We start from the raw sequence: 48,362 nt of genomic DNA, 5'->3' as shown, positions 1-48,362 counted from the left end.
GCCGCCCTCGACGCGACCACCGCCGCCGCTCGCCGCACCCGCCGCGCCGGTGGCGCCGACAGTCCGGGCGGCCCCCGCAACCGCCTGGTGCTGGCCGTGAAGGCCGGCGCGTCTCATGAGCTGCTGCACAAGCTCCTCGACGCCCACGCGGCCGAACCCGACGCCGCCGAGATCGAGGTGCTACCGAGCGGCACGTGCGAGCAGGAAGAGATGCTGCGCGACGGCCGCGCCGATGTGGCGCTCATGCACGCGCCGTTCAACTCCCTCGCCGGGTTCGACAGCGAGGAGCTGATGACCGAGGGGCAGATCGCCGTCCTGCCCGCCTCGCACCCTCTCGCCGCGCGCAGGACTCTGTCCCTGGCCGACGTCGGCGACATCCCCGGCCTTCCGCTCGCCCGCTGGTCCCGCCACGGCACGTACCCGCCCGGGCCGGGCCCCGAGATCCACGACCAGACACAGCTGGCCCAGCTGATCGCCCTCGGACGCACCCTGGCCGTCTTCCCCGACTCGGCCCGCGCCTGGCTATGGGCGGAGCACGCCGCCATCCCCCTGACCGATGCACCCCCCGTCGTCACCCACATCGCCTGGCCCGCGCACAGCCGCTCCCTCGCCCTCGCCGGGCTGGTCCGCACGGCCACACGGCTATGACCCGCCCTCGCCTTCCTTCACCGCGGGCACCACACCGCGGCACACCGCCTGGCCTGAACGAGCCTGTCCCGGAAGCCGCCAGGTCAACGCCCCAAGCGCCTCGGTGCCTCGGTGCCTCGGTCGGTGCCTCCGTGCCTCCGCGCCTCCGTGCCTCCGTGCCTCCGCGCCTCCGCGCCTCCGTGCCTCCGCGCCTCCGCGCCTCCGCGCCTCCGTGCCTTAAGCTGAAGACCAGTGTTTTCGCAGGTCAAGTACCGTTCCCTTGCCTTGCGACTAGTCCCGTGCCCGGTCCGATCCCGCTGGGATTTCGAGGACTGGGGCGCGCCGCACGGGGCGCTCCCCGACACTGAGTACCCATACCAGAACATCTGATGTCTGATCTTGGGTAGGCTCGTTCCAGGACCGTGAACCGAAGGGGTCAAAAATGGCCGCAGCACAGCGGAGCTTCAGGACACTCGCGCCCGAGGTGTCGCGCGGGGCAGGCACCTCGCGGCGGGCAACCACCACCGGCCAGATCAAGGAGTTCATCCTGGTCGAGGGCCTGTGCCCCGGGGACCCGCTGCCCACGGAGGCCGAGCTGTGCGAGCGTCTCGGTGTCTCCCGCTCCAGCGTGCGGGAAGCCGTTCGCACCCTGTCGACGCTCGGCATCGTCGATGTCCGCCACGGCCACGGCACCTATGTGGGCGCCATGTCGCTCGACGCTCTCGTCGAGATGCTCGTCTTCCGCGGGGTTCTGAGTGCGGGCGACGACCTGCGTGCGCTGCGCGACGTGGTCGAGATCCGCCAGGTACTCGACCACGGTATGGCCATCCGCATCGTGGCGAGCCTGACCGGCACCTTCAACCCCGATCTGCACGCGCTGGTGGACGAGATGGTCGCCGTGGCCGCGGAAGGGCGCACCTTCCCGGAGCAGGACCGCGCGTTCCACACCGGGCTGTTGGCACGGCTGGACAACGCGCTGGTCGGACAGCTCGTCAGCGCGTTCTGGGAAGTGCACACGGTGGTGGTGCCCACCCTGGGGCTCTCCGTCGCGGCTGACATGGATCAGACGGCGCGAGCGCACGGCCTCATGCTCGACGCGGCCGAGGCAGGCGACGTCCGCGCCTTCCACGCGGCGGTCACGGCTCACTACGACCCCCTCGACAGGGCACTCGGCGCGACCCGGTCATGACCGGCGAGCCTCACCGTGCCGGCGTCGGCGGTCGGGAAGCACACGCACCGGCACCCGCACCGCACCGCCCGCGCCCCTCAGCTCTGGAGACCCCACACCATGAACACAGCACGGCCCGCCGCTCTGGTCGGCGCGTACGCGGCGCTGCCCTCCCTCCGCGCCGACCAGGAACGCTTCTACGAAGGGCTCGCCGGCCGGAGGATCGCTGACGGGCTGGAGATCCCGTTCCGCGACGACGGCATCGGTGAGGACATTCGCTGGCTGGCCGCTCAGCTGCACGGCTGTTTCACCCGCTCGGTGATCACCCTGATTCCCGGCACGATGGTGCGTGTGGGGGCCTCCGGCACCTTCGGGCTCGCCTCCGGGGACCAGGACGGCCGCCGGGCGGCGGTGGCATTCCTCCACGAGGCCCGTACAGCCGCCGAGGAGTTGAACCAGCTCACCGGCGAGCAGTCGGTCTCTGCCCTCCACATCCACACTGCGCCATCGGTGACGGCGGTCGGCGAGATGTTCGCCCGTTCTCTCGACGAGATCGCGGCGGCCGTACCCGCCTCGGGCGCCTGGTCCACCCGGCTCGTCCTGGAGCACTGCGACGCGTACGCGCCTGCCGTGCCCGGCGAGAAGCGGTTCCTGCCGCTGGAGGACGAGATCCCCCTCGCACGCGAAGGGGGGATCGGCATCACCATCAACTGGGGCCGTTCGGCGGTCGAGGCGCAGGCCCCGGGCCGGCCGCTCGCGCAGATTGCACAGCTCGCCTCCGACGGCCTGTTGGAGGGCGTCATGTTCTCCGGCGCAGGCCCGGCCGCGAACGAGTTCGGGGGGCCGTGGGCGGACGCGCACCTGCCCCTCACCGAGGACGAGCCCACGTCCCTCATGGACGCCGGCGAGGTACGCCGTTGTCTCCGCGCCGCCGAAGGCGCGTTCTCCTACGCGGGGGCGAAAATCCAGGTTCCCGGCGATGCCACGGTCGACGAGAGGCTCGCGGCGGTGGGTCGCGTCATGCGGCTCCTGCCCGGGCCTGTGTCCGCCCCGGTGGCCCCGCCCGCCGGGGCTGCCGTGCGACCCTGACCACGCGGCCTCAGCTGTCGGGGCCGGCCCCGGACGCGGGCCGGCCCTGTTCGGGCGGTGGGGACGCGTCTCTGTCCATGTCTGCGAGGGGAGCCGTTCATGACCACGGCAAAAGACCTGTTCATCATCGCCATGGACCCGGAGCGTTCGGTGGGACAGGGTGACCTGTCGCTCGCGCTCGCGGGAGCCGAGCTGATCGATCTCATCGCCGCGGGAGCGGTTGCCGTGGACGGCGACCGCATCGTGCCGGGCGCCCCGCCGGCGCTGGACGACCCGCTCATGAGCGAGGCCGCGGCGGGGCTCACGCGGCAGCCGCCCCACGAGCGGATCGAGGACTGGCTCTGGCACCGGGGCCGAGACCTCTCGGCCGCGTACCAGGCCGCCCTCGAGGAGGACGGCGAGCTGACGCGGAGGCGGAGCGGCCGGCTGCCCTTCGGCCCGGAACGTGTGGAACCTGTCGATACTCCCGCGCACCGCCGGTCGGCCGAGCGCTGGAGGGCGGAGGAGCCCGTCCTGGCCGCCCTCGCCTCGGCGGTGGGCATCGACGGCGAGCAGTCGGGCGACGAGCCCGGCTTCGACGACGAGGCGGTGACGACCGTGGTGGCCGTGGTCCACGACGCGCTGATGGAGCTGGAGGCCGTACGGCAGCGGCGGTCCATCGAGAAGGCGGCCTTCGCCAATGTCTGGCGCGGACTGTGAGGCGCGATCCGCGCGGCGCCCACCACGACCGCCCCGGGGTGCTGACGGCGCCGTCCTGTGCGACACCGCAGAAGCACTCCTGGACACCTGGGCAATCGGGTCTCGGGCGAAGCGGGTGACCGGGGTGGGCAGCGGACTTGACGGCGACTCCTTGCTGCGGAAGGTGCGGCTGATCCTGGGCGCCTTCGGCACCGGGGCGCCCGTGCTCGGTCTGTCGGAGCTGGCGCGGCGGACCGGGCTCGCGAAGACCACGGTGCACCGGGTGGCCACCGAGATGGTCGGTGTCGGCCTGCTGAACCGGCACGGCCGTCGCTACGAACTGGGCTCGCTGCTCTTCGAGCTGGGCCAGCGCGTCCCCCGGACCAGGGACCTTCGGCTGATCGCGGCCCGGTACCTGGAGGACCTGGCGCTCACCACCCGGGAAACCGTGGTGCTCTCCTTCCCCGGTGACCAGGACGTCCTCTTCGTCGAGAAGTACTTCAGCCAGCGAGGCGGCGGCGTCGCCGTGACCCAGGTGGAAGGCCGGGTGCCGTTCCACTGCGGCGCGTCGGGCAAGACCCTGCTGGCCTTCGGCGATCCCGCGATACGCGAGCGCGTCATGGCATCACCGCTGCGTCGCCGTACTCCGTGGACCATCACGGAGCCCGCGCGGCTGGAGGCCGAGCTGGACCGGACACGTCGGCAGGGCTACGCCATCGACCGTCAGGAGCTCGTCGTCGGGTACGGGGCGGTCGCCGCGCCGGTCTTCGCCAGGGGTGTCGCCGTGGCGACGTTCACCGTGACCGGGCCGATCGACCGGCTGGACGTGCCACGGCTCGCCCCCGTGGTCACAGCGGCCGGCCGCGCGGTGACAAGGGATTTCGAGTCCGTGAACGACTGACCACTGAACACCGCCGACAACATCGCCGACCTTTCGGTCCGTTGACCGGACCAATGCCATTTCCCCCGCCGGGGTCGTCGCGAACAATCCATGAGCAGCCGGGCCGCAGTTGATGACCTGTTCCGGAGCTGCGGTTGGAGGGTGAGCATGGCGGATTCGAATGGTGTGCCGCGTGAGGTGCGCAGGGCGGTGATGGCGAGCCTGGTCGGCAGCACGCTGGAGTGGTACGACTTCTTTCTCTACGGCACCGCTGCCGCCCTCGTGTTCAACACCCTTTTCTTCCCCACCTTCGATCCGCTGGTGGGCACCATCGCCGCCTTCGGCACCAACGCGGCGGGGTTCCTCGCCAGGCCGCTGGGCGGAATCGTGTTCGGGCACTTCGGCGACCGGATCGGCCGCAAGTCGGTGCTGGCCGTCACTCTCGGCATCATGGGCGTCGCGACCTTCCTGATCGGCGTACTGCCGAGTTACGCCACCATCGGGGTGTGGGCCCCGGTGCTGCTGGTCGCGCTGCGGATCGTGCAGGGCATCGCCGCCGGCGGCGAGTGGGGCGGGGGCGTGCTGATCGTCAGCGAGCACGCACCTGACCACCGCCGCGGCTTCTACTCGGCCTGGAGCCAGACCGGGGTCGGGCTCGGGTTCGTGCTCTCCGCGTCGGCCTACTCGCTGGTCCACGCCGTGGCAGGCACGGAGTCCTTCCTCGCGTGGGGCTGGCGGATCCTGTTCATGTCCGGCATCCTGCTCACCGCCGTGGGGCTGCTGATCCGGCTCCGGGTCATGGAGACACCGGCGTTCCAGCAGAGGACTCCGGAACCCGAGAGGACCAGGGCCCCGATCCTCGACGTCGTCCGCAGCCACCCCAAGTCCGTACTGATCACCTTCGGCGCGCGCATCGCCGAGAACGGCGCGATCTACGTCTTCCTCACCTTCTGCCTCACGTACGCGACCAAGATCGGGCTGAACGGCGGTCTCGTGCTCGCCGCGGTCGTGGTGGGCATGCTGTTCGAGTCGTTCGCGATGCCGGTGTGGGGGGCGCTCTCCGACCGCGTCGGACGCCGTCCGGTCTATATGGGTGGTGCGATCGCGATGATCGTGTGGGCCTACCCCTTCTTCGCGATGTTCGACTCACGCAATCCCGTCCTGGTGTTCGTGGCCGTGTTCGTGGCGGCCGTGGTCTGCCACGGTGCGATGATCGGCACCCAGCCGGCGCTCTTCACCGAGCTGTTCGACAGCCGGGTGCGCTACAGCGGGGTCGCCTTCGGGCATGAGCTCGCCTCGATGGTCGCCGGTGGCTTCTCCCCCATCATCGCCACCGCGCTGCTCGCCTGGGCGGGCGCGTCCTGGCCGATCTCCCTGTTCCTGATCGGTATGGGCGTGGTCACCATCATCGCCCTCGCGGCCGCTCCCGAGACCCGCGCGCAGGCCCTCGACGAGGGCGGGACGCCGCAGGAATCCGCAGCGGCGGCCGCGGCCCGAACGGCCTGACCGGCCCCCGCACGGCCGGCCCGCACGGCTCCGGCGCCCCAGCCCGCCACCACCAGTTCCCCCATCACAGAAAGGAGGCTGTTCACCCATGCCCTCGAACAGTGCCGTTCCACGGTCACCCGAATCCTTGGCGCACGAGGTGCTGACCCGCTACCTGGAGCTCTGTGACGTCCCCCGGCCGCCGGACACGACAGGCCGCCTGGAGGATCTGTTCACGCCGGATGCCGTGTGGGAGGGCGTCGGGCCGCTCTACGCCGCGAAGTTCGGCCGGACGACCGGGGCCGGGGCCATCGCCGCGATGCTCTCGGCCCATCTGCCCCCGAACGGCCGATTCCAGGCGAACGTCCACCTGCTCCAGCACGGCACGACGCACGCCGCGTACAACGAGGTCCGGGGGAAGTGGCTGATGCAGCAGTTGTCCCGGTACGAGTCCGGTGCGGCCGAACTCGTCGTGGCCCGGCTGGAGCTGGACTTCCGGATCGAAGAGCACAGCGAAGGGGACAGCGCACGGGATACCGAAGGGGCCAGGGCTCTGATCTCCCGCTTCCGCACCCGGCGGGTCTTCGACGCGGAGCTGGGACCGGCCCTGGTGACCGGCCTCCAGGAGGTGACGACGCGATGACGGCGCAGGACGGCCGGGCGATGCTCCTCACCTGCTACCGGGACGTCCGTGACTACGGCTGGCATCACGTGGATCTGTTCCTGCACGACCGCGACGGCAGAGAACTGAACTGGGTCCATTGGCAGACAGCGGAGGAAGGCCCCGCCGGAGCGGACGCCGCCTGCGCCGCCGTCGAGCCCACCCTGCGCAGAACCACCGAGTGGCAGCACGGGATCCGGGCCGACGGAAGCGACTACTGGACGGCCGTCGCCGTATGGGACGACCGGGCCGAACCCACGAACTCAAGGGGAATGACGCAATGAACACACCAGCTGCAACCGGTCACACCGGCGGCGACACAGCCGGCCTGGTCGGGCACGACCGGGTGGATGTCTCCCTCTACACGGATCCGGGGGTGTTCGAGGCAGAGATGGACCGTGTGTTCCACCGCACCTGGGTGTGGGTGGCGCACGAGAGTGAGATTCCGCGGGCCGGGGATTTCAAGAGGGCGGTGGTGGGCCGTCAGCCGGTCATCGTGACGCGGGACCGGCGTGGGGGGATCAATGTTCTGCTGAACCGGTGCCGTCACCGTGGGGCGAGCCTGTGCGAGACGCCCAAGGGCAACGGGAACGGTTTCACCTGTCCGTATCACGCGTGGTCGTATGCGCTGGACGGGAAGCTGCGGGGCATCCCGTACCCGGACGGCTACGAGGACGTGCTGGAGAAGAAGGACCTGGGGCTGCACCGGCTGAAGGTGGACAGCTACGCGGGGATGGTCTTCGCCAGTCTCGATCCCGGCGTCGAACCACTGGCGGACTTCCTGGGACCTGCCAGGCACTGGATGGACCTGTTCATGAAGCAGGGGGCCGGATACCCGGTCAAGGTGCAGGGCGAGCACACGTTCCGTTTCCGGGGCAACTGGAAGATCCAGCTGGAGAACACCACCGACGGATACCACTTCCCGATCGTGCACCGGTCCTGGATGTCGTCGGTCGACGCCGAGACGGCGGACATGCTGTCGTTCATGACCGACGAGAAGGCGGTCACGCACTCCCTCGGCAACGGACACAGCGTGATGATCATGGTGCCCGAACACGTCGACCTCGATGACGACGACGGCACCGAGCCCCTGCAGGAGCGCTTCGCCCACATCGTCGACGACCTCTCACGCGACTTCGAACCGGCGAAGGTACGCCGCATCGTGCGCTCGATGCACGGCGCGGGATTCAACCTCAACCTGTTCCCCAACGTCGCGATGTCGATGTCGTTCCTGCGGGTACTGCGCCCGCTCTCCGTGACCGAGACGGAGATCCGGCACCTGGCCCTGGGCCTCGACGGCGGACCCGAGATCGTCAACCGCGAACGCCTGCGGATCCACGAGCACTTCCAGGGGCCCTTCGGATTCGGCACATCCGACGACTCCGAAGCCTGGGACCGGGTCCAGCGCGGCGCGGCGGCCGGACCCGGCCTCCCGATCCTCGTCAACCGCGGGCTCTCGCGCGAGACGGAAGACCAGAACGGCGACCGCACCGCCCACTCGACCGACGAGACAGGCATGCGCGAGGCATACGCGATGTGGAAGAGGATGATGACCGATGACCAGTGAACACACCCTTGCGCGACCGGTGTGGGGGCTCACCGACCCCCGGGCCACCGCGGCCGTCGAGCTGATCTGGCGCGAGGCCCGGCTCCTGGACGACAAGAAGTACCAGGAGTGGGACCGGCTGTGGGCCCCGGGCGGCACCTACGTCATCCCCATCGACCCCGACACCGATGACTTCGCAGCCACCCTGAACATGGTCTACGACGACGACCGTATGCGCCGCATGCGCATCGAACGCCTCACCACCGGCTACTCCATCTCCGCGGTGGCCGCCGCGCGCACGGTACGGACCGTGTCCCGCTTCGTCGTCACAGCCGCCGACGACCACACCGTCGAGCTCAGCTCCGCACAAGTACTCGTCGGCCACAAGCACGACACGACCCAGGTACTCGGCGCGGACCTCACCCACCGCATCCGCATCGACGGACCCGAGCCACTGATCCAGACGAAGATCATCCGGCTCATCAACTCCGAGAACGCCGTCAACGCGTCCGGCTTCCTGCTGTAGATGAGGCGAGGATGATCAGAGTCACGGTCAGCGAGACCACGGCCGAAACCAGCAAGGTGAAGTGCTTCCGGCTGCGGCGCAGCGACGGCCGCCCGTTCGCGCCGTACGAGGCGGGGGCGCATGTGGACGTCCTGGGCCCCGGTGGGACCACCAGGCAGTACTCACTGTGCGGCCCGCCCGACGAGGTCGGCTCCTACCTGATCGCGGTCAAGCGGGAGGAGTGCTCCCGAGGCGGCTCCGCAGCGCTGCACGACCAGATCGAGGCAGGTGACGAACTCACCATCAGCGAGCCACGGAACCTCTTCGGCATCGAGCCGACAGCCCGTCGGCACGTGCTGCTCGCGGCCGGCATCGGCATCACGCCGCTGCTCAGCATGGCGCACCGACTACGCCGTACGGGAAGCCCGTTCAGGTTGCACTACTTCGCCACCAGCCGGGAGAGCGCGGCGTTCGTGCCGCTGCTGGAGAGCCCGGCGTTCAGCGCCGACGCCGAGTTCCACTTCGGGGTCGAGCGCAGCGAACAGCCCCGGGTACTGGCCGAGGTGCTGTCGGACGTGGACTGCGGTACGCACATCTACACCTGCGGTCCCAAGGAGTTCATGCGACGTGTCGCCGATGCCGCGACCGGGTCACCGGCGGCGGACCACGTCCACTGCGAGCACTTCCAGGCCCAGGAGCCGACGGCCGATGCGGGTGGCGAGTTCGAGGTGGAGCTGGACACCGGTGAGGTGTTCCGCGTCCCGCCAGGACGCAGCATCGTCGAGGTCCTGGAGGACGGCGGCATCATGGTGGACACGTCCTGCCGCGAGGGCATCTGCGGCACCTGTGTGCTCACGGTCCTCGACGGGGTACCGGAACACCGCGACAACTGTCTGACCCGCAAGGAGAAAGAGGCGGGCGAGCAGATCGCCGCGTGCGTGTCACGGGCCAGGACGGGCCGCCTCGTGCTGGAACTCTAGCCCGCCTCATTGACCGACCCTGTGACAGGGGACGCCTCGGGATGAACACCCCCGGGGCGTCCCCGGAAGGAGAGACACCCGATGCGGGCAGTACCGCAGGAGAGGACCCTGTCCGCCCTGGCGGAGCGGGTTGCCACGGGCGAGCTGAGCCCCAGCGAGGTGATCGGCGGCGCACTGGAGCACCTCGACCGTACGGAGCCCGAAGTGCGGGCATGGGTACGGGTCGACCGCACCGGGGCTCTGTCCGCCGCCCGGCAGCTCGATGGCGCGCCGGCGGGCGGCCCCCTGCACGGCATTCCGTTCGGGGTCAAGGACATCATCGACGTCCGTGCCCTGCCCACCGAGTGCGGATCCCCGCTACGGCGCGGCCGGGTGGCCGGGGCCGACGCTCCGCTGGTCGAGGCGCTCAGGAAACTCGGTGCCGTGCCCTTGGGCAAGACGGTCACCACCGAGTTCGCCTACTTCTCCCCCGGCCCGACCAGGAATCCGCACAACCCGGCACACACACCCGGCGGTTCGTCCAGCGGTTCAGCGGCCGCGGTCGCGGCGGGTGTGGTTCCCCTGGCTCTCGGCAGCCAGACCGCCGGCTCGCTGATCCGGCCGGCCGCGTACTGCGGGGTCGCCGGGTTCGTGGCTCCGGTCGGGGGCCCGCTCGACACCACCGGGTTCGTGGGCCTGTCCCACAGCCTCGACGCGGCCGGGCTGCTCACCGCCACCGTCGCCGATCTCCGGTACGCCTACGCGGCCCTGACCGGCGCCGGTCCGCTCGGCGGCACTTTTGAACCACCCGCGCACCCCAGGTTGGCGGTGTGGCCGGGCACCGAACTGGCCGAGATCGCAGCTGACATGCGGGCCGCTCTGGCGCTGGCCGCCGGGGATGCCGTGGCGAGCGGTGCGGTGCTGGTTGAGGTGGACTGGCCCGCACGGACTCCCCGGCTGGTCGAGGCCCACACCACCGTCATGGCGTACGAGGCCGCTCGTACGCTGGCACCGGAAGGCGCCCGCCCTGATTTGTTGAGCCCACCGCTCAACGAGCTTCTGGCGCACGGCCGCAGCATCACGACCGGGGACTACCACCGCGCGCTGTCCGTCGCCGAGGAGGGACGCGCCGGGATGCTGTCGCTGCTCACCGACGTCGACGCCGTTCTCGGCCCGGCCGCCCCGAGTCCCGCGCCGAAGGGGCTGGCAGCCACCGGGTCCCCCGTACTGAGCCGGCCGTGGCAGCTCCTTGGCCTGCCCGCCCTGTCCGTACCGGGTCACCAGGACCGCCGTGGCATGCCGCTGGGGCTACAGCTCATCGGGCATCCGGACCGCCCGGAACAGCTCTTCGCCCTCGGTCATGCCGTCGAACAGGCCGCCCGCGCACGGCAGTAGCCGAAACGCGGGCGGCCGCCGAGGGAACGGGCGGTTCAGCCGGGTACGGAACGCGGTCCGCCGGTGCCGGGGCCGGCCGGGGAGCGCATGGCCCGGTCCGGCCGGAGGAGCGTGTCCAGGGCGAGCGCCACCGCCCCGGGCTGTTCCATCGCGAGGTGTCCGCAGTCGACCGTCCTCAGAGTGGCGTGCGGGATACCGGCCGCGAGCTCCTCGGCGTGGTGCAGCGGGGTGGCTGTGTCCTGGGAGCCGCCGATGACCAGGGTCGGCGCCGTGATGTGTGTCAGCTCGGCCCGCAGGTCATAGGTGGCGAGGGCGTCGCAGCAGGCCGCGTAACCCCTGGGGTCGGCGTCGGCGAGGTTCTTCAGCAGAGCCCGCCCGAGAGGTGTGCCGGCCTGGTGCGGATCGGCGAACCACCGGCCGGGACTGGTGGCGAGCAGGGGCGCCGTGCCCTTCAGCCGCACCAGTTCGGCACGCTCCCGCCAGGGGCCGGGCTCTCCGAAGTGGGCGGACGTGCAGACCAGGGCCAGTGAGGCGACTCGCCCGGGACAGCGGGCCGCGATCCGCGCGCCGATGGCACCGCCCAGGGAGATGCCCGCGTAGTGGAACTCGTCGTAGGCCAGTTCATCGGCCAGGGCCAGGACCAGTTGCGCGAGTTCCTCCACTGTCGTACGGCCGGGCCCGGTGTCCCGCAGCAGGGTGGCCGGGGAGCCGCCATGGCCGGGAAGGTCGAAGCGCAGCACGCGGAAGGCTGTGGCCAGCGCGGTCAGGTGCGGCTCCCAGACCGTCATCGAGGTGCCCAGGGAGGGGCCGAGTACGAGCAGGGGTGCGTCCGCGGGCCCGGAGATCTCGTGGTGCAGCAGACGGCCGGGGGTCACTGAGCACCGGCTGCCAGATCGGACGGATGCTGAGTCAGTGGGGTGATGTCGATCGTCATGAACGGGAAGAGCGGCAGGTTCCACAGGATGCGATGCAGTTCCTCGTTGTCGGCCACATCGAAGATGCTCAGGTTGGCGTACTGTCCGGCGCACCGCCAGATATGGCGCCAGGTGCCCGCCTTCTGCAATTCCTGGCAGTACGTCTTCTCCCGGTCCACCAGGTCCGCACGGACCTGTTCGTCGAGGTCCCGGGGTATCCCGACGTCCATCTTCACTGCGAAGAGCATGCCTGTGTCCTCTGCCGTCGCCGATCGGTTCGCTTGCTGTGTCACGCCTTGTCGAGCACGAAGTCGTAGGTGACGTCGCGGCCGTTGCCGTCCGCCGCGGGTGCGGGGTCGAGGATCAGCTCGGGCTTCACCGCGGAGGCGATGTCGTCCTGGACGTGGCTGCCGCCCTTGAAGTACAGCTGGGTGGTGACGCGCTGGTGCCCGGGGGCCGACACCTTCAGGTGGAGGTGCGCGGGGCGCCAGGCGTGCCAGCCCGCGGCGGCGATGAGCCGGCCGCAGGAACCGTCGGTGGGAATCCGGTAGGGCGCGGGCTCGATGGTGTGGATCCTGAAGTTGCCCTGGTCGTCGGCTATGACCGTGCCTCGCAGGTTCCACTCGGGCAGGCCGGGGGCGAACTGCGCGTAGTAGCCGTCGTTGTCGGCGTGCCACATCTCGACCGTGGCGCCCGCCAGCGCGGTTCCGTCCACGGATGTGACCTGCCCCTGGAAGAGGAGCGGGGTGCCTTCCTCGTCGTCGCGCATGGGGAGGGTCGCGTCGGCGGGCAGGCGCGGGGCGTCCGGGACGTAGTACGGGCCTTCGATGGTGCCCTTGCTGCCCTCCCGGCTCTCGCCTGCGACCTCCTCGACCACGTGCTCGATCCATACGTCGAGGAAGAGCGGCCACTCACCGTCCTGGCCGACCTGGATCAGCCACGCCTTGAGCGCGTCGTACTCGGCGTAGGTGACCTGGTGGCGCCGGATGACGGCGTGGGTGGCGGCGAGGAGTTCGGAGACCAGGGTGTCCACGCGGCGGGTGTCGGTGTCGGTGGTGCCGGAGTTCTGCTTCGCATGTGTACGGAACCGCTCGGTGGCGGCGGCGCCGGAGGCGGCCGCGGTGGCCTGCTCGGCGGGCTGGTCGGCGGGCTGCTCGGCGGGCTGGTCCGTGCTGATGTCGGTCACTGTGCCGTTCCTTGTCTGTCGGTTGTCCTGCGGCGGATGCGCCGGTCAGCGGTCCTGGCGGTAGCGGGCCAGCTTGTCGGGGTCGATGTCGATTCCGAGTCCGGCGCCCTCGCGGACGCGCAGGGTGCCGTCCGCGATGGTGAGCGGCTCGGTGAGCAGGTCGTCGGTCATGTCGAGGAAGTTGGACAGCTCACCGGCGTGCGCGGAGGACGTACGGTGGGCGGCGCCGAAGGCCACGGTGCACAACGTGCCGAGCTGGCCGTCGATCTGACTGCCCATCACGGTCTCGACGCCAAGCCCCTCGCACTGGTGCAGTACACGCTGGGAAGTCGTGAACCCCGTGCGGGCGGTCTTGATACTGATGGCGGTGGCGGAGCCGCCGAGGAGTTCACGGGTCACCTCGGCGGGGCGGGTGGCGCTCTCATCGGCGATGAAGGGGACCGGGCACTGGGCGACCAGCCGGCGCCGGCCCAACACGTCGTCGGCGGGGCAGAGTTCCTCGGCGAAGGTCAGGCCGAGGTCGGCCATCTCACGCAGGGCACGCGCCGAGTCGGACGCGCTCCAGCCACGGTTGCCGTCGATGTAGAGCTCGGTCTCCGGCCCCAGCGCCTCGCGCAGCGCCCGGCAGGCTTCGACGTCGGCGCGGTAGGGCTGCCGGCCGACCTTCACCTTGAACGTGGTGATGCCGTAGGTGTCCCGGATCCGTTCGGCCTCGGCCACCATGCGGTCGGTGGGAGCGAACCCGACCATGTGGCTCACCCGCATGCGGTCGGTGTAGCCGCCGAGCAGTCCGGAGACCGGCAGGCCCGCGGCCTGGCCGAGGATGTCCCACAGGGCCATGTCGACCGCCGCCTTGGCAGTGGGGTTGCCGACGGTCCGGTCGAGCTTGCCGTGGACCGCTTCTCGCTCCAGGGCCGTCAGCCCCAGGATCTGCGGCGCGAAGATCTTGTCGATCACCGCGACGATCGATTCCTGGGTCTCGCCGTAGGTGTAGGGGCGGGGCGGGGCCTCGGCGCTTCCGGTCAGCCCCTGGTCGGTGTGCACCCTCACCAGGACGTGGTCGGCGCTGTGCACCTCACCGCTCGCGAATTTCAGCGGCTTCTTGTAGGGAATGGCAAAGGGCACTGCCTCCACCTTGACGATCTTCATGCCGCTCCTTCAAGAAATACGTCGTTCCGTTCGAGCACTTTCAGGAGATTCCGCAGCAGCGGCGACTCGTCGTCCGTCCGCCAGGCCAGGTCGAGCCGGACGGACAGCGCGCCTTCGATCTCCTTGCACAGCACCCCTTCGCGGGGCGCGGAGCGGATCGAGTCCGGGAGCACGGCCACACCGAGTCCCGCGGCGACCAGCGCCAGGGCGGCCGAGGTCTCGGTGACCTCGTAGGCGCAGTGCGGAGAGAAGCCGGAGGCAAGACAGCTGCGTACGACCAGGTCGTGGACGACGGAACCGAGCGTGGCCCCGTACATGATGAAGTTCTCGTGCCGCAGCTGTTCCACCCGTACGGAGCCCGCCCCGGCGAGCCGGTGCTCCGCGGGGACGGCCGCGACCAGGGGTTCCTCGGCGATGGGGCGGTGGGTGATCCCGTCCTCCCGCACCGGCGGGCGCAGGACTCCGACATCGATGCGCCGCTCGGCAAGTCCCTTCTCCTGGGCGGGCGTCAGCATCTCGGTGTGCACCTCCAGCAGTGCGTGCGGCATCTCCAGCTTCACCAGCCGTGCCAGTGAGGGCAGTTGGCGGTACGAGGCGGATCCCGTCAGGCCGATCCGGAGTACTCCCTCCGTCCCGGAGGTGAAGCGCCCGACTCTGGCCACGGCGTCGTCGACGGCTTTGAGGATCCGCTGCACATCGGTGCGGAACACCTCGCCGGCACCGGTCAGCGTGACCTGCCGGGTCGTGCGGGTGAACAACTCCACACCCAGTTCCGCCTCCAGGCGGCGAATCGCCTGGGAGAGCGGCGGCTGGGCCATGTGCAGCCGTTCGGCTGCCTTTCCGAAATGACGCGTTTCAGCGACGGCCACAAAATACCGAAAGTGCTTGAGTTCCATCAAAAGCCCCCTCGAATGCACCTCAGCCTAGGGCCGGATTCCGGGCACGGCCAATACCGGTTCAGCCGGTATTGAGACGCTGGTGATATCAATGCCACCCGGCCGGCCACGGGCGAATACCCGCGGCCGGCACAACGGCCATTCGCCTCACGCGGCGGAGTCCAGCCGGTGGAAGCGCCGGTTGAAGTAGACGAGACTGTCGCCGCCCTGCCGGATGTTGATCCGCTCGGTCTCCACGAACATCACGGTGTGCGAGCCCGTGGGCCTGCGGTCGCGAATGGTGCCGACGATGCTGACGAGTGCGTCGCGGAGTACGGGGACGGTCTCGTCGGGCTCCCAGATGTCCCAGGAGAAGCGCTCCTCCATCGGCACCTTCGTGGCGCCGGAGAAGTGCAGGGCGAGTTCCTCGTGTTCGCCGCCGAGCACGTTCAGGCACACGCGGCTGTTGGCGCTGAACAGGTCGTGCGTGGCGCTGCTCCGGTTCACGCAGACCAGCACCGTGGGGGGCGAGTCGGTGACCGAGCACACCGCGCTGACCGTGATCCCGCACCGGCCGCCGGAGCCGTCCGTGGTGAGGATGTTGACGGCTGCCGGCAGGTGCGCCATCGCCTCACGGAAGTCCGCCCGGGTCGGGCTCATAGTCGTCATCACGTGTCATCTCCTCGATCGAGCGATGCATAGCTTGACTACCGGGTCGAGCGGCTTCCCTGTCCGCTCTCCCCCGGCCGGGCGCGCGTCAGCGCATGTACAGACCGCCGTTGACGTCCCAGCAGGCTCCGGTCACCGATCCCGCGTGCTCCGCGGCCAGCAGTGCGACCGCGTCGGCGACGAACCGGGGCGAGAGCAGGTCGCCCACCGGGATGTTCTCCTTCATCCCCTCGATCCGCTCAGGCCCGACGATCTCGTACACGGCGGGAACGTCGAGCGGCCCCGGGGACACGGCGTTCACGGTGACGCCCCGGTCGGCCAGATCGCGTGCGAAGACCTTGGTCAGGGTGGCGACGCCGCCCTTGGCCGCCGCGTAGTGCGCACCGGTGGCCGTACCGCCGTTCTGGCCCGCGAGCGAGGCGACGTTGACGATGCGGCCGTGCCCGCGGCCCGCGAAGTACGCGCCGAACACCTGACTGCCGAAGAACGCACCGTCGAGGTTGGTCGACACGACGGACGAGAAGCTCTCCGGTGTGATGTCCATCAGCGGCTCGGCCTTCGAGACCCCCGCGTTGTTCACCAGCACATGGACCTCGCCCCAGCGTGCGGTGATCGCGTCCCTGACCCGCTCGAAGTCGGCCTTGATCCGTACGTCGAGACACAGCCCGACGGCGGTCCCGCCACTGGGATCCAGTGCGGACGCGGCCCGTTCAGCCCGCTCGCCGGAAAGGTCGGTGAGCGCGACCCGGTAACCCTGCTCGTGCAGCCGGGCCGCGATCACCTGTCCGAGGCCGCCGGCCGCACCGGTCACGACGGCCACCGCGGAGCCGGGTCCGCGCCTGCTGTGTGCGGCCCCGGCAGGCGGCCCGCTGGTGCCGGAGGTCACTGTCCTGCCTCCACTGCCATGCTCGCGGGCGTGGTGAGCGGACGGCCGATACGGGCCTCGACCTGGGCGTAACGCCACAGGGAGTGTTCGCCGACGCGTGTGGTCCTGAACAGGTTGCAGGCGGCGGCGACGGTCTGCTGGTCGGGGACGTCCGCGAGGATGTAGGACGTCCAGGGCCAGGAGGCGGACGGGCCGACCATGTGCTGGTCGTCGTCCATGTCCCCGATGACGGTGACGCCGGGCAGTTCTCCCAGCGCGGTCATCATTCCGGTGAACGCCTCCCACACCGGGCCGCCCTGTCCGGTGGGAAGGTCGAAGAAGTTCTGGTTGATGCCGATGCAGAAGAGCACTCGGAGCGGGGTGGCGGTTGTTTCGGACATGGTCTTCCTTCGCTCTCGGGAGGGCCGGCGCCCTCGGCTGGACTGGGTCACACGAAGCCGGGGAAGGGCTTGACGCCCGTCAGGACGGCCCCGGCGCCGTCGTACATGCCCTCCGTCAGGAAGGCGTGCTGGGGCACCACCGACGCGTCACGCAGATAGCGCTGCATCGGGTTCCCCGTATGGATGGCCGCGGTCCCGCACACGGTGTAGGCGGCGCGTACGACGTCGAAGCCCACCTTCGCCGCGTGTGCGGCGGCGAGCCGGAGCAGACCCGTCTGCTCGTCCGTCGCGGTCGCACCGCCGGCCACGGCCTCGTACACCTCGTCGGTCATCTCGTAGAAGAAGGCGCGGACCGATCGCAGCTCCGCCTCCGCCCTGGCGACCGCGGTACGGAAGTACGGGCGGTCGGCGGGGACCGGCGCGCCCGTGATCCCGCCCGCGCCGCTGCCGACGCGGATGGCGTGGTCGAGTGCGGCACGGGCGACGCCCAGGTTGACCACGGCCAGCACCTGCGCCGCGTACGCGATCGTCGGGTAGCGGTAGAGGGGTTCGTCGACGGTCGGCTCGCCGCCGCGTACGAACGTCCACTCCTCGGGGACGGTGACACCGTCGACGCTGAGGTCGTGGCTTCCGGTCCCTTCGAGACCGACCACGTCCCAGTTCTCCACGATCTCGACCTGTCCGGGGCGGAGCACCGCGGTCCGCGGCTTTCCCGGCCCCCCGCCGCCCACCCCGATCCCCACGCCCAGGACGTCCGCGCCCTTGCACCCGCTGGAGAACTTCCAGCGCCCGCTGACCTTGAAGCCGCCGTCGACGGGCTCGGCCGGCTGGAGGGGGAAGAGCCCGCCGGCGAACACCACGTCGGGGCCGTCCGCGTACAGCTCGGCCTGGGTGTCCAGCGGCAGGGCCGCGAGATAGACCGAGGCGGAGCCGAAGCTGGCGACCCAGCCCGCCGAGCCGTCCACCTCGGAGATCCGCTCGACGGCGCGGAGGAAGTCACTCGGCGGCAGCGCGTCACCGCCGAAGCGTTTCGGGGTGGCGGCCCGGTAGATGCCGGTCCGTTTGAACTCCTCGATCATGTCGCGCGGCACATGGTGCCCGGCGGTGAATTCTGCGCGCCGCCGGGCCACTTGCGCCAGCGTATCCTCGAAGGTCAGCACACGGGTCTCCTCGTTTTTCGGTGTGGGGCTCCCTGTCGGCGAGTACACATCGAGGCTATTTCCGCGGGCGGATGTCCCGCCATTGGGATTCACTGGCGTGGTTGTGCGCAATTCCCGTACCGGGGTAAGGAATTCTTTACGCGCCGGAGCCGAAGGGGAGCGCGAAGGAGAAGACCGCGCCCTGAGGTTCGTTCTCGTTCGCGCTGATGCGGCCGCGGTGCCGGGTGATGATGCGGTGGCTCAGCGCGAGACCGATGGCGTTCCCGTTCTCCTTCGAGGTGAAGACACCCTCGAAGATCTGGCCGCCGGGGATGGCGGAGAGTCCCTGACCGTGGTCGAGGACGGTGAGTTCGGCGTGGTCGTCGGCCGAGCGTCGCGTGACCAGCTCGACTCTCCGCCGGTCCTCCGGCCACCGGGACATCTCGTCGATCGCGTTGAAGGCGAGGTTCATGACGACCTGTCCGATGAGGACGTTCTCGCAGCGGACCGGAAGCGGCTCGTCGGCGAGGTCCATGGTCAGAACGACGGAGTGCTGAGCGGCCCGTAGTTCGATGAAGTAGAGACAGTCCGCGACGATCGTGTTGAGGTCGATGAGCTGCTCGGACTGTTCGAGTCGGACCACGTACTGCCGCAGGCTCTTCAGAATCCGGCTCGCCCGGCCGATCTGCCGTTTGGCGTTGTCGAGCCCCCAGCCCACCGACGCGCCCGCCCCCGGGGCGGAGTCCAGCCTGCCGCGGGCACCCTCGACGAAGTTGAAGGCGGCCGCCAGGGGCTGGCTGACCTCGTGTGCCACGGCCATGGCCATGTCGCCCATGGCGTTGTAGCGGGCCAGGTGGTTGAGGTGCTGGGTGTCCCTGCGGTGTTCCTCCTCGGCGCGCACCCGCTCCGAGATGTCGTGGAACAGCAGCAGATGTCCGCGGAGATCGCTCTCGATCTCGATGTACTGACAGGTCCCGGCGTACCACCGGGGAGCACCGCCGGGGGCGGCGAGCCGGTACCGCGAGTCCTGGGGCGGAGAGCCCGTCAGCGTCCGTGCGACGACCTCGTTCAGCTCCGCGTACGACGCCGCGTCGCAGTACTGCCCGAAGTCGGCTCCGCGCAGCTCGGCGACGTCCGTGTCCAGCAGCTTGGCTGCCGACTCACTGGCGAAGATCACCGTCCGGTCGTCGTCCAGGACCACGATGCCTTCGTCGAGGTTGCGCAGGAACGCCTGGAGCCGGCCCTCGGTCCTGAACAGGTCGCGCTGAGTCGCCTTCTCCTCGGCGATGTCCCGGAACTGAACCATCACGATGGGGCGGGACGACAGGTTCACCCGGATCGCGATGGCCTCGGTGAGGACTTCGTCGCCCCGCTTGGACCGGTAGCACCACTCGGTGGCGCTCTCCCCGTGATCGACGGCCCGTTGCAGCCAGGCCACACCGATCTCGCGCCTGTACTGCCGGGCGTTGCCGCTCATGTCCGGGGCCTTGAGCGGCTTCAGCTCGTCGACTGTGAACTCCAGCAGCTCACAGGCCGCTCTGTTCGCCCAGACGATCTCTTTGGTCTCGGCGTCGTGCACCAGCACGCAGTACTTGAGGGCCTGGACCAACGCCTGGTAGTCGGCCGGTTCCGGAGGGCACATGGGGGTTCCTCGTGGTTACGGGGTCGGCAGCCGCAGCCCCGCCCGGAGCACATCGCGCACCAGGGTGGCGAGGGACTCCGCCCCGGTCTTCTCCCGGATACGGGTGCGGTGCACATCGACGGTCTTCGCGCTGATGCCGAGCCGGGCGGCGATGTGTTTGCTGGGCGCCCCGTCGATCACCAGGTCCAGGACCTCGCTCTCGCGGGACGTCAGGCCGTCGAGGCGCTCCAGGAGGCCGCGCCGCCGGGCCGCCGCCGCGAACCGTTCCTCGGCGGTGCGCAGCGCCGACTGAACGACCTCGATCATGTGCTGCGGGTCGTAGGGCTTCTCCAGGAAGTCCACGGCCCCCCTCTGCAGCGCCCGTACCGACATCCTGATGTCACCGTGCGCGGAGACGAAGATGACCGGGAGCACGGATCCGGCCCGGTTCAGGAGTTCCTGCAGGCCGAACCCGCTGATCTCCGGCATCCGTACGTCCAGGACGACGCAGGCGGGTTGCTCCGGGTCGCAGGAGTCCAGGAAGGACTTGGCGTCGGAGAAGCACCGCGACCGGATGGCGACCGACTCCAGCAGCCAGGCGAGCGAAGCGCACAGTTCCCGGTCGTCGTCCACGATGTACACGACAGACTCGGACGCCGTCTCAGCCACCGCGGACCCCCTGTGCGATCCAGTAATTGATCAGTTCACCGACAAGCAAGGTGCCGTCTTCGATTGTTTCATGAGCACAACCGCGGTCGTCCCGCACACGGATTGTCCGCGGCGGAGCCGGCCGGCGGAATGGCTTCGGTCCGCTCACCGGACCGGAAACCCGGTCGTGCCGGGGAGCCGGACCCGCCGGTGCCTATCCCCAGCAGGGGCAGGCTGTCCGGTGCGGCCGGGCCCATACTCGGATCCATGAACGCACAAGTGCAGCTCGGGGATTTCCTGCGGACGCGGCGCTCCCAGCTGCTTCCTGAGGATCTCGGGATACCCACCTACGGGGAGCGGCGGCGGGTGCCGGGGCTTCGGCGCGAGGAGCTGGCGCTGCTGGCGGGGGTGAGCAGCTCCTACTACACCCGGCTGGAACAGGGGCAGTCGCTGAACGCCTCACCGGAGGTCCTGGAGGCCATCGCCCGGGCGCTGCGCCTGGACGAGTCCGAGCGCCTGCACCTGCACAACCTGGCCCGGTCGGCCAAGGGCCCCGGCCGGGGCCGGCGTCCGGCACCCGAGCAGGTGACCGCGGCGACCGGCCAGTTGCTCGACGCGCTGGCGGACGTCCCGGCGATCGTGACCGGCCGCCGGAGCGACGTCCTGGCGTGGAACCGGCTGGGCCACGCGCTGTTCGCCGCACACCTGGACCCCGGGGCCCCGGACCGGCCTGCCGAGCGCCCCAACATGGCCCGGCTGGTGTTCCTCGACGCCCATACCCGTGACCTGTACGCGGACTGGCCGAGCAAGGCGAGGGCCGTGGTGGGGAATCTGCGTCTGGTGGCCGGCCGGCACCCGGACGACGCCGCGCTGCACGCGCTGGTGGGTGAACTGAGCGCGAAGAGCACGGACTTCGCCTCGATGTGGGCCGACCACCGCGTCAAGGCATGTGCCGTTGCCTCCTACGGGATGCGGCATCCGCTGGTCGGCCCGCTGACCGTCACACAACAGACCCTGGGCCAGGGGCCCGACCAGAACATCGTGGTCGCCACCACGCAGGCCGGCTCCCCCGCGCGGACCACGCTGGCCCTGCTCTCCCAGCTCACCGCCGGGGGCACCGTCCAGGGCGACCCGGCGCGACCGGGTACCCGGGCCGAGGCCCACTGACCCGGCCCACTGCCGGACAACAGGCCGGCCCCGCAACCACCTACCAACCCGAGGACGCCCGCTCAGGGCACCCGCTCAAGGGCACCCGCCCGGACACACTCATCACCCGGGCCCACCCATCCACTCGGGCACACCCATCCACCCGGGCACGGCCGACACCAGGCCGCCGCCCGGAGCCCGAAGCTGCCCCCGGCGTATGACGCCCCGGGCAGCAGCCATCCATCCGACCGTGCGCCGGCGTACCGCTGCCGCACGCCCGAAAACAGTGAAGGCATCATGTTCAAGAAGCTGTCCAAGACCGCCGCTGCGGCCGCTGTGCTGTCCGCGATCGTGCTCCCCACGATCGGTCCGGCTCCTGCGTCCGCCGTCTCCGCCCCGCTGAGCAACGCACGGACCGCGCTCCATTTCGACCTGTCGAAGGACCAGACACCGGAGAACATCGCCCTGGCCCCCGACGGCAGTGCGTACGTCACCTTCGCCAAGGCCCGCCAGATCGCCCGGATCTCCCCCGGCGGCACCGTCCACACCCTGGCCACCCTGCCCCTGCCCGCCGGCGGCGGCCTGCACACCCCGGCCCTGAACTTCCCCCTGACCTCCGGCATCGTCCGCACCCACGACGGCACCCTGTACTTCCTGTACGCCACCGGCACCGCCGACCTGACCGGCGTATGGCGTCTGCGCCCCGGCGGCACACCGCGGCGGATCGCCGCGCTGCCCCCGGCCGGCCTGCCCAACGGCCTGGCCCTTGACCCGCGGACGGGGACCCTCTACGTCACCGACTCCGTCCTCGGCACCATCTGGAGCGTGCCCGTCACCGGTGGCGCGCCCACCGCGTGGTCGACCGCCCCCGAGCTGGCCGCCACCGGATTCCTCGGCGCCAACGGCCTGAAGGTCCATGGCGGGGCGCTCTGGGCGACGAACCTCGACAAGGGCACCGTGCTGCGTATCCCCATCGGCCGTGACGGGCGCGGCGGCCCGGTCCGGACCACGGCCACCGGGCTGACCGGGATCGACGACTTCGCCTTCACCGGCCGCGGCGACCAGATCCTCGCCGCGCTGAACGGTCCCAGCGAGGTCGCCCTCATCCAGCCCGACGGCTCCCACTCCACCGTCCTGACCGGAGCCGACGGCCTCCAGAACCCCACCTCCATCGCGCTGCGCGGCAACACCGTCTACGTCGGCAGTGCCGCCTACGTCACGGACAAGGACCCCAACCTCGTCCTCGCCCGGCTGAACCGCTAGGACCTGGCGTCGAAGTGCCGGCAGGGCAGCAGTTCCAGCGGCCGACGCATAGGCTGGCTGCCATGCCGGACACCGCGCCCCGCCCCGAGCCGTTCACCCCGCGGGCCTCCCCCGCGGCCCTGGAGGATCTCCGTACCCGGCTGCGTGCCACGCGCTGGCCGGACGCGCCCGATGACGCCGGCTGGTCGCTCGGAACCGACCTGGCCTACCTCCGCGAACTCGTCGCCTACTGGGCGGACGGCTTCGACTGGCCGGCGCAGGAAGCGGCGCTCGCCCGGCTGCCCCGCTACCGCGTCCCGCTCGGCGGCCTCGGGATCCACTTCGTACACGCCCGGGCCGCGGCGCCCACCGGGCCCGTCCTTCCGCTGGTCCTGTGCCACGGCTGGCCGGACTCGTTCTGGCGTTACTCGAAAGTCGTCCCGCTGCTGACCGACCCCGGCGCCCACGGAGCCGACCCCGCGGACGCTTTCGACGTGATCGTGCCCGACATGCCTGGTTACGGATACTCCGAACGCCCCTCGGGGCCGCCCCTCGACTCGATCGCCGTCGCCGGTCTGTGGGCCGAACTCATGGACGTTCTCGGCTATGCGCGGTTCGGTGCGGCGGGCGGGGACATCGGCAGCCATGTCAGCCGTTACCTCGGGCTCGACCACCCCGGCCGGGTCGTGGCCGTCCACCGCACCGACGGGGGCCTGCCGGTCTTCACCGGCGACCCGGCGGACCTGACGCCCGAGGAGCGTGCCTGGCTCGAAGGCGGCGCGGCCTGGGGCGCGGCGGAGGGCGCGTACGCCGCCATGCACCGTACGAAGCCCCAGACCCCCGCCTTCGGACTGACCGACTCACCGGCCGGGCTCGCCGCGTGGATCGTCGAGAAGCTCCGGTCCTGGAGCGACTGCGGCGGGGACATCGAGCGGAGCTTCACCAAGGACGAGATCCTCACGAACGTCACGCTCTACTGGCTCACCGAGACCATCGGTTCGTCGATGCGCATGTACCGCGCCAACGGCGCGATCCCGCCCGCACAGCATGCCCGCCGGGTCGAAGTACCGTCCGGCTTCTCGCTCTTCCCCGGCGACATCGTCCTCCCGCCGCGGGCCTGGCTCGACCGCACGGCGAACACCGTGCGTGTGACCGAACCGGCGCGGGGCGGGCACTTCGCGCCGTTCGAGGAGCCGGAGCTCTACGCGGAGGAACTGCGGGAGTTCTTCCGCCCCTACCGGGCCGCGGGGTAACGGACAGAGCCCGCCGAACGCCGTCACTCGGACGGATAGATGTCCCCGGCCGCCATGCTGCTCTCCTGCTCGCTCTGCCGGTCCAGCCTGCCGGCCTTCTCCTTGAGCCGGCGCCGCTCCTCCGGATCGGTCGTCTGCTCGGCCGCCTGCTTCAGGTCCTGCGCCTTGGCCCGCATCTGCTGGACCCGGCTGCCGCTCTCGCCCGCACCGCTCATCACAGCTCCTGGTGGTCTGGAAGGGTCGTGGAAAGGGGTTCTCCCAGCGAACCAGGGACCGCTGCGGACCGCATCCCCGGTGCTCACGCACCGTGGAAGCGGCACGCGCTCTCTCACTCTCCGTGCATCTCGGCATGCGTGGCCCGGCGAAACCCGGCATCGTGGTGTGTACGGGGCTCCGGTCGGCGCGCCCGTGCACGTACTGGGGCGCGCCCGGAAAGGGCGCAGCTCAACCGGGAAGCGTGAGCCAACCATGAACACACCTGATTTTCCGGAAAGCTACGAGCTCGTGTTCAACACACCCGGCGAGGGAAGCGACACCGTCCTCGTCCGGCGCACCACGATGACCGGCGCGAGCGGTGCCCCGGTCTACGCCGACGGAACAGGCATCGTGCGTGCGGAGATCAATCAGGGTGGCGAGGTGCGCATGCTGGCGTCGGGAGGCCATCAGGCGCACGTACCGCCGCTCGAAGTACACCCGCGCCCGACCGGCAAGGAGTAGCAGATGAAAGAGGACAAGCACCCCTCGTACGGGCCGGTCGTCTTCCGCGACCGCTCCGCCGGATACGCGTTTCTCACCAGGTCCACGGCCGGGAGCGACGAGACCATCGCCTGGGACGACGGGCAGACGTACCCGGTGATCGATGTGGAGATCTCCGCGGAGAGCCATCCCTTCTACACGGGGAAGGCGCGGGTGGTCGACGCGGAAGGCCAGGTCGCCAAATTCGAGAAGCGGTACGGCGAAGGCGGGCAGCAGGCATGACGGTCCGGCCGAGAGTGGAAGTGCGACGGGTCTACGAGGACCCGTCGGACCGGGACGGGGCGCGGGTGCTGGTCGACGGCATCTGGCCGCGAGGTCTCTCCAAGGAGAAGGCGGACCTGGACGAATGGTGCAAGGCCGTGGCCCCGTCGACCGACTTGCGCAAGTGGTACGCCCATGACCCCGACAGATTCGAGGAGTTCGGCCGCCGCTACCGGAACGAGCTGTCGGAGAGCGATCGCGCCGAGGCGCTGACTCATCTGCGCGATCTGGCGAGGAAGCGGAAGCTGACGCTTCTGACGGCGACGAAACGCGCCGACATCAGTCAGGCCACGGTCCTCGCTGACCTGTTGCGGGGATAGGGGGGCGGTTCCCGGCAAGGCGGAAGCCGGCCGCGCCGAGCGCGAGCGCCCACCGCGTTCCGGCTCGGCTCGGCCGGCTTCCGCCTGCCGTCTCCCGTACGGCGCGCCCCTGTTACGCCCCCGCTCCCGGCACCGTGCCGGCGTCCGCTTCGGCCTTCGCCCTGGCGGCCAGCGCCTTCTTCCGCTTGCTGACCACCGCGGCGCTCGCCACCGCGCTTCCGGCGAAGGCCAGGGCGAGCATCCAGGGGCGGTCGAAGCGGTTCCCGGTCACCTCGTCCAGCGAGTAGCGGCCCGCGCCCGCGACTCCGATGGCCGCAGCGGTGAAGCCGAGGAGCGCCGGGTACTCATAGCCTCCCGACTGGGCGAAGAAACCGGCGGGCGCGTGGACGGACACCGCTCCCGCCATGGTGCCCGCGACGGCGGCGCCCGCGACGGGTGTGCCGAGGCCGAGCGCCAGCATCGCCCCGCCGCCCGCCTCGCCGAGGCCGGCGGCGACCGCGTTCCGGTGTCCGGGCAGGAATCCCATGTGCTCCATCCCCGCCGCGGTCCCCGCGAGCCCGCCGCCGCCGAACCAGCCGAACAGCTTCTGCGAACCGTGTGCGACGAGCACCACCCCGGTACCGGCCCGCAGGGCGAGCAGTCCCATGTCACGTCGGTTGATGCAGGTCATCGGAGTCTCCAGATCTGTGGCAGCGGGTCAACGGGCGACGACCGCCCGCGGGGCCGCGACGCGGTCCCGGCGGCGAACGTACGTACCCACTCTCCTCGCCCCGTGCGTCCCGCTCGCAACGGGGTTGGCCCATCCGGGCGAAGTCGCAGGTCACCGCGGTTCGACCCGGCGCGGAGCCGCCCTCGTAGGCTGAGCCCATGGAGACCCCCGCCGATGAGACGGCAGCCCGCGCGGTCCAGGACGAACTTCGCACCCGTGTGGTGCTGGACGAGCCCGGTCCGGCGCCGGGCACCGGGCTGATCACCGGTGTCGATGTGGCGTACGACGACGAACGCGACGTGGTGGCGGCCGCCGCCGTGGTGCTCGACGCCGCGACGCTGGCCGTGGTGGACGAGGCCACCGCGGTGGGCCGGGTGACGTTCCCGTATGTACCCGGGCTGCTCGCGTTCCGTGAGGTCCCGACCGTGCTGGCGGCCCTCGAAGCGCTCTCCGCCGGCCCCGGTCTTGTGGTCTGCGACGGTTACGGGCTGGCCCATCCGCGACGGTTCGGGCTCGCCAGCCATCTGGGGGTGCTGACGGGTCTGCCGGTGATCGGGGTGGCGAAGAACCCCTTCACCTTCTCGTACGAGCAGCCGGGCGCCCGGCGCGGTGCGCAGACCCCGCTGCTGGCCGAGGGCGGCGATGAGGTGGGGCGGGCGCTGCGTACCCAGGACGGGGTGAAGCCGGTGTTCGTCTCCGTGGGGCACCGGGTCGGCATCGACAACGCCTGCGCCCACACCCTGCGGCTCTCCCCCGACTACCGGCTTCCGGAGTCCACCCGGCGCGCCGACGCGCTCTGCCGGCGGGCGCTGCGCGAGGCGGTGGCGTAAGGGGAGCACCGCCCCGCGCGGTGTGTGCCGCTCCGGTTCAGGCCGCCGCCTGCCGTACCAGCGGGAAGTGGCAGGCCACCTGGTGGCCGGCGCCGTCCGGCGTGCTGGCCGGCGGTTCGGTCTCGGCGCAGATGTCCTTCGCGATGGGGCAGCGGGTCCGGAACCGGCAGCCGGAGGGCGGGTTCGCGGCGGAGGGTGTCTCGCCGCCGAGCGGGGTGCGGCCGGCGCCTGCCGTCTCGGGGTCCGGGACGTTGACGGTGTCGAGGAGTCCGCGGGTGTACGGGTGGAGGGGGTTCGCGTACACCTCGTCGGCCGGGCCGGACTCGACCAGCTTGCCGAGGTACATCACCCCGACCGTGTCGGCCAGGTAGCGGACCACTGCCAGGTCGTGCGAGATGAAGAGGTACGTCAGCCCGCGCTCGCGCTGCAGTTCCCGCATCAGGTTGAGGATCTGGGCCTGTACGGAGACGTCGAGCGCGGAGACCGGCTCGTCGGCGACGATCAGGTCGGGCGAGAGCGTCAGCGCGCGGGCGAGCCCGAGGCGCTGGCGCTGGCCGCCGGAGAACTCGTGCGGGTAGCGGTCGACGGCGCCGCGCGGCAGCCCGACCGCGTCGAGGAGTCCGGCGACGATCCGGTCCTGTTCGGCCCGGTCGCCGACGCCCTGGATGACGAGCGGCTCGCGCAGGATCGTACCGATCCGCATGCGCGGGTCCATGGCCGCGGCGGAGTCCTGGAACATCAGCTGGATCCGGCGGCGGTGGGCGCGGCGCCGGCCGCGGTCCATGGTGGCCAGGTCCTGGCCCTCGAAGACGATCGACCCCGCCGTGGGGTCCTCAAGGCCGGCGATCATGCGGCCGATGGTGGTCTTGCCGCAGCCGGACTCGCCGACCATGCCGAAGGTCTCGCCCTTGCGCACCGTCAGTGACACACCGCCGACGGCGCTGACCGTGCCCCGCTTGCGGGAGAACGGGCCGCCGGTGAGCGGGAAGTCCTTGCGGAGGTCGGTGACTTCGAGGAGCGTCGCGCCGTCCGGGACCACGGCGGCGGCCTCCCGCTCCCTGACGGGTGCGTCCGCGCTGTCCGGCTCGCCGTCCTCAGGTACGGGGTGGAAGCAGGCGAACCGGTGGTCGCCCTCGGTCAGTTGCGGCTCGTCGGCGCGGCAGACGTCGGTGGCGAAGGCGCAGCGGGCGGCGAACCGGCAGCCCTGCTGGGCGGTGGCGAGGTTCGGCGGCAGGCCGGGGATGGTGCGCAGTTCGGTCTCGCCCTCGACGGCCTTCTCGGGGAGCGCTGCGAAGAGCGCCTGGGTGTAGCGGTGCCTCGGGCGGGCGAAGAGGTCCCGTACGCCGGAGGTCTCGGCGACCTTGCCCGCGTACATCACGGCGACCCGGTCGACCCGGTTGGCGATGACGCCCAGGTCGTGGGTGACGAGGATCATCGCCATGCCGAGGCGGGAGCGCAGCCCGTCGATGAGCTCCAGGATCTGGTGCTGGGTGGTGACGTCGAGTGCGGTGGTGGGCTCGTCGGCGATGAGGAGCTTGGGTTCGCAGACGAGCGCCATGGCGATGGCGACGCGCTGTCGCATACCGCCGGACAGCTGGTGCGGATACGCCTTCATCCGCTCGGACGGCTGCGGCATGCCGACCAGGCCGAGCATCTCCTCGGCCCGCGCCCATGCCTCCTGCTTGCTGACGGTGCGGTGCAGCAGGAGCGGCTCGGCGACCTGTGCGCCGATGGTCATGGTGGGGTTGAGGGAGGTCAGCGGGTCCTGGAAGACCATGCCGATGGTGTTGCCCCGGACGTCGCGCAGTACGGGTTCGCCGGCCGACGCGAGGTCGTGCCCGTCGAAGAGGACCCGCCCCGAAGCGACGGCGCCGCCGGGCGGGAGCAGCCCGAGGACACTCAGCGCGGTCATCGTCTTGCCGCAGCCGGACTCACCGACCACGCCGAGTGCCTCGCCGGGGGCGAGATCCAGGCTGACGCCGTCGAGGGCGTGGACGGTGCGATTGCGGGACGCTATGTCGACATGGAGATCGTCGATCCGCAGCAGCGGCTCGGTCATGGGAGTGTCCTCCGGGCAGTGCAGGCAGGAAAGCAGGCGGGGGTGTGGCTACTTCTTCTGGAGCCGTACTTCGAAGGCGTCCCGGAGGCCGTCGCCCACGAAGTTGAACGCGCCGACGACGAGCACGATGGCGATGCCCGGCGGGAAGATCAGCCACCAGTAACCGTTCTGGGTGTAGGTGATGCCCGAGGAGAGCATCGACCCCCAGTCGGTGGCGGGCGGCGGGATGCTGAGGCCGAGGAACGCCAGATAGCTGACGTAGAGGATGGCGTCGGCGATCTGGAAGGTGCAGTTGACGATGACGGTGCCGATGGCGTTGGGCACGATGTGCCGGAACACGGCGCGGGCTCCGCCGCCGCCCATCATCCGCATGGCCTGGACGTACTCGCGGTCGCGCAGCGAGAGTGCCTCACCGCGGACGAGCCGGGCCGGGGAGAGCCAGGCCACCGCCGCGATGATCACGATGAGCACGCTCTTGCTGGGCGTGATGATCGCGGCGACGACCACCAGCAGGAACATCGCGGGGATGGCGAGCGCGGCGTCCGTGACACGCATCATCACGGCGTCGGTCCAGCCGCCGAAGTAGCCGGAGACCGCGCCCCAGAGGGTGCCGAAGAGGGTGGCGAGCAGCCCGGCGGCGAGCCCGACTTCGAGCGAGGACTGGCCGGCCAGCATCAGCCGGCCGAGCAGGTCGTAGCCGAGGTCGGTGGTGCCCAGGATGTGTCCGGGGCTGCCGGGTGCCAGGTTGGCCTGGGACAGGTCGGTGTGGACCTGGTCGGTGGAGTGGACCAGCGGGCCGATGTAGCAGAACGCGAGCAGCAGCACCAGCACGATCACGCCGGTGAGGGCGAGCTTGTTGCCGGTGAAGACCTGCACGGTGCGGCGGGCCAGCGAAGGCGTGGCGAGGTCGGCGTCCTCGTGCCCGGGGGCTATGACGGCGGTGCTCATGAGACGCTCCGGATCCGGGGGTCGAGGACGGCGTAGACGATGTCGGTGAGCAGCGATCCGACCACGGTGGCGACGCCCACGACCAGCGTCACTCCGAGCAGTACGGGGAAGTCGGAGCCCTGTGCGGCGTTCCAGAACAGGAGGCCCATACCGGGGTAGTTGAACATCGCCTCGACGACCAGGGCACCACTGAACAGCGTCGGCAGATACAGGCCGAGGAGGGTGGCGAGCGGGATGAGCGCGTTGCGCATCACGTGCTTGGCGAGGATCCGCCGGCTGGACTGGCCCTTGGCCATCGCCGTACGGACGTACTCCTCGGTGAGGTTGTCGAGTGTGGCGGAGCGCATGTAGCGGCTGAACATCGCGATGACGCCGAGCGCCATGGTGACGATGGGCAGCACCATGCCGGAGAAGCCGCTGAAGATACTGGCCAGGGACTCGCCCTGCGGTGCCTCCGACGGGAAGATGGGGATCGTCTGGCAGAAGACGATGATCAGGATCAGACCGAGGAAGAAGACCGGCGTCGCGTAGGCCAGGAAGGCGCCCCCGGTCAGCAGGTAGTCGGTGATCTTCCCGCGTCGTACGGCCTGGAGCAGGCCGAGCGGGATCGCGACGATCACCGCGAGGAGGGTGGAGAGCGCCGTCAGCAGCAATGTCTTGGGGAGCCGCTGCATGAGCAGGTCGGAGACCGGCTGGTTCAGCTTGTACGACACTCCCAGGTCACCGGTGAGCAGCCGCTTCAGATACTCGAAGTACTGGAAGGGCAGCGAACGGTCGTAGCCCTGGGCGTGGTTGAAGTGCTCGATCTGCTGCGGTGTGCCCTTGGGCCCGAGGATGGCGCGGGCCGGGCCGCCGGGGAGCATGTGCAGAAGGACGAAGACGATGACCGACACCAGGAAGAGAACGACCACCGCCTGGAGGAGGCGCTTGAGGAGAAAGCCGGTCACTGGTCGGCCCCCTTCTTGACGTAGTACCAGTCCTGCGGGGCGAGGGTCACGGTGGGGTTCTGGTCGACACCCCGCAGGTCGTTGCGGATCACCGACACCTGGTAGGCGGGGTTCGGCATCCACATCACGGGGAGCTGCTGGGAGAGGTACTGGCCGTACGCGTGGACGGCGTTCGGGTCGCTGGAGTACTGGACGGCGCGGATCAGCTTGTCGGCCTTCGGGTCCGAGTAGTTGCCGAAGTTGGCTGACGCTCCGGTCGAGAAGAGCTGCTCACCGCTGGGGTTGAGCGGGTAGTACCAGCTGCCGGCCGTGCCGAAGAACGACATGTCCCAGTCGCAGCCCGGCTGTCCTGCCTTGCAGGGCACGGAGTTGCCGAGGACCGAGTTGAGGGGCTGCTGGCGGACCTTGAGGTCGATACCGGCCTTGCTCAGCGAGGACTTCAGCTCCTGCATCATGTTGGTGGACTCGGTGGAGCCCGACTGCGAGAGCAGCGTCAGGTCGAGCGGGGCGTTCTTGGCGATGCCGGCTCCGCACCGGTCGGCGCCGGTGCCGGGGCGGGTGCAGCGTGCCTGGCCGTCGCGGACGGTCCACCCGTGGTCGGTGAGGAGCGTGCGGGCCGCCTTCACCGAGTACGGGTACTGGTTCTTCTGCATCTCCGGGGTGGTGTACTGCGTCTTCGGTGTGACGGGGACCGGGCCGAGCGTCGGGTCGGCGCTGCCCTGCCAGATGACCTTGCTCATCGACTTCTGGTCGACCAGGTGCTGCATGGCCTGGCGGATGTAGAGCTGGCGCATGGCCGCCCCGCCGTGCGAGGAGTTGAAGTTGTAGACGATGTAGGTGGCCGCCCAGCCCTCCCACGGGTCGACGCGGTAGCCACGGCTCTCGAACTTCTTCTTCTGGGCGATCACCGACGGCGGTATGTAACCGTAGTCGACGCCGCCGGAACGCAGCACGTTGAACTCGGAGTCGGCGGTGGTGAAGGGCTTGAGGACGACCTTGTCCAGATGCGCCTTGTTGTTACCGGTGTACTTCGGGTTGCGTACGAGGGTGACCTGGCCGGTGTTCTGCCAGCCGGCGATCTTCCAGGGCCCGTCGACGGTCTTCCAGAGCGGGTCCTTGGAGTAGGCGCCGAGGCTCTTGGAGTGGGTGGTCAGCCGGGCGAAGACCGCCTTGGCGCCCGCGGTGGTCCGGTCCCAGTCGCCGATCGCGCCGCCGTCCTTCTTCGCGTCCCAGGCGGCCTGCGGGAGGGCGCGCATCAGGGTGAGCTGGTTGGCGGTGAACCAGTCGGGGTTGTACGAGCGGTTGAGGTGCAGCCGGACGGTGTGGGCGTCGACGGTCTCGAAGCTCTTGACGTTGTCGGGCATGGTGCCGACCGAGTAGCTCCCCCACTCCGCCTTGTTGGCCTTGACCATGTTGAACCAGAACTCGATGTCGCGCGCGGTCACCGGCCTGCCGTCGGACCACTTGATGTCCTTGCGCAGCGGCACGGTGACGGTCTTGTTGCCGTCGCTGTAGACGGGCTTCGTACCCAGTGTGTTGGGCCCGGTGGTGGTGAGGGCGCCGTCCTTCTTCACCGCGTCGTAGACCGGCATGAAGAGCAGCGACTGGATGGCGAAGTTGTACGTGGCGCCGTACCCCGGGGCCCCGATGGGGAAGATCCAGTTCGGGGTGGCGGCCGGCGGCAGCGCCATCGTCGCGGTGCCGCCCTCGACGGGGGTGCCGCCGGTGGGCCCCATGTCGATCTTGCCGCCGTCCTGCGAACAGGCCGAGAGGGCCACGACGAGCGCCGCCCCGGTGACCGCTGCGGCGAGCGCGCGACGCCGCGCGGATGAGCGCCTTGGGCGCATGGGTGGGCCTCCATCGGGTTCCAGCAGCGAGCCGACGTGAACATCGGCTGGAGAATGCTTGAAAGTTAGGACGGTGGCCGAAACTAAGTCAAGAGTAGATGTTCGACTAAGGGCAGCCTTCCTAGAGTCTTTAGGAGCTTATGTCCCATATTGCGCTACGGAATTGCTGAAAACTTTCCCGTTACCCCTGGCGAAAGTTGCCCCCGGATCGCTAACTTTCATCGAGACACCACAGACTTGCTTTGACAGATCGAAGTAACTCGACGGCATACAGAGCAGTTCGAGGAGCGCGATGACGGGGAGACCAATGACGGACAGCGCATCGAACCAGCAGATTCTGCGCATGGTCACGTCCGGCACCGCGTCCTCCCGGGCCGATCTGGTCCGGGAGTTGGGTCTGGCCGCCTCCACCGTCTCGCTCCGTGTGCAGGAGCTGGTCGCGGCCGGGCTTCTCACGGAGTCGGGCGAGGGCGCGTCCCGCGGCGGCCGGCGCCCCCGGCTGCTGCGCATCCCCGAGCAGGGGGGTGTGGCCCTGACCGCCGACCTCGGCTCGCACCACGGCAGGCTGGCGGCCGTCTCCGCCGACGGCACGGTCCGGGACGCCGCCGACCACAGCCACGACCTCACCGCGGGGCCGGAACAGGCCGCCGACTGGCTGGTGGAGCGGCTGACCGCGCTGGCCGACCGCCAGCGCGCGGCGGGCCGCACCGTACGGAGCGTCGGTATCGCCTTCCCCGGCCCGGTCGATGTGCGGGCCGGCCGGGTGCTCACCCCCTCCCGGATGCCGGGCTGGCACAACTTCCCGCTCCGCGACGTCCTCGCCGACCGGCTCGGGCTGCCCGTCGTCGTGGACAACGACGCGACCCTCATGGCCGTCGGAGAGCACCAGTCGGCCAGGCCGGAACTCCAGCACCTCGTCGTGGTCAAGGCGGGCCGTGGCATCGGCTGCGGAGTGATCTCCGCCGGCCGCCCGCACCGCGGGGCCAACGGCTGCGCGGGCGACATCAGCCATGTCCGGGTCGAGGCCGCCGAGGACCGCCCGTGCAGCTGCGGGAACATCGGCTGCCTGGAGACCGTCGCCAGCGGCGCGGCCGTACTGCGCGAACTCGCCCGCGGCGGCACCCCGGTGGACGGCACGGCTGAACTGCTGCGCCTGGTGACCGACGGGGACCCGCAGGCGACCACCCTCGTCAGGGCGGCAGGCCGGCACATCGGCACCGTGCTCAGCGTCGTCGTCAACTTCTTCAACCCGCAGGCCGTCGTACTGGGCGGTGCGCTCGCGTCGGCTGAGCCCCTGGTGGCCGCGGTCCGCGGCGTCCTGTACGAGCGCTGCCTGCCCATGGCCACGGCGGGGCTCGAAATCACCACCACCGTCTCCGGCCGCGACGCCGGACTGCTGGGCGCGGGGCTGACGGCTCTGCGCGACAGCCTGCCGTACGCCGAAGCGCCCTGAGCCGGCTCCCGCCGCGCCCCGGCACCCCTCGGGCCCGGCCCCCGTACCACCACCCCACCCGCAACCCGGAGAGCAGCGCCACATGACCACCGCCACCCCCGCCCGCCGTCTGCGCATAGCCATCGGCGGCATCGGCATCGAGTCGTCCACCTTCTGTCCGCACCGCTCCACCGTGGCCGACTTCCGTCAGACCCGCGGCCAGGACCTCCTGGACCGATACACCTGGACGCAGCCTGCGTCCGACCTCGGCGCGCACGTCGAGTGGGTCCCGCTGCTGCACGCCACCGCGCTGCCCGGCGGCCCCGTCGAGGCGGAGTCGTATCTGCAGCTCAAGGACGAGCTGGTCACCCGGATCCGGGCGGCGGGCCCCCTCGACGGCATGGTGTACGACCTGCACGGCGCGATGAGCGTCATCGGCCTCACCGACGCCGAGGGCGATCTCACCGAGGCCGTGCGCGCCGCGCTCGACGCGGTGGGCACCCCGGAGGACCCGGCGTCCGGACGGCCGATGATGTCCGCCGCGATGGACCTGCACGGCAATGTCTCGCGCCGCTTCGCCGAGCCGGTCGAGCTGCTCACCGCGCACCGGCTCGCCCCGCACGAGGACGCCTGGGACACCCGCGAGCGCGCGGCCCGCAAGCTGGTCGAGCGGCTGCGGCTGCCCGCCGCCGACCGCCGGCCGCACCGCGCCTGGGTACAGGTGCCCGTCCTGCTGCCCGGCGAGAAGACCAGCACCCGGCTCGAACCCGCCAAGGGGCTGTACGGGCGGCTCGCGGGGATCGAGGCGAAGCCCGGCATCGTGGACGCGGCGATCTGGGTCGGATACGCCTGGGCCGACGAGCCCCGCTGCAAGGCGGCCATCGTGGTCACCGGTGACGACGCCGCACTCGCCGCCGCCGAGGCCGAGTCGCTGGCCCGCCAGTACTGGGACGTCCGGCGCGACTTCGAGTTCGTCGGCCCGACCGGGACCGCCGAGGAGTGCGTCGCGGCCGCGGTGGCGTCCGACCGCCGTCCGTTCCTGATCAGCGACTCCGGGGACAACCCGACGGCCGGCGGCGCGGGCGACCTCGCGTACATGCTCGGCAAGCTGTTGGAGAACGAGGAGATCGCCTCCGGCCGGGTGACCGCCGTCCACCCCGGTATCACCGACCCGGCCGCGGTCCGCGCCTGCTTCGAGGCCGGGATCGGTGCCACCGTCACGGTCGGCGTCGGCGGCAAGGTCGACACCAGCCAGGGCGGACCGTACGAGATCACCGGCGAGGTGACGGGCCTGCAGCGCGCCGCCGACAAGACGGACCGGGCCGAGGGCGGTGCGTACGACCGGGGCTGCGACCTCGCGGCGATCACCGTCGGCGGGCTCACGGTCGTCGTCACCGGGCAGCGCAAGCCGTTCCACACGGTCGCCGACTTCACCGGCCCCGCGCAGGGCGGTCTGGGGATCGACCCGCGCACCTTCGACCTGGTCGTCGTGAAGATCGGCTACCTGGAGCCGGAGCTGCACGACATGGCCGCCGACTGGCTGCTGGCCCTCACCCCCGGCGGCGTCGACCAGGATCTGCTGCGTCTGGGCCACCACCGGGTGGAGCGCCCGCTGTACCCCTTCGACGAGGACGCGTACGAGAGCGAGGGCGGCCCGGACCTGACGCCGGTGCTGCTCTGACCGGAGCGGACGGACACGGCGGCCCGGGGGCGGCGGACGAGGTGATCGTCCGCCACCCCCGGGCCGTTCCGCGCCGGGCCCGCGCACCGTACGGTGGCGGCCATGACGACAGCCCCCTCAGACCCCTCAGACTCCCCCGAGCCCACAGCTCCCCCGGAACGCTTCGAAGTCCAGCGGGAGGTCGCGGCAAGCCCCGCCGCGGTGTTCGCGCTGCTGTGCGACCCGCAGGGCCAGGTGGCCATCGACAGCTCCGGGATGCTCCAGTCCGCGGAGGGCGACCCCGTGCGGAAGGTGGACGACACCTTCCTCGTGCACATGGACCGGGAGGCGCTCAACGACTTCCCGATGGGCAAGTACGACGTCACGGTCATCATCACCCGCTTCGAGCAGGACGCCCTGATCGAGTGGACGATCTCCGGGACGATCCAGCCGCCGATCAGGCATCTGTACGGCTACCGGCTCAGCCCCAGCGAGACGGGGACGCTCGTCACGTCGTACTACGACTGGAGCGGGATCGAGGAGCGCTACCGGGACAAGGGCATCTTCCCGGTCATCCCCGAAGCCGGGCTGCGTGCCACGCTCGGCATCCTCGCCAGGACCGTGGAGCGGGCGGGCTGAGGGCTGTCCGCCAGGGATTATGGGACAGCCCTCAGGGACCGGCCCGGACAGGAAGAGCAGCGCAGGGCCCGCGGTGACCCGATAGGCGGCGGCTATCGGGCGTATTCGCCAATCGCGCATTGTGACGGCCCGTCCCCTGAGCGAGCCTGGCCAGGACCGGCAGCGGCGCCGGCAGGTCCAGCGAAGGGGAGGGCATGACAAGCGTTGCGCAGAGGAATCAGGTTCCGCAGCACCTTCGGCTCAACTACATCGACGGGCAGTGGCTGCCGGCGGAATCCGGACAGCTCAGGGAGAACATCGATCCCGCCGATCTCTCCGATGTGATCGGCGAGTTCACCGAATCGGGCGGCGTCGACGTGGATCACGCGGTGGACGCGGCGGCCGCGGCGCTGCCCGGCTGGCGCGCCCGGGGTCCTATCGTGCGCGCCGGGTATCTCACGGCGGCGAGCCGCATACTCGGCGAGCGGGCCGCCGAGGTCGCGGCCGCCATCACCCGCGAGCAGGGCAAGCTGCTCAGTGAAGCCCGCGGCGAAGTGGCCAGGGCGCGGGCCGTCATCGACTTCACCGCGGGCCAGGCGCGGCTGCTCGGCGGGGTGACCGCACCCGCCGAGGAGGAACGCACCTTCGCGTACACCTTCCGTAAGCCCATCGGGGTGGTCGGGCTGGTGTCCCCGTGGAACTTCCCGCTGGCCATCCCGGTGTGGAAGGTGGCGCCCGCGCTGCTCTCCGGGTGCACGGCGGTGCTCAAGCCATCCCCCCTGACGCCCCTGACATCGGCGCTGCTGGTCGAGATCTTCCAGCAGGCCGGGGTTCCCGACGGGGTACTGAATCTGGTGCAGGGTGACGCGGCCGCGGGCGAGGCCCTGGTGGCCAACCCGGCGGTGGCGGGCATCAGTTTCACCGGTTCGCTGCCGGTCGGCACCGCCATCCACAGCGGCGGAGCGCACCGGCTGCTCCGTACCCAGCTGGAACTCGGCGGCAAGAACGCGCTGATCGTCTGCGACGACGCCGACATCGGCAAGGCCGTCGACGCCGTCGCGAACGGCGCCTTCGGCCAGGCGGGCCAGCGGTGTTCGGCCACGAGCCGGGCCGTGGTGGATGTCCGGGTGCGGGAGGAGTTCCTCGACCGGCTGGTGGAACGCGTCGCAGCTCTGCGGGTCGGGCCCGGCGACGATCCCGCGTCGCGGGTCTGCCCGGTCGTCAACACCGCCCGGATGGACGCGGCGCTGGCGGCCGTCGCCGGAGCGCGGCTCGACGGCGGCAAGGTGCTGTGCGGCGGGGAGCGGGAGGAACGGGAGGATCTGCCCGAGGGCTGCTACGTCCAGCCGACCGTCATCCGCGATGTGCCCGCGGACAGTTCGCTGGCGCAGGAGGAGGTGTTCGGGCCCGTGCTGGCCGTGATCGACGCGGACGGGTTCGACGAGGCGATGACGGTGGCGAACTCGGTGAAGTACGGGATGTCGGGCACCGTCTTCACGGCGTCCCAGTCGCGGGCGTTCGAGGCGATCGACCGGTTCGAGGCCGGGATGCTCCATGTGAACCGGCCGGGCGTCGGGGCGTACTCCCATCTGCCGCATGTGGGATCGAAGGCGTCGCAGTACGGCCCGCCGGAGTGCTCGCCCGAGGTGTGGGACTTCTACACGGAGTGGCATTCGGCCTGTATCAGTTATTAGCCTCCAGCTGCAGACCGTGCTCTTCATGTCCGGGATGTGGCTCGTCGCCGGTGACGGCCGGTGCGGGAGCGGGCTTGGCGGCGGCGTCGCCGGCCGGGCCGGTGGGCTGCGTCGTGGATCGGCTGAACGCCGAGGTCGGCATACCCGCGGCTTCGCCTCGGCACTGAGGACATCCGTCCCGTCCCGTGCGCCGCGAGAGTTCTCGGTCCTGTGACCGGCAACAGTCCGTCGATGTCTCTCGGTAGCGCGCCAGGAGCGTTCTTCAGCGGGCTGGGTGGTTCCCTGCCCATACCGTGGGGGTTCGGTCTGACCACGGACTCGCCTGTTCGAGTTGTCCGGCGAGGCGGAAGAGCCGGCCTTCGAGGCCATATCCGGCGGCGAACTGCATACCGACCGGGAGCCCCGTCCCGGCGTCGGCGGTCACGGGTACGGAGACGGCGGGCGTGCCTGCCACGTTGAACGGCATGGTGAACGGCGACAGGTCGTTGATGCGCTCGATCCAGCCGAGGCCGTCCAGTGTCTCCACACCCTCCGTATGAGTGCCCAGAGACACGGGAGGCTCCGGCAGGGTTGGCGTGAGGAGGATGTCGTACTCGTCGAAGTACCGCGCCAGGCTTCGGGCGACTCGGTTCCGCATCGCGAGAGCCGTGTGGAACTGCGCGCCGCCGACCCGCTGCCCGTAGTGGTAACCGGCGAGGGTCGCCGGCTCAAGGGTCGAGGAGTCGATGGGACGGCCGAAGGCGGCGGCCAGCCCGTCGACCAGGGTGGTGAGGTTCACCGTCATGAGCCGGGCATTGGCCAGGACGAATTCCTCCCAGTCGGCGCCGAGGTCGACTTCGGCCTCCTCCATTTGGTGGCCGAGGGATTCGAGCAACCGCACGGTGCGGGAGAGGGCGTCGGTCACCGGGGCGGTAGTGCGGCGTCCGCCCCACGCTCGGGCGAGGACACCGATCCGCAACGAGCCCGGATGACGGGTGACTTCTTCCGCATACGGCCGTGACGGCTGCTGGGCGAAGTAGGGGTCGCCCGGCTCCGGGCCGCGTATCTGGTCGAGCAGTACCGCACTGTCGCGTACGGTGCGGCTGACGCTGCCGTGCACCGCCAGGCCGTTGAAGACCTCGTCGACGTCCGGCCCCATGGACACCCGGCCGCGGGTGGGCTTGATCCCGAAGAGGCCGTTGCAGGCGGCGGGGATGCGGAGCGATCCGGCGGCGTCGGTGCCATGGGCGACCGGGAGCACCCCGGCGGCGACAGCGGCGGCCGCGCCTCCGCTGGATCCGCCCGCGCTGCGCTCCAGGTCCCATGGGTTGCGGGTCGCGCCGTACAACGCCGATTCCGTCGAGATGCCGTACGCCATCTCCGGTGTCGCGGTACGTCCGAATGTCACGAGGCCCGCGCGCCGGAAGCGCTGCATCAGCGAGGAGTCGGCGCGGGCGACGTTACCGGCTGCCAGGCGGCTTCCCAGCTCCATTCGCCTCCCGGCCATGGCCACCGCGATGTCTTTGATCAGAAAGGGGACGCCGGCCAGTGGTGCGCTGCCGGGGGCAGGTTCGTCGTCGGTCAGCCATGTCTCCACGACGGCGTTGATCCGCGGATCGACTGCCCGTACCGCCTCGCGCGCGGCTGCCTCCAGCTCCGCGGGGAGTACCTCGCCCTTGGCCACCAGCTCCGCCAGCCCGACTGCGTCGAAGCTCACGTACTCAGAAACCCTCACTGCCACTCCCTGACCAGAACAATACCGATGAGTCCCGGACGATACCCTACGGTATCGAGGGGGTCGGGCTGGTACCGTGGGAGAGGTTGTGAACCGCACGATCGACCGGAGTGACGGAGTAGTCGTGGCATCGACCCTCAGAAGGCCGAGCAGAGTGGCGAAGCTGCCGCCTCGTGAGCGCATTCTCGACGCGGCCGAAGAGCTCTTCCAGAGGGAAGGGATCCGGCAGGTCGGGGTCCAGACGATCGCCGACAGGGCCGAGACCACCAAAATGGCGATCTACCGGCACTTCGAGACCAAGGACGCGCTGGTCGCGGAGTGGCTGCGGATCGTCGCCGCGGACTATCGGGCGGCCTTCGACCGCGTGGAGACCGAATACCCCGGCCGGCCCGAGGAGCAGATTCTCGGCCTGGCCCGCTTCATCGCCGAGGGGCTGCCGTCGCTCTCGTACAGGGGCTGTCCGTTCATCAACTCCCTCGCCGAGCTGCCCGACCGCCTTCATCCGGCACGGCAGGTGATCGAGGACCACAAGGCCCACCAGGCCCGCAGGCTGCTCGGCATGTGCACCCAAGCCCAGATGTCCGACCCCGGACAGGCCGCGGCCGAGATCACCTTCGTACTGGAAGGGGCACAGGTCAGCACACAGAACGGAAGCATCGATCAGACGGGAGACCGCCTGATGAGGATCGTCGAAGGAATCGTGGACCGGCACCGCTCCCACCTCGGCCCACAAGGGGCGGCTGACTGACCGCCGGCGCCGCCCGCCCGACCGCTGCTCAGCGTGGCCATGCGAGTGTGACCTGGCACGCCCGCTCACCTGGAAAGCGTCCTTGGGAAAGCCTCCTTGACCGGAGCGGGTACAGGGTGGTCTCGCAGGCCGGCGGCCCGGCTGTTGAACAGAACAGCCGGAAGCCAGTGCCGTACTCCGCGGGAAAGTGGTGCTGAAGTCGCCACGGCCTGCCCCTCACCGGACTTCCGGCGAGGGGCACCTCCGTGTGAGCCTCTGTCAGCGTCCGACGATCTCCTCGGCCAGTCCGAACGACAGCGTCATCCCGGCGCCGCCGACACCGTTCACCACGGTGACACCGGGTTCGGGCTCGGTCACCAGCTCCGTACGGCCGTCCCGTAGCGAGGGGTAGTAGCCGCTCCAGCGTTCGGTGATGGCCGGGTTCGGCAGCTGGGCGAATGTGCCCAGGTAGTCCACGACCGCCTGGTTGATCTCCTCGCTCTCGAAGGGGTGGAGGGTCTTCGCGTACGCGTGGCTGTCGCCGATCGTCAGCCGGCCGTCCGCGGTCTGGGAGAGCAGGACATGGACCCCGTTCTCCCGGTGGAAGGGCAGCTCCTCGCCCATCCGGGCCGCGAGCACCGCCTTCGCCTCGCAGTCGTCGAAGGCCGCGTAGTGCAGCAGGGTCAGCCCGCCGCAGAGCATCGGGCCGAGCTGCCAGCCCGACGGCTGGGCCCCGGTGCGCATCATCTGGAGCTTGCACCGCACCAGGCCGCTGCGGGCGAAGACTTCGGGGTAGAGCGTCGCGAAGTCATTGCCGCTGCACACATAGACGCGGTCGGCCTGCCAGTCGCCATCGGTGGTGGAGACAGTCGGCAGGCCGATCCCGCGTACGGCCGTGCCGAACCGGATGTCGACGCCGTACTCGGCCACCAGATGCCTGGCGACCGCCGGGATGGCGAGCCTGGGGTCCACGTTGAGCTCGGTCGGGCTCCACATCGCGGCGAGCAGGCCGTCGGTACGCGCGGTGGCGCTGCGCTCGCGGGTCTCGGCAGGCGTGATCATCCGGACGCCGCGGTCCCGGGCCGGTGGTGTGATCGCGAGGAACTCCTCCAGGACCGCGACCTCGTCGGGGTGGTGCGCGAGGTGCAGGGATCCCGTCGGAGCGGCCCAGAGTCCGGACTTGGCGGCGATCTCCAGCCAGATCTCCCGGCTGCGCAGGGCTCGTTCGTACACCTCGCCGCGCTGCTGGCCGATCGACCAGATCATGCCGAAGTTGCGGATGGAGGCGCCGACGGCGAAGTCGTCGCGCTCGAAGAGGACGACGCGGTCCCCGCGGCGGGCGGCGGCGAGCGCGTGGGCGAGGCCGACGATGCCTCCGCCGACGACGGCGGTGTCGGCACGGTTGACGGTCATGGAGTTCTCCTTCTCGATGGGTGCAGGAGGCTCAGGACGTGGGGCGCGGTACGCGGTTCCAGTGCGGGAGCATCAGCAGTCCGGCGAGGAGCGCGGCGCCCGCGAAGCCGGTGAACAGCACACCGCCGGAGAGGAATCCGGGGAGCAGGCCGCCGAGGATGGCGCCGACCGAGCCGCAGCCGTTGACCAGCCCGGCCGCGGTCCCGGCGCCCTTGGCGCTGCCGAAGTCGACGGCGGCCACGCAGGAGATCATCGCGTCGGCCGCGTACACGGAGAGTCCGATCACCGCGAGAACGGCGATCATCACGCCGACGCTGCCGGCCGCGGTGAGCGGCATGAACAGGGCGAGCGCCGCGGTCAGTACGCCCAGGGCGAGGACGCACGCCGGCACCCGCCGGGACCGGAACAGCCGGTCGGAGACCCAGCCCACCAGGATCGGGGCGAGGACGCCGGTGACGCCGAAGGCGATGGGGATGAGGGTGGCGCCCACCTTGTTGATCTCGGGCAGCCGCTGGCTGACGATCACCGGCCCCCAGAGGAGGATGGCGTAACGGGCGGGCTTGAGAAGGAAGTAGCAGAGGCCGAGGGTGAGCACCATGCGGTCGCGCAGGGTCTCGCGGTAGAGCCCGACGGCCGAACGGCGCGGCGCGACATCGGCCCGGGGCCCGGCACTCCGTACGGCCTCCGGCGTCTCCCCGGACTCCGCGGGTCCCTCCGTCTCCCCGGGTCCTGTGGGTTCCGCGGCTCCTGCCGGCTCACCGGGTCCTGTGGGGCCTTCGGGCACCGTGGATGTGGGTCCTGTGGGGTCGGCCGGGTCCGGAAGGCCCACGTCCCGGGGCGAGTTGCGCTGCAGGAGCACGAACAGCAGGAGTACGACGGCCAGGGTGGCGGCGCCGGAGAGGAAGGCCGCACGCCAGCTGTCGAGCAGCGAGTAGGCGATCCAGCCGAGGAACGGCGGGGCCACGAGCCCGCCGAACGCGTAGTTGGTGCTCCACACACCGAGCACCCGGCCGCGCTCCCCCACCGCGAAGAAGTTCCCCATGTTCTTGCAGAGCGGCGCCCACCCCGCCGACTGGGACAGCCCCTGGATCACCATGGCGCCGCCGAACACCAGGAGCGCGCTGTTCAGCCCCATCACACAGGCGGCGGCGATGGCACCGGCCATCCCGCCGATCACCACCACCCGGGGCCCGAACCGGTCGGCCCACATGCCCCAGAGGAACTGACCGGCGGCGTAGGCCGCCAGATAGACCGCGTCGATGATGCCGAGCACGTGCTCGGTGAGCACGGTGTTCACGGAGGGGTCGTCCAGGATGCCCAGCTTGGCCACGGAGAACGCCTGCCGGACGAAGTAGAAACCGACGTACGCGAGCCAGGTGATCGCGAAGATCTGCCGGCGCCAGCGCCGGGACCGTGCGGAACGGAGCAGCGGCGAGATCTCGTCGAGTGCTTCCCTTGTGCTGAGTGCTTCCCTGGTGCTGACCGGAGTGCCGGTCGGTGGTGGTTGCTGTGGTGGTCGCTGCGGTGGGGTGTCTGCCATGGCGGTGTCCTGTCCTCGGCGCGTGGGTGCGGGTGAGGGATCGGAGTCGTACCTGGACATGGCTCGGCCCCGGCGCGTGCCTCGACAGCGCACGCCGGGGCCGGGTCAGTGGTGCGGGAGTGTTCGGTCGGGGGTCAGGGACGGAGGGGCTCCGGGACCGGTCAGGCCGTGAGCGGCCGGTCCGCCGCGAGTGCGGTGCCCACCCAGTAGGCGTCGAAGTTCCGGAGCCGGTGGCCTTCGGGGAGCGGTCCGGTCGGTGCGTTGACCAGGAACGGCACCCGCTGCTCCGTCAGCCCGCCGTGCGAGCGCAGTGGCTCGGCGAAGCCGGAGATGTCATGGCGGGCCGGGGTGGTGCCCAGCGCCGTGTTGCGTTCCGCGATGACGACGATGTCGCCGATCCGGTCCGGGGGCAGCTCGAAGCGCTCGCATGCCTGGGCCCGGGTGAGGACGGTGTCCACCCCGTCCAGCGTGGCGAGGGCGGCGACCAGCGGGGCCGCGTCGGTGCCGGCGGGCAGGTGCACGGTCGCGTACGAGCCGAGCGCCCCGTGGTGCACGGTGTACGGGTCGGTGATGGGCAGCACGACCCGCGCCGTGCCCTCACCGAGCCGGGCGTCCATGACGTCCTGGAGGAACACCACCCGGGCGTCGCCCCGCGCGTCGCTCTTGGCGTTCATCCCGTGGTCGGCGGTGACGACGAGGACGGCGCCCAGCGCGTCGATCCGCTCGAAGTAGCCGTCGAGCATCGCGTAGAAGTCGTTGGCGACGGGCGAGCCCGGTGCGTGCTTGTGCTGGATGTAGTCGGTGAGCGAGAGGTACATCAGGTCGGGCCGTTCCTGCTCCAGTACGTCCGTACCGGCTGCCATGACCAGCTCGCTGAGCCCGGCGCTGTACACGGACGGCAGGTCGATGCCCACACGTTCCAGCACCTTGCTGATGCCGTTCTCCTCCTCGGTGACCTGGTCGGCCTTCTCCGCGGAGAAGCACATGCCGTCGACCAGGTCGCGCCCCAGCAGCCTGCGCAGTTTGTCCTTGGCCGTGATGACGGCGACCTTCGCGCCCGCGGCCGAGAACGCGGCGAAGAGGGTCGGCACCCGCAGCAGCGCGGGGTCGTTCATCATGACCTCGGTGCCGGAGGCGGTGTCGTAGAAGTAGTTGCCGCAGATGCCGTGCACCGATGGCGGTGTGCCGGTGGCGATGGAGAGGTTGTTGGGGTTGGTGAAGGACGGCATGGTGCAGTCGGCCCGCAGATCGCTGCCGTGCTGCAGCATGCGTTCGAGGAAGGGCATCCGGCCGTCTGCCACGGCCCGTTCGTGGTAGGCGGGCTCGCTGCCGTCGATGCAGACCACGACGACGGGCCGACGGGGCCGGCCGTAGCCGCGCCCGTTCACATCGAGCGGTTCGGCAACAGATTCCTTCATGTACGGATCCACCCCTGAGGTCGAAGTCCGGAGCGGGGGCTGCCGCTCTCCTCTTCATGGGTAGCACCCGGCGCCGATGGTGGAGAACCACCGGAATCGCTATGGGGGCCATAGCCGCGCAGCGACCCGTGCACCCCCTCCCCACCAGGTGCGTTCGCGGCTAGGGTCTTCCTTGAGCGACGTCAGGAGGCCCGTGGAACTGAACCTCCACCGATTGTGGATCTTCATGCAGGTGGTCGAGCACCACGGCTTCTCCGCAGCGGCGCAGAAGCTCTATATGAGCCAGCCGTCCGTCTCCAACCAGGTACGCAGACTTGAGCAGTCCCTGCGGGTCACACTGGTGGACCGCTCGGGCGCCAGGACCCGGCCCACCGCCGAGGGCGAGGTGCTGGCCGAGTACGGAAAGCGGGTCTTCCTGCTGGCCGACGAGGCGGTGGCGGCGGTGCAGCAGGTCAGTGGGCTGGCGTCGGGGCGGCTGCTGATCGGCGGGACGACGACGGTGGGCACCTATCTGCTGCCGTCCCTCCTCGCCCGGTACCAGACGGCACATCCGGGTATCGAGTGCGACATCTTCGTGGGCAACAACGAGGCCGTGCTGGAGCGGCTGGTCGACGGCCGGATCGGGGTCGCGGTGGTGGCGGGGGCGCCGACCGCGGCCCAGCTCGTCGTCGAACACGTACTGGACGAACGGCTGGTGCTCGTCGCCGCGCCGTCGCATCCGCTGGCGGGGGCGTCCTCGGTCGGTCCCGCCGAGCTGGCGGGCTCGCGTTTCCTGCTGCGCGAACCCGGCTCGCAGACACGCGAGTTGCAGGAACAGGTGCTGGCCGAGTGGGGTCTGACGGAGGTGTCGCACGGCGACATCTGGGGTCCTGAGGCCGTCAAGCAGTGTGTGGCCGCCGGTCTCGGGCTCACCCTGATCTCCGAGCACGCCGTCGACGGCGACATACGGGCCGGCTCACTGGCGGTGGTGCAGGTCGGCCCGCGGCCGCGGTCGCGCCCGATCAGTCTGGTGAGCCGGCGCGACCGGCTGCTCTCCCCCGCCGAGCGGGCGTTCATCGCCCTGCTCCGTACGACGGGCAGCTGGCCCCGGGAGCCGGCCGCGGGGTAGCCGCTCCGTACGGGACGGGCGGGCGGAACGTCAGAGCCGGTGGACGACCCGGGCCAGCAGGGGCAGCGCCGCGGCCAGTTGCTCCCGCTCGGCGGAGCTGAGTTCGTCGTCGATGGCCCGGGTGAGCCGGCGCGCCCGCTCCCGCCGGGCGCCGTGCAGGCCCTCGACGCCCGCCGCGGTGAGCGAGACGACGACCCGGCGGCCGTCGTCGGGGTCCGGGGTGCGGACCACCAGACCGCGCTCCTGGAGCGCGGAGACGATCGTGCACATGGACTGGGCGCGGATGCCCTCGGCATCGGCGAGCCGGCCGGGCGTCGTCGGACCCTCCCGGTCGATCCGTACCAGTACGGAGGTCTGGGACAGCGTGAGTTCGCCCTCCGGCCGCACCTGTCTGAGCCTGCGCACCAGCGGACCGAGGCAGGCCCGCAGCTCTGCCGCCATCCGCACCGAATCAACCGAGTTCGCCATGGTCATCAGCATAAACTGAGGAGTCCAGGCTTATGGTATAGGTGTCTCATGAGCGACTCACTTACCGCGGAAACCGTCAGGCTCGCCGGTCACAACGGCGACGAGATCGAGGCATATCTGGCCCGCCCGGAAGGCGGATCCCCACGCGGTGGCGTCGTGGTCATCCACCACATGCCCGGATACGACCGGGGCAGCAAGGAGATCGTCCGCAGGTTCGCCGAGCTGGGCTACGACGCGATCTGCCCGAACCTCTTCTACCGCGACGCGCCGGGCGCGGCCCCTGACGACGCAGCGGCGGCCAACCGCGCCGCGGGCGGGGTGCCGGACGACCGGCTCGCCGGGGACGTGGCCGGGTCGGCGGCGTATCTGCGCGCACTGCCCACCTCCAACGGCAAGGCGGGCACGATCGGTTACTGCTCCGGCGGACGGCAGAGCGTGCTCGCCGCCTGCCGTCTCGACCTCGACGCGGCGGTGGACTGTTACGGCGCGTTCGTCACGGGAACACCGCCCGAGGGTTTCCCGCTGCAGGTCAGCAATCTCGTCGGTGAACTCCCGCGGCTGCGCGCTCCGCTGCTCGGCCTCTTCGGGGCCGAGGACAGCTACCCCGGCCCCGAGCAGGTCGCCGAGCTGGAGCAGATCCTCACGGAGCACGGCAAGGACTTCGAGTTCCACACCTACGAGGGCGCCGGTCACGGGTTCTTCTCCACCGACCGCCCCTCGTACAACGTGGCGGCCGCCAACGACGGCTGGGAGCGGATCGAGACCTTCTTCGCCAAGCACCTGGGAGCCTGAGCATGTGCACCTATACGACGATCAAGGACACGGTGGACGGCAGCGCCAAGGGGCCGGGCAGCTCCTGGTTCCATGTGTCGGACGTGACCGTGTACTTCGACCACCCGGTGCACGCGATGGCGGGTCACACGCTCAACATCGACTTCACCGATCCGTCGAAGGGCCCGTCGGCCCGCGTCGCCCTGGAGCTGACGGCCGAGTCCGCCCGCACCCTGGTCGCGGCGATCCAGGAGGCGCTGGCAGCGGTTCCGCCCGCTCTCACCGCCTGACGGTGTGAGTGCCGGTGGGCCGCCACTGAGCGCTCACCGACCGGCCGCAGGACCGGGAGGACGCGTACACCCCGCGCCCTCCCGGTCCTGCGGCCGTTGTACGAATCACCGGTACCCGTCAGTATCCCGGGGATCACCGGCTTCCGGCTACCGCTTGATCCGTCCGCGGATCGCGAGGGCGGCGAGGCCGAGCAACACCGGCTCGGCCAGCCGGGAGGCCATCTCGGTGTACGTGCCGGTGGTGGTGAGCTCCTGGCCCGAGGTGCGGAAGACAACCGAATTCACCACGATCCGCAGGGACTTCTCCCCCCGGTCGGAGCTGAGCCGGGAGCCGAGCGGCCCGGCGGGGTCGACCGGTTCGGGGTCGTCCGTGGTCAGCGAGATACTCCGGCCGGTCAGCCGCCCGGTCATGGAGGACTGCGGGGCGTCCTCGGGCAGGCCCCAGAGCATCATCAGCAGGACAGTGACGGCCATGGCCGCCAGCAGCCAGCCCAGTGCCCTGGACGCACGCAGTCCATAGCCCGACACCGCCCAGTACAGGGTGAGCAGCGCCCGCTCACCGCGGGGGCGCCGGGAGTTGTGGCGCCGCATCTCCATCTCGCCGTAGTAGAAGTCCGCCGCGTCCGGCTCGTTCTTGCTGTCCTCGAAGGACTTGCGCAGCTGCCGGTACACCGGCGCCAGGCCGGCCGGCCCGACCACCGGTGTGCCGTCCGGCGCCCCGGCCCATCCGG

General features: G+C 70.5%; 50 protein-coding genes. 27 read left to right on the top strand and 23 right to left on the bottom strand.

The annotated features are described in order from the left end of the window. From G3I19_RS07435 to G3I19_RS07380, 12 genes are all read left to right on the top strand, one after another. Window positions 1–648 (top strand): LysR substrate-binding domain-containing protein (locus G3I19_RS07435; RefSeq protein WP_164260843.1); only part of this gene is annotated, 648 nt, incomplete at its 5' end. A 421-nt stretch (window positions 649–1,069) separates the two neighbouring features. Continuing rightward, entirely contained in the window at window positions 1,070–1,816 is a 747-nt protein-coding gene (locus tag G3I19_RS07430) for a GntR family transcriptional regulator (protein ID WP_164260840.1), read from the top strand. Between the two features lie 99 nt (window positions 1,817–1,915). Next, window positions 1,916–2,884, top strand: coding sequence for a DUF4862 family protein (locus G3I19_RS07425; protein ID WP_164260837.1), 969 nt, complete (start codon window positions 1,916–1,918; stop codon window positions 2,882–2,884). Between the two features lie 99 nt (window positions 2,885–2,983). Next, window positions 2,984–3,583, top strand: coding sequence for a GPP34 family phosphoprotein (locus tag G3I19_RS07420; protein WP_164260833.1), 600 nt, complete (start codon window positions 2,984–2,986; stop codon window positions 3,581–3,583). A gap of 124 nt (window positions 3,584–3,707) precedes the next feature. Further along, a complete protein-coding gene (locus G3I19_RS07415; protein WP_164260830.1) occupies window positions 3,708–4,463 on the top strand; it encodes an IclR family transcriptional regulator in 756 nt (251 codons plus the stop codon). 147 nt (window positions 4,464–4,610) lie between these two features. Then, window positions 4,611–5,948 (top strand): MFS transporter, encoded by a 1,338-nt coding sequence (locus G3I19_RS07410; protein ID WP_203599279.1) that lies wholly within the window; start codon window positions 4,611–4,613, stop codon window positions 5,946–5,948. 88 nt (window positions 5,949–6,036) lie between these two features. Next, window positions 6,037–6,570, top strand: coding sequence for a nuclear transport factor 2 family protein (locus tag G3I19_RS07405; RefSeq protein WP_164260824.1), 534 nt, complete (start codon window positions 6,037–6,039; stop codon window positions 6,568–6,570). After that, entirely contained in the window at window positions 6,567–6,872 is a 306-nt protein-coding gene (locus tag G3I19_RS07400) for a hypothetical protein (protein WP_239074041.1), read from the top strand. The genes G3I19_RS07405 and G3I19_RS07400 overlap by 4 nt, the downstream gene beginning before the upstream one ends. Beyond that, a complete protein-coding gene (locus G3I19_RS07395; protein WP_164260821.1) occupies window positions 6,869–8,155 on the top strand; it encodes an aromatic ring-hydroxylating dioxygenase subunit alpha in 1,287 nt (428 codons plus the stop codon). The genes G3I19_RS07400 and G3I19_RS07395 overlap by 4 nt, the downstream gene beginning before the upstream one ends. Further along, complete coding sequence (locus G3I19_RS07390; RefSeq protein WP_164260816.1) at window positions 8,145–8,660, top strand: aromatic-ring-hydroxylating dioxygenase subunit beta; 516 nt, start codon at window positions 8,145–8,147, stop codon at window positions 8,658–8,660. The genes G3I19_RS07395 and G3I19_RS07390 overlap by 11 nt, the downstream gene beginning before the upstream one ends. Before the next feature lie 11 nt (window positions 8,661–8,671). Next, window positions 8,672–9,619, top strand: coding sequence for a PDR/VanB family oxidoreductase (locus tag G3I19_RS07385; RefSeq protein ID WP_164260813.1), 948 nt, complete (start codon window positions 8,672–8,674; stop codon window positions 9,617–9,619). Between the two features lie 81 nt (window positions 9,620–9,700). Continuing rightward, window positions 9,701–10,993 carry an amidase gene (locus tag G3I19_RS07380; RefSeq protein ID WP_164260810.1) on the top strand — a complete coding sequence of 431 codons (1,293 nt, stop codon included), beginning with the start codon at window positions 9,701–9,703 and terminating at the stop codon, window positions 10,991–10,993. Between the two features lie 35 nt (window positions 10,994–11,028). Here the strand turns inward: G3I19_RS07380 and G3I19_RS07375 are convergent, their stop codons facing one another. The 11 genes from G3I19_RS07375 to G3I19_RS38225 all read right to left on the bottom strand — a co-directional run bounded on the left by G3I19_RS07375 (window position 11,029) and on the right by G3I19_RS38225 (window position 20,481). Then, window positions 11,029–11,868, bottom strand: coding sequence for an alpha/beta fold hydrolase (locus G3I19_RS07375; RefSeq protein ID WP_343235015.1), 840 nt, complete (start codon window positions 11,866–11,868; stop codon window positions 11,029–11,031). Beyond that, window positions 11,865–12,155 (bottom strand): muconolactone Delta-isomerase, encoded by a 291-nt coding sequence (catC, locus tag G3I19_RS07370; RefSeq protein ID WP_164260807.1) that lies wholly within the window; start codon window positions 12,153–12,155, stop codon window positions 11,865–11,867. Before catC ends, G3I19_RS07375 begins: the two co-directional genes overlap by 4 nt. A gap of 41 nt (window positions 12,156–12,196) precedes the next feature. After that, window positions 12,197–13,084, bottom strand: coding sequence for a catechol 1,2-dioxygenase (gene catA, locus G3I19_RS07365; RefSeq protein WP_164260852.1), 888 nt, complete (start codon window positions 13,082–13,084; stop codon window positions 12,197–12,199). A 54-nt stretch (window positions 13,085–13,138) separates the two neighbouring features. Continuing rightward, on the bottom strand, window positions 13,139–14,242 hold the full coding sequence (locus tag G3I19_RS07360; RefSeq protein WP_164260804.1) for an enolase C-terminal domain-like protein: 1,104 nt from the start codon (window positions 14,240–14,242) through the stop codon (window positions 13,139–13,141). Further along, window positions 14,239–15,138 carry a LysR substrate-binding domain-containing protein gene (locus G3I19_RS07355; protein WP_164260801.1) on the bottom strand — a complete coding sequence of 300 codons (900 nt, stop codon included), beginning with the start codon at window positions 15,136–15,138 and terminating at the stop codon, window positions 14,239–14,241. The genes G3I19_RS07360 and G3I19_RS07355 overlap by 4 nt, the downstream gene beginning before the upstream one ends. 147 nt (window positions 15,139–15,285) lie before the next feature. Further along, complete coding sequence (locus G3I19_RS07350; protein ID WP_164260798.1) at window positions 15,286–15,786, bottom strand: flavin reductase; 501 nt, start codon at window positions 15,784–15,786, stop codon at window positions 15,286–15,288. An 88-nt stretch (window positions 15,787–15,874) separates the two neighbouring features. Then, complete coding sequence (locus G3I19_RS07345) at window positions 15,875–16,672, bottom strand: SDR family oxidoreductase (protein WP_164260796.1); 798 nt, start codon at window positions 16,670–16,672, stop codon at window positions 15,875–15,877. Further along, window positions 16,669–17,052: a hypothetical protein gene (locus G3I19_RS07340; RefSeq protein WP_164260794.1), complete on the bottom strand. Its 384-nt coding sequence runs from the start codon at window positions 17,050–17,052 to the stop codon at window positions 16,669–16,671. The genes G3I19_RS07345 and G3I19_RS07340 overlap by 4 nt, the downstream gene beginning before the upstream one ends. A 47-nt stretch (window positions 17,053–17,099) precedes the next feature. Continuing rightward, the gene (locus tag G3I19_RS07335; RefSeq protein WP_343235014.1) at window positions 17,100–18,212 is read right to left on the bottom strand and encodes an acyl-CoA dehydrogenase family protein; all 1,113 of its coding nucleotides are present in this window, start codon (window positions 18,210–18,212) and stop codon (window positions 17,100–17,102) included. Window positions 18,213–18,348: 136 nt separating this feature from the next. Further along, window positions 18,349–19,833 carry a PAS domain S-box protein gene (locus tag G3I19_RS07330; protein ID WP_164260791.1) on the bottom strand — a complete coding sequence of 495 codons (1,485 nt, stop codon included), beginning with the start codon at window positions 19,831–19,833 and terminating at the stop codon, window positions 18,349–18,351. Window positions 19,834–19,848: 15 nt separating this feature from the next. After that, window positions 19,849–20,481, bottom strand: coding sequence for a response regulator (locus G3I19_RS38225; RefSeq protein WP_164260788.1), 633 nt, complete (start codon window positions 20,479–20,481; stop codon window positions 19,849–19,851). 246 nt (window positions 20,482–20,727) lie between these two features. On the opposite strand from G3I19_RS38225, the gene G3I19_RS07320 reads away from it, so the two are divergent. The 3 genes from G3I19_RS07320 to G3I19_RS07310 all read left to right on the top strand — a co-directional run bounded on the left by G3I19_RS07320 (window position 20,728) and on the right by G3I19_RS07310 (window position 24,101). After that, a complete protein-coding gene (locus G3I19_RS07320) occupies window positions 20,728–21,627 on the top strand; it encodes a helix-turn-helix transcriptional regulator (protein WP_164260785.1) in 900 nt (299 codons plus the stop codon). Between the two features lie 276 nt (window positions 21,628–21,903). Further along, complete coding sequence (locus G3I19_RS07315) at window positions 21,904–22,869, top strand: hypothetical protein (RefSeq protein WP_164260781.1); 966 nt, start codon at window positions 21,904–21,906, stop codon at window positions 22,867–22,869. Window positions 22,870–22,931: 62 nt separating this feature from the next. After that, entirely contained in the window at window positions 22,932–24,101 is a 1,170-nt protein-coding gene (locus tag G3I19_RS07310; protein WP_164260778.1) for an epoxide hydrolase family protein, read from the top strand. Between the two features lie 23 nt (window positions 24,102–24,124). On the opposite strand, the gene G3I19_RS07305 is transcribed toward G3I19_RS07310, so the two are convergent. Then, window positions 24,125–24,316: a DUF6381 family protein gene (locus G3I19_RS07305; RefSeq protein ID WP_164260775.1), complete on the bottom strand. Its 192-nt coding sequence runs from the start codon at window positions 24,314–24,316 to the stop codon at window positions 24,125–24,127. A 253-nt stretch (window positions 24,317–24,569) separates the two neighbouring features. On the opposite strand from G3I19_RS07305, the gene G3I19_RS07300 reads away from it, so the two are divergent. The 3 genes from G3I19_RS07300 to G3I19_RS07290 are packed head-to-tail and all read left to right on the top strand — an operon-like array spanning window position 24,570 to window position 25,438. Next, window positions 24,570–24,818, top strand: coding sequence for a DUF6296 family protein (locus G3I19_RS07300; RefSeq protein WP_164260772.1), 249 nt, complete (start codon window positions 24,570–24,572; stop codon window positions 24,816–24,818). Between the two features lie 3 nt (window positions 24,819–24,821). Further along, on the top strand, window positions 24,822–25,079 hold the full coding sequence (locus tag G3I19_RS07295) for a type B 50S ribosomal protein L31 (protein ID WP_164260769.1): 258 nt from the start codon (window positions 24,822–24,824) through the stop codon (window positions 25,077–25,079). Continuing rightward, window positions 25,076–25,438, top strand: a complete 363-nt coding sequence (locus tag G3I19_RS07290) for a DUF488 family protein (protein ID WP_164260766.1) — start codon at window positions 25,076–25,078, stop codon at window positions 25,436–25,438. Before G3I19_RS07295 ends, G3I19_RS07290 begins: the two co-directional genes overlap by 4 nt. Before the next feature lie 112 nt (window positions 25,439–25,550). On the opposite strand, the gene G3I19_RS07285 is transcribed toward G3I19_RS07290, so the two are convergent. After that, complete coding sequence (locus G3I19_RS07285) at window positions 25,551–26,108, bottom strand: DoxX family protein (RefSeq protein WP_164260764.1); 558 nt, start codon at window positions 26,106–26,108, stop codon at window positions 25,551–25,553. A gap of 197 nt (window positions 26,109–26,305) precedes the next feature. On the opposite strand from G3I19_RS07285, the gene G3I19_RS07280 reads away from it, so the two are divergent. Next, complete coding sequence (locus tag G3I19_RS07280) at window positions 26,306–26,977, top strand: endonuclease V (RefSeq protein WP_164260761.1); 672 nt, start codon at window positions 26,306–26,308, stop codon at window positions 26,975–26,977. A gap of 37 nt (window positions 26,978–27,014) precedes the next feature. On the opposite strand, the gene G3I19_RS07275 is transcribed toward G3I19_RS07280, so the two are convergent. From G3I19_RS07275 to G3I19_RS07260, 4 genes are read right to left on the bottom strand one after another with little or no spacing between them, the layout of a single operon-like run. Then, the gene (locus G3I19_RS07275) at window positions 27,015–29,036 is read right to left on the bottom strand and encodes an ABC transporter ATP-binding protein (protein ID WP_164260758.1); all 2,022 of its coding nucleotides are present in this window, start codon (window positions 29,034–29,036) and stop codon (window positions 27,015–27,017) included. 48 nt (window positions 29,037–29,084) lie between these two features. Beyond that, on the bottom strand, window positions 29,085–29,984 hold the full coding sequence (locus G3I19_RS07270) for an ABC transporter permease (protein ID WP_164260755.1): 900 nt from the start codon (window positions 29,982–29,984) through the stop codon (window positions 29,085–29,087). Beyond that, a complete protein-coding gene (locus tag G3I19_RS07265; RefSeq protein ID WP_164260752.1) occupies window positions 29,981–30,931 on the bottom strand; it encodes an ABC transporter permease in 951 nt (316 codons plus the stop codon). Before G3I19_RS07265 ends, G3I19_RS07270 begins: the two co-directional genes overlap by 4 nt. Continuing rightward, entirely contained in the window at window positions 30,928–32,778 is a 1,851-nt protein-coding gene (locus G3I19_RS07260) for a peptide ABC transporter substrate-binding protein (RefSeq protein ID WP_164260749.1), read from the bottom strand. Before G3I19_RS07260 ends, G3I19_RS07265 begins: the two co-directional genes overlap by 4 nt. 307 nt (window positions 32,779–33,085) lie before the next feature. On the opposite strand from G3I19_RS07260, the gene G3I19_RS07255 reads away from it, so the two are divergent. The 4 genes from G3I19_RS07255 to G3I19_RS07240 all read left to right on the top strand — a co-directional run bounded on the left by G3I19_RS07255 (window position 33,086) and on the right by G3I19_RS07240 (window position 38,182). Further along, the gene (locus G3I19_RS07255) at window positions 33,086–34,231 is read left to right on the top strand and encodes an ROK family protein (protein ID WP_203599278.1); all 1,146 of its coding nucleotides are present in this window, start codon (window positions 33,086–33,088) and stop codon (window positions 34,229–34,231) included. Between the two features lie 82 nt (window positions 34,232–34,313). Continuing rightward, window positions 34,314–35,891, top strand: coding sequence for a M81 family metallopeptidase (locus tag G3I19_RS07250; RefSeq protein ID WP_164260744.1), 1,578 nt, complete (start codon window positions 34,314–34,316; stop codon window positions 35,889–35,891). 102 nt (window positions 35,892–35,993) lie between these two features. Further along, window positions 35,994–36,509 carry an SRPBCC family protein gene (locus G3I19_RS07245; RefSeq protein ID WP_164260741.1) on the top strand — a complete coding sequence of 172 codons (516 nt, stop codon included), beginning with the start codon at window positions 35,994–35,996 and terminating at the stop codon, window positions 36,507–36,509. Between the two features lie 194 nt (window positions 36,510–36,703). Beyond that, complete coding sequence (locus G3I19_RS07240) at window positions 36,704–38,182, top strand: aldehyde dehydrogenase family protein (protein ID WP_164260738.1); 1,479 nt, start codon at window positions 36,704–36,706, stop codon at window positions 38,180–38,182. Window positions 38,183–38,444: 262 nt separating this feature from the next. Here the strand turns inward: G3I19_RS07240 and G3I19_RS07235 are convergent, their stop codons facing one another. Beyond that, the gene (locus G3I19_RS07235) at window positions 38,445–39,896 is read right to left on the bottom strand and encodes an amidase (RefSeq protein WP_164260736.1); all 1,452 of its coding nucleotides are present in this window, start codon (window positions 39,894–39,896) and stop codon (window positions 38,445–38,447) included. Between the two features lie 124 nt (window positions 39,897–40,020). Here G3I19_RS07235 and G3I19_RS07230 point away from each other — a divergent pair, with 124 nt between their 5' ends. Next, window positions 40,021–40,644 carry a TetR/AcrR family transcriptional regulator gene (locus G3I19_RS07230; RefSeq protein WP_164260734.1) on the top strand — a complete coding sequence of 208 codons (624 nt, stop codon included), beginning with the start codon at window positions 40,021–40,023 and terminating at the stop codon, window positions 40,642–40,644. A gap of 258 nt (window positions 40,645–40,902) precedes the next feature. Here the strand turns inward: G3I19_RS07230 and G3I19_RS07225 are convergent, their stop codons facing one another. From G3I19_RS07225 to phnA, 3 genes are all read right to left on the bottom strand, one after another. Beyond that, window positions 40,903–42,036, bottom strand: a complete 1,134-nt coding sequence (locus G3I19_RS07225; protein WP_164260732.1) for a TIGR03364 family FAD-dependent oxidoreductase — start codon at window positions 42,034–42,036, stop codon at window positions 40,903–40,905. A gap of 31 nt (window positions 42,037–42,067) precedes the next feature. After that, the gene (locus tag G3I19_RS07220; protein WP_164260730.1) at window positions 42,068–43,576 is read right to left on the bottom strand and encodes an MFS transporter; all 1,509 of its coding nucleotides are present in this window, start codon (window positions 43,574–43,576) and stop codon (window positions 42,068–42,070) included. 161 nt (window positions 43,577–43,737) lie between these two features. Beyond that, window positions 43,738–44,994, bottom strand: a complete 1,257-nt coding sequence (phnA, locus tag G3I19_RS07215) for a phosphonoacetate hydrolase (protein ID WP_164260728.1) — start codon at window positions 44,992–44,994, stop codon at window positions 43,738–43,740. Between the two features lie 193 nt (window positions 44,995–45,187). Between phnA and G3I19_RS07210 the strand changes: the two genes are divergently transcribed. Then, the gene (locus tag G3I19_RS07210) at window positions 45,188–46,102 is read left to right on the top strand and encodes a LysR family transcriptional regulator (protein WP_164260726.1); all 915 of its coding nucleotides are present in this window, start codon (window positions 45,188–45,190) and stop codon (window positions 46,100–46,102) included. Window positions 46,103–46,132: 30 nt separating this feature from the next. Here the strand turns inward: G3I19_RS07210 and G3I19_RS07205 are convergent, their stop codons facing one another. Next, complete coding sequence (locus G3I19_RS07205) at window positions 46,133–46,570, bottom strand: MarR family transcriptional regulator (protein WP_164260724.1); 438 nt, start codon at window positions 46,568–46,570, stop codon at window positions 46,133–46,135. Window positions 46,571–46,618: 48 nt separating this feature from the next. Here G3I19_RS07205 and G3I19_RS07200 point away from each other — a divergent pair, with 48 nt between their 5' ends. Both G3I19_RS07200 and G3I19_RS07195 read left to right on the top strand, forming a co-directional pair. Beyond that, window positions 46,619–47,362: a dienelactone hydrolase family protein gene (locus G3I19_RS07200; RefSeq protein ID WP_164260722.1), complete on the top strand. Its 744-nt coding sequence runs from the start codon at window positions 46,619–46,621 to the stop codon at window positions 47,360–47,362. A 2-nt stretch (window positions 47,363–47,364) separates the two neighbouring features. Beyond that, a complete protein-coding gene (locus G3I19_RS07195; protein ID WP_203599276.1) occupies window positions 47,365–47,631 on the top strand; it encodes a DUF6295 family protein in 267 nt (88 codons plus the stop codon). Window positions 47,632–47,778: 147 nt separating this feature from the next. On the opposite strand, the gene G3I19_RS07190 is transcribed toward G3I19_RS07195, so the two are convergent. Beyond that, a partial coding sequence (locus G3I19_RS07190; RefSeq protein WP_164260720.1) for a hypothetical protein occupies window positions 47,779–48,362 on the bottom strand: 584 nt, incomplete at its 5' end.

Source organism: Streptomyces sp. SID10853 (genome assembly GCF_010548145.1).
Taxonomy (GTDB): Bacteria; Actinomycetota; Actinomycetes; order Streptomycetales; family Streptomycetaceae; genus Streptomyces.
The sequence above is the reverse complement of the archived record's forward strand: the minus strand, read 5'-3'. Positions and strand labels throughout refer to the sequence as shown.

What these genes read in the sequence shown, in the direction of transcription:
- G3I19_RS07430 (WP_164260840.1), top strand. Translation starts at nt 1,070, where the DNA reads ATGGCCGCAGCACAGCGGAGCTTCAGGACACTCGCGCCCGAGGTGTCG.
- G3I19_RS07425 (WP_164260837.1), top strand. Translation starts at nt 1,916, where the DNA reads ATGAACACAGCACGGCCCGCCGCTCTGGTCGGCGCGTACGCGGCGCTG.
- G3I19_RS07420 (WP_164260833.1), top strand. Translation starts at nt 2,984, where the DNA reads ATGACCACGGCAAAAGACCTGTTCATCATCGCCATGGACCCGGAGCGT.
- G3I19_RS07410 (WP_203599279.1), top strand. Translation starts at nt 4,611, where the DNA reads ATGGCGGATTCGAATGGTGTGCCGCGTGAGGTGCGCAGGGCGGTGATG.
- G3I19_RS07405 (WP_164260824.1), top strand. Translation starts at nt 6,037, where the DNA reads ATGCCCTCGAACAGTGCCGTTCCACGGTCACCCGAATCCTTGGCGCAC.
- G3I19_RS07400 (WP_239074041.1), top strand. Translation starts at nt 6,567, where the DNA reads ATGACGGCGCAGGACGGCCGGGCGATGCTCCTCACCTGCTACCGGGAC.
- G3I19_RS07395 (WP_164260821.1), top strand. Translation starts at nt 6,869, where the DNA reads ATGAACACACCAGCTGCAACCGGTCACACCGGCGGCGACACAGCCGGC.
- G3I19_RS07390 (WP_164260816.1), top strand. Translation starts at nt 8,145, where the DNA reads ATGACCAGTGAACACACCCTTGCGCGACCGGTGTGGGGGCTCACCGAC.
- G3I19_RS07385 (WP_164260813.1), top strand. Translation starts at nt 8,672, where the DNA reads ATGATCAGAGTCACGGTCAGCGAGACCACGGCCGAAACCAGCAAGGTG.
- G3I19_RS07380 (WP_164260810.1), top strand. Translation starts at nt 9,701, where the DNA reads ATGCGGGCAGTACCGCAGGAGAGGACCCTGTCCGCCCTGGCGGAGCGG.
- catC (WP_164260807.1), bottom strand. Translation starts at nt 12,155, where the DNA reads ATGCTCTTCGCAGTGAAGATGGACGTCGGGATACCCCGGGACCTCGAC.
- G3I19_RS07360 (WP_164260804.1), bottom strand. Translation starts at nt 14,242, where the DNA reads ATGAAGATCGTCAAGGTGGAGGCAGTGCCCTTTGCCATTCCCTACAAG.
- G3I19_RS07355 (WP_164260801.1), bottom strand. Translation starts at nt 15,138, where the DNA reads ATGGAACTCAAGCACTTTCGGTATTTTGTGGCCGTCGCTGAAACGCGT.
- G3I19_RS07350 (WP_164260798.1), bottom strand. Translation starts at nt 15,786, where the DNA reads ATGACGACTATGAGCCCGACCCGGGCGGACTTCCGTGAGGCGATGGCG.
- G3I19_RS07340 (WP_164260794.1), bottom strand. Translation starts at nt 17,052, where the DNA reads ATGTCCGAAACAACCGCCACCCCGCTCCGAGTGCTCTTCTGCATCGGC.
- G3I19_RS07330 (WP_164260791.1), bottom strand. Translation starts at nt 19,833, where the DNA reads ATGTGCCCTCCGGAACCGGCCGACTACCAGGCGTTGGTCCAGGCCCTC.
- G3I19_RS07320 (WP_164260785.1), top strand. Translation starts at nt 20,728, where the DNA reads ATGAACGCACAAGTGCAGCTCGGGGATTTCCTGCGGACGCGGCGCTCC.
- G3I19_RS07315 (WP_164260781.1), top strand. Translation starts at nt 21,904, where the DNA reads ATGTTCAAGAAGCTGTCCAAGACCGCCGCTGCGGCCGCTGTGCTGTCC.
- G3I19_RS07310 (WP_164260778.1), top strand. Translation starts at nt 22,932, where the DNA reads ATGCCGGACACCGCGCCCCGCCCCGAGCCGTTCACCCCGCGGGCCTCC.
- G3I19_RS07305 (WP_164260775.1), bottom strand. Translation starts at nt 24,316, where the DNA reads ATGAGCGGTGCGGGCGAGAGCGGCAGCCGGGTCCAGCAGATGCGGGCC.
- G3I19_RS07300 (WP_164260772.1), top strand. Translation starts at nt 24,570, where the DNA reads ATGAACACACCTGATTTTCCGGAAAGCTACGAGCTCGTGTTCAACACA.
- G3I19_RS07295 (WP_164260769.1), top strand. Translation starts at nt 24,822, where the DNA reads ATGAAAGAGGACAAGCACCCCTCGTACGGGCCGGTCGTCTTCCGCGAC.
- G3I19_RS07290 (WP_164260766.1), top strand. Translation starts at nt 25,076, where the DNA reads ATGACGGTCCGGCCGAGAGTGGAAGTGCGACGGGTCTACGAGGACCCG.
- G3I19_RS07285 (WP_164260764.1), bottom strand. Translation starts at nt 26,108, where the DNA reads ATGACCTGCATCAACCGACGTGACATGGGACTGCTCGCCCTGCGGGCC.
- G3I19_RS07280 (WP_164260761.1), top strand. Translation starts at nt 26,306, where the DNA reads ATGGAGACCCCCGCCGATGAGACGGCAGCCCGCGCGGTCCAGGACGAA.
- G3I19_RS07275 (WP_164260758.1), bottom strand. Translation starts at nt 29,036, where the DNA reads ATGACCGAGCCGCTGCTGCGGATCGACGATCTCCATGTCGACATAGCG.
- G3I19_RS07270 (WP_164260755.1), bottom strand. Translation starts at nt 29,984, where the DNA reads ATGAGCACCGCCGTCATAGCCCCCGGGCACGAGGACGCCGACCTCGCC.
- G3I19_RS07260 (WP_164260749.1), bottom strand. Translation starts at nt 32,778, where the DNA reads ATGCGCCCAAGGCGCTCATCCGCGCGGCGTCGCGCGCTCGCCGCAGCG.
- G3I19_RS07255 (WP_203599278.1), top strand. Translation starts at nt 33,086, where the DNA reads ATGACGGACAGCGCATCGAACCAGCAGATTCTGCGCATGGTCACGTCC.
- G3I19_RS07250 (WP_164260744.1), top strand. Translation starts at nt 34,314, where the DNA reads ATGACCACCGCCACCCCCGCCCGCCGTCTGCGCATAGCCATCGGCGGC.
- G3I19_RS07245 (WP_164260741.1), top strand. Translation starts at nt 35,994, where the DNA reads ATGACGACAGCCCCCTCAGACCCCTCAGACTCCCCCGAGCCCACAGCT.
- G3I19_RS07240 (WP_164260738.1), top strand. Translation starts at nt 36,704, where the DNA reads ATGACAAGCGTTGCGCAGAGGAATCAGGTTCCGCAGCACCTTCGGCTC.
- G3I19_RS07225 (WP_164260732.1), bottom strand. Translation starts at nt 42,036, where the DNA reads ATGACCGTCAACCGTGCCGACACCGCCGTCGTCGGCGGAGGCATCGTC.
- G3I19_RS07220 (WP_164260730.1), bottom strand. Translation starts at nt 43,576, where the DNA reads ATGGCAGACACCCCACCGCAGCGACCACCACAGCAACCACCACCGACC.
- phnA (WP_164260728.1), bottom strand. Translation starts at nt 44,994, where the DNA reads ATGAAGGAATCTGTTGCCGAACCGCTCGATGTGAACGGGCGCGGCTAC.
- G3I19_RS07205 (WP_164260724.1), bottom strand. Translation starts at nt 46,570, where the DNA reads ATGGCGAACTCGGTTGATTCGGTGCGGATGGCGGCAGAGCTGCGGGCC.
- G3I19_RS07200 (WP_164260722.1), top strand. Translation starts at nt 46,619, where the DNA reads ATGAGCGACTCACTTACCGCGGAAACCGTCAGGCTCGCCGGTCACAAC.
- G3I19_RS07195 (WP_203599276.1), top strand. Translation starts at nt 47,365, where the DNA reads ATGTGCACCTATACGACGATCAAGGACACGGTGGACGGCAGCGCCAAG.